Source organism: Bradyrhizobium sp. Kon58 (assembly GCF_055807455.1).
The window spans coordinates 1-44,881 of sequence record NZ_JBVVOT010000045.1 but is presented as its reverse complement, the minus strand read 5'-3'; the positions used below and the strand labels follow the sequence as shown (position 1 = coordinate 44,881).

Here is a 44,881-nt window from a genome sequence, read left to right as displayed (position 1 = left end):
ATGCTGGAGCTGATCGAGGTCCAGACGGGAAGCTATCTCGGGGAAGACGACATCATCCGGATTGAAGACGACTACCAAAGGTCGTAACCAGCACACTCCGAATCACGCGACCCGGGCCAAAAGAGTGGTCTCTCTCAGAGGCTTAAGGCCCGGGAAACGTGTAACTTTTTGAATCAAATCGTGTCCGGACCGCTAGCTCCGCATTCGCCACAAATGTGGCGGCCGTGCTAGAAGCGCCTCGGGGATTTGCGTTGAATCGGGGTTTGCTCAAATGAGTTCCACAGGATCGGCACCGGCAAAGGCCGGCTTGCGCGTCGGCGTCATTGGCGCCGGCGTGATGGGCAGCAACCACGCACGCGTGCTCGCGGGTCTTCCCGGCGTCAACCTCGTCGGCGTCGTCGATCCTTCGCCGGCACATCGCACCCGGGCGATGGAGCTTGCCAATTGCGCGAGCTTCGAGACGCTCGACCAGCTGCTGGCCGAAGGCGTCGATGCCGTCACCATCGCGGCGCCGACCCATCTGCATCACGAGGTCTCGCTCGCCTGCATCGCCAAGAACATCCACGTGATGGTCGAGAAGCCGATTGCGTCCACGGTCGCGGAAGGCCGCGAGATCGTCACGGCTGCGCAAAAGGCCGGCGTGACGCTGATGGTCGGCCATGTCGAGCGCTTCAATCCGGCGGTGGCCGCCGTCAAGCAGGCGATCGCGGGCGAGGATATTCTGTCGATCGCGATCACGCGCGTCGGCCCGTTCCCGCCGCGCATGTCCAATGTCGGCGTCGTCATCGATCTCGCCGTGCACGACATCGATCTGATCCGCTGGTTCACCGAGTCCGACATCGTCGAGGTGCAGCCGCAATTGTCGAGTGCGGTCGCCGAGCGCGAGGACATCGCGCTCTTGCAGTTCCGCACCGCCAACGGCGTGCTCGCGCACATCAACACCAACTGGCTGACGCCGTTCAAGGCGCGCAGCGTCACGGTCGCGACCCGCGGCAAATACGTGATGGGCGATCTCCTGACGCGCCAGGTCACCGAATGCTTCGGCTTCAAGCCTGACGGCAGCTATTCGATGCGCCATCTGCCAGTCGGCCATGACGAGCCGCTCCGCGCCGAGCTGATCGCCTTCCTCAAGGCCGTGCGCAACGGCGAGACGCCGGCGGTCACCGGCGACGAAGGCGTCGCCAGCCTCGAGATCGCGACGCAGTGCCTGGAAACGCCGTCGCGGCCCGCGGCCACGTCGTCGACCCGCAAGGGTCCGCGCCGCGTCGCGGGTTGATTCCTTATCCATGCCGACCACTCAAGAAGGCGCCAAGAACCAGGCCATGAACCAGCATCTGCGTTCCGACCCCATTCCCTTCATCGACGTCGCCTCGCAGCGCCGCCGGCTCGGCGACTCGCTCGATGCCGCCGTGAAGCGCGTTCTCGACCATTGTCAGTTCGTCAACGGCCCTGAAGTCGCCGAGCTCGAGAAGCAGCTTGCGGCCTATTGCGGCGCCAAGCACGTCATCGGCTGCGCCAGCGGCACCGATGCGATCCTGATGGTGATGATGGCGAAGAATGTCGGGCCTGGCGACGCCGTGTTGTGTCCGTCCTTCACCTTCATCGCGACCGCGTCGCCGGTGGCGCGGACCGGCGCGACGCCGGTGTATGTCGACGTCGACGAAGCCACCTTCAACATGAGCCCGGAATCGCTCAAGCGCGGCATCGCAACCGCCCGCAAGGCCGGTCTCAAGCCGGTCGCGATCATTCCGGTCGACTTGTTCGGCCAGCCCGCCGATCACGACGCCATCGCGGAGATCGCCAAGGCCGAAGGCCTGTTCGTGCTCGATGACGCAGCGCAAGGCTTTGGCGCGAGCTACAAGGGCCGCAAGCTCGGCACCCTGGCACTCGCCACCGCGACCAGCTTCTTCCCCGCAAAGCCGCTCGGCTGCTTCGGTGACGGCGGCGCCATCTTCACCGATGACGACGAACTCGCGGCGACGCTGCGCAGCATTCGAGTGCACGGGCAGGGCGTCGACAAATACGACAACGTCCGCCTCGGCCTGACCGGCCGGCTCGACACCATGCAGGCCGCGATCCTGATCGAGAAGCTGAAGATCTTCGACGACGAGATCGCCGCCCGCAACAAAGTCGCCGAGCGCTACGCGCGCGGTCTCAGCAATGTGGTCACTGTGCCGCGCGTGGCTCCCGGCAATACGTCGGTCTGGGCGCAGTACACGATCCGTCTCCCTGAGGGCACCGACCGCGACGGCTTTGCCGCCGCGCTGAAGGCCCAGGGCGTGCCGACCGCGATCTATTACGGCAAGTCGATGCATCAGCAGACCGCCTACAAGCAGTACCCGGTTGCCGAGAACGGCCTGCCGGGCTGCGAGAGCCTGTCGCAGGACGTCATCAGCCTGCCGATGCACGCCTATTTGACCGAAGCCGATCAGGAGCGAATCATCGCCGCCGTGCGCGGGGCAATCGCGGGCTGATCCCGCTGTTCTTACCCTCTCCCCCTGTGGGAGAGGGTGGCTCGCCGCAAAGCGGCGAGACGGGTGAGGGGTCTCTGTCCGCACGGAATGCGCGGAGAGAGACCCCTCACCCTATCGAGTTTGTGTCTACTTGCGGCGCTGCCCTCTCCCACAAGGGGAGAGGGCGCAGCAATGCGCATTAGCAAGATGCAATCGACCTCTGTTCGATAAGTCTCTAAAACAGGCGCATGCTCGGACGTATCTTCACGGTTGGTGGTTACACGCTGCTCTCGCGGCTGACGGGATTTGCCCGCGACATCATGCTCGCGGCCATTCTCGGCGCCGGCCCCGTGGCCGACGCCTTTTTCGTGGCGCTGCGGCTGCCCAATCATTTCCGTGCCATCTTTGCCGAGGGCGCGTTCAACGCGGCCTGGGTGCCGGCCTATGCGCACGTCCATGGCGAGCGCGGGGAGGGGGCGGCACGACTGTTCGCCGACCGCATTTTCACGCTGCTGCTGGCCTCGCAGGTGGTGCTGTTGATCGTCGCTTGGCTGTTCATGCCGCAGGCGATGAGCGTTCTGGCGCCCGGCTTTTCCGAGGACGCCGAGCAGCGCAAGCTCGCGATCGAGCTGACCCGGATCACCTTTCCCTATCTGCTGCTGATCACGCTGGTGACGCTCTATGGCGGCATGCTCAACGTGATGCAGCGCTTCGCCAGCGCCGCGGCCGCCTCGATCTTCCTCAACATGTCGATGATGATGACGCTGGCGCTCGCCGCCTGGTTTCCCAGCGCGGGCCACGCCGCCGCCTGGGGCGTCCTGATCTCCGGCTTTTTGCAGTATTTCTTGCTCGCCGGCGATCTCGCCCGCCATGGCGGGCTGCCGCGCTTCGCGCCGCTGAGGCTCGACGAAGACGTCCGCGCTTTCTTCAGGGCGTTGGGACCTGCGACGCTGGGCTCGATGGGCACGCAGCTCGCGCTGTTTGCCGACACCATTATCGCGACTTTCCTGCCTGCGGGCGCGCTGTCGGCGCTGTATTATGCCGACCGCCTCAACCAGCTCCCGATCGGCGTGATCGGCATTGCCATCGGCACGGTGCTGCTGCCGGAGATGTCGCGGCGGATCACGGCCAACGACCATGACGGTGCGATGAAGGCGCAGCGCCGCGCGTTCGATTTCACGCTGCTGTTCTCAGTGCCGTTCGTCGCCGCCTTCCTCACCGTGCCCGACGCGATCATGCGCGCGCTGTTCGCCCGTGGCGCGTTCTCGAAAGCCGATGCCGCCGCCGCCGGCGCCACGCTCGCGGCCTATGCCGTCGGCCTCATTCCTTTCGTGCTGATCCGCAGCGCGGTCGCGACCTTCTACGCGCGCAAGGACACGGCGACGCCGGTGCGGGCATCGCTGACCGGCATCGCGGTCAACGTCGCCCTCAAGGTCGCCTTGATGGGATCGCTGGCCCAGATCGGGCTTGCGCTGGCCACTGCCGTCGGCGTCTGGACCAACCTGCTGCTGGTGCTGTTCTTCGCGGTGCGGCGCGGCTTTCTCGTGCCGGACCGCGCCTGGCTGTTGTCGCTCGCCAAATTCCTGCTGACCGGGATCATCATGGCCGCTGCCTTCTGGCTGATCGCGCGCTTTGGCGGTCCTTGGTTGGGGTCGATGCACTTCCGGGACGAATTGACGCTGCTTCTGCTGGCCGTCGGGGGCACGATCGTCTATGCGCTCGCCATCCTCGCGCTGTTCGGCCGCCGCTGGCTGGTCTCGCTGGTGCGCGGGTAGCTTTTTCATATTTTCAACGCATTGACGGCTCGACCCTGTCGGCACGGGCCAGTCTCGATCGTCCTTGGATGGACACATCTCGGAAGTGCGGCGGATGGACCCTGCACAATTGACGTGATGCCGTCACCTCGAGCCGGCAAAAACCGAACCAGGAGCACTGTTTATGAGGATCACCGTCGAAACCAACGTAGCAGCCCCCATCGATCAGGTCTGGCGCGCTTATACGACGCCGGCCGACATCATGAAGTGGAACGCCGCGTCCGACGACTGGCATACGACCAAGGCGACCGTCGATCTGCGAGAAGGCGGTGTCTTCTCATCTCGCATGGAGGCCAAGGACGGCAGCATGGGCTTTGACTTCGCCGGTACCTACACGAAAATCATCGAGCACAAGCGGATCGAATACGCGTTCGGCGAGCGAAAAGCCGAAGTCGAGTTTGTGCCCGGCCCGAAGGGCATTCTCGTCCGCGTGGTTTTCGATGGCGAATCGACACATTCGGTCGAGCAGCAGCAAGGCGGTTGGCAGGCCATCCTCGACAACTTCGCACGATACGTGGAAGCGAAGCAGACGAAGTCGTGAAGGGCTTTGACGGGCGTCGTCGGCTTCGGCGCCCGGCACCCTCAGGTGGGGACTCGCCTCCAGGATGCAGCGAACCTCCACACATCTCTTGATTTTGCGCGATTGCTGTGGTAATCGCAGCGCATGATCAAATCAGTGCGCAAACTCAACTGCATTCACATGACCCGCTTCGGCTGGGCCGTGGAAGGAGTCGCGCGCTAGAATTCGACGACGACATCTTTTCCACCAGGCCCCGCCGGCATCGGACGGGGCCTTTTGTTTGGCCACGCTCCCTGCCGGCACAACAGCAGGAGCATGCGATGCCACCCCAACAGACGAACATCACATCCGAGGCCGAGGGGCTCCCCCTCGAACTTGCATCGACGCGCAGCATTCTAGGCTTGCTCGCGCGATACTGGCGTGCGCTCCAGGACTGGCGCTGGCGGCAGGGCCCGCAAATCGCCTTGCGGGACCTGAGTGACCGGGAGCTGATGGATATCGGCCTGACGCGCGGCGAGATCGACTACTTCACGCCGGAACGGGCTATCGATGCGCTGAGAAATAGCGCGACCTATCTATGGAGCCGTCGAGGGATGTAGGCTTTTGAGGAGCTTGGCTGGCTGCTTCTTCGCGGCCCATCCTTCGAGACGCCCGCCTATGGCGGGCCCTCAGGATGAGGTCGCGTTTTGCGGCGAGATGTTAAACCCTCATGGTGAGGAGCCCGCCAAAGCGGGCGTCTCGAACCATGCAGGCCGAGTTCGTTCTACAGTCACTGGTTGCCATATGCGACACTCCGGTGGGTGACCGGGGCGCGGCGCGTTCCCTGCCTGCAATCACGTGCCACCGTTAAACCCGTTTGCCTTGCCAGTTTTTCCACGGCAATATGCCGGCAAAACAACCATGAGAAACGGGACGAGAAAATGGCGGCTCCCATCAAGTTCGGCGTTGGCCAAAGCGTGTTGCGCAAGGAGGATGACGCGCTCATCCGCGGCAAGGGCCGCTATACCGACGATTATGCGCCGCAGGCCGCGCTTCGCTGCCTGATGCTGCGCTCGCCGCACGCGCATGCCAAATACACCATCGATGCGAGCCGCGCCCGTGGCTTGCCGGGCGTTGCGCTGATCCTGACCGCCGATGACGTCGCAGATCTCGGCGACCTGCCGTGCCTGTTCAATCTCGAAACCGACCCGTTCAAGGGGCCGCCTTACCCGATCCTCGCCAAGGATGAAGTGCGCCATGTCGGCGATTCCATCGCCTTCGTCGTCGCCGAGACCATCGACCAGGCCCGCGACGCGATCGAGGCGATCGAGGTCAAATGGAGCCCGCTGCCGGCGGTGACCGGCGTCGTCAACGCCGTGAAGAAGGGCGCAGCCTTGGTCTGGCCGGACAAGCCCGGCAACGTCCTGTTCGACGTCTCGATCGGTGACAAGAAAGCGACCGAAGCTGCCTTTGCGAAAGCGCATGCGGTGGCCGAGATCTCGATCGTCAATCCGCGCGTGGTCGCGAACTTCATGGAAACGCGCGCGGCAGTGTGCGAATACGACGCCAAGCGTGACCATCTGACGCTGACGGTCGGCAGCCAGGGCAGCCATCGGCTGCGCGATATCCTCTGCCAGAACGTGCTCAACATCCCGACCGACAAGATGCGGGTGATCTGCCCCGACGTCGGCGGCGGCTTCGGCACGAAGCTGTTTCCCTATCGGGAATACGCCCTGCTGGCAGTCGCGGCGCGAAAGCTGAAGAAGGCGGTGAAATGGGCGGCCGATCGCACCGAGCATTTCATGGGCGACGCGCAGGGCCGTGACAACGTCACCACCGCGAAGATGGCGCTGGCCGAGGACGGCAAATTCCTCGCGATGGATTGCGACTTGATGGGCGACATGGGCGCGTATCTGTCGACCTTCGGACCCTACATCCCGCATGGCGGCGCCGGCATGCTGCCGGGCCTCTACGACATCCAGGCGTTCCACTGCCGGGTGCGTACCATCTTCACCAACAGCGTGCCGGTCGACGCCTATCGCGGCGCCGGGCGGCCTGAGGCGGCTTACGTCATCGAACGTCTGGTGGACGCCTGCGCGCGAAAACTCGACATGACGCCTGATGCCATCCGCCGCAAGAATTTCATTCAGCCGAAGGCGCTGCCCTACAAGACCGCGACCGGCAAGGTCTACGATTCCGGCGACTTCGCCGCGCATCTGAAGCGCGCGATGGAGATTGCCGAGTGGAAGGAGTTTGGCAAGCGCGCCAAGGCGGCCAAGAAGAACGGCCTGATCCGCGGCATCGGACTTGCGAGCTATGTCGAGGTCTGCGGCACCATGGGCGAGGAGACCGCCAATGTGCGGATGGACCCAAATGGCGATATCACTGTCCTGATCGGCACCCAGTCGAGCGGGCAGGGCCATCAGACCGCCTATGCGCAGATCGTTGCCGAGCAGTTCGGCGTGGCGCCCGAGCGCGTGCACGTCCACCAGGGCGACACCGACATGATCGCCACCGGACTCGGCACCGGCGGCTCGGCTTCGATCCCGTCAGGCGGTGTCAGCGTCGAGCGCGCGACTCGCGAACTCGGCGCGCGGCTCAAGGAGATCGCAGCACAGGCGCTGGAAGCCAGTGCCGGCGACCTCGAGATCACCGATGGCCTGGTGCGCATTGCCGGCACCGACCGTTCGATCTCGTTCGCCGATCTCGCCAAGCGTCCCGGCGTCGATCCGTCGAAGCTCAATGCGAGCGCGACCTTCGCCAGCGCCGACGGCACCTATCCCAACGGCACCCATGTCGCGGAGGTCGAGATCGATCCGGCCACCGGCATCATCAAAATCGTCAACTACGTGATCGTCGACGATTTCGGCATGACGCTCAATCCGCTGCTGCTGGCCGGGCAGGTCCATGGCGGCGCCATGCAGGGCATCGGCCAGGCGTTGATGGAGCAGGTGGTCTATGGCGCGGGCGACGGCCAGCTCGTCACCGCGACCTTCATGGACTACGCGTTGCCGCGCGCGGCGGACGGGCCGGACTTCGTGTTCGAGACCGCCAACGTTCCCTGCAAGACCAATCCGCTGGGGGTGAAGGGGGCGGGCGAGGCCGGTGCGATCGGGTCCTGCCCGGCCGTTGTCAACGCCATCGTCGACGGGCTCTGGCGCGAGTACAAGATCGACCACATCGACATGCCGGCGACCCCGGAGCGGGTGTGGATCGCCGTCAACGAGCACCATCGCCGTCACAGCCTGTGACAATCTTCCACGGGAATGAAATCTGCCGAGCGGTGTTGGCCCCATTGAGGGGTCAGCACGATCGTGCAGCACTGCGATCCTGCATCAAGGAAATCCTGCATCAAGGAAAGGGACTTTGCGAATGAAGCGAATGTTGGTGGTTGGGGGCGCGCTCCTGCTGGGCATGGGCGCGGTTTGGGCACAACAGGACTCCGTCAAGGAGGTCCAGACCCTGATGAAGGGCAATGGCAAGAACGCCGGCGCGGTGGCGGCGATGGTCAAGGGGGAGAAGCCCTACGACCAGGCCACGGTGGACAGCGCGCTGGCGCAGTTCGAGGACACCGCCAAGAAGCTGCCGAACCTGTTTCCGGCGAGCGCCAAGGGCATGAAGCCCGAGGGCGACTACAGCGCCTCGCCGAAAGTGTGGGAGGACAAGGCCGGGTTCGATGCCAAGGTCGCGAGCTTCGCCAAGGTCGTGGGCGAGGCCAAGGGCAAGATCAAGGATTTGGACTCGCTCAAGGCGAATTTCCCCGCGGTCGGCAAGGAATGCGGCGGCTGCCACGAGACGTTTCGCGTGAAGAACGGCTGAGGCAAGAAAAAGATTCGTTGCCCGGATTGCGCTGCGCTCCATCCGGGCTACCGGGAATCGGGAAAAAGCGGTTGCGACAGCAGCCGCTTTTTTCATGTCGGCGCGCAGCGCTGGAAATTCTATCCGCAAGGCCTGACGGATCGCTGCCGGAGCGGTTATCTTTGCTCCAGCCGCCGCGGCATTGGCGTGAGCTTTTGACGCTGACGCATCTTGCTCCTGACTGCGTCATGACATCAGGAGTTCCAACCCGCGGCGAGCAGCTCAATCAGCAACAGCGAGACAAGCCATGGTCAAACCGTTCCCGTCGAAGACGCACATCGGCAACCATATGCTGCATCCGGAAACGCTGATGCTGACCTATGGCTATGATCCGCAATTGTCGGAAGGCGCGGTCAAGCCGCCGGTGTTCCTGACCTCGACCTTCGTGTTCAAGACGGCCGAGGACGGGCAGGATTTCTTCGATTTCGTCTCCGGGCGGCGCGAGCCGCCGGAAGGGATGGGCGCGGGCCTGGTTTATTCACGCTTCAATCACCCCAACAGCGAAATCGTCGAGGACAGGCTCGCGATCTACGAGCGCACCGAGAGCTGCGCGCTGTTCTCGTCGGGCATGGCGGCCATCGCGACCACGATCCTGGCGTTCGTCCGTCCCGGCGATGTCATTCTGCACTCCCAGCCGCTCTATGGCGGGACGGAAACCCTGCTGACGAATACGCTTGCGCGTCTTTCGATCGGCGCCGTCGGCTTCGCCGATGGCGTTGACGAAGCCGTGGTCAGCCAGGCCGCGGAGGAAGCCATGGGCAAAGGCCGGGTCTCGATGATCCTGATCGAAACCCCGGCCAACCCCACCAACGGGCTGGTCGACATCGCGATGATGCGCCGTGTCGCCGAGACCACCGGAAAGACCCAAGGCCACGTTCCGATCATCGCCTGCGACAACACGCTGCTCGGACCGGTGTTTCAGCGGCCGATCGAGCACGGCGCCGATATTTCACTGTACTCGCTCACGAAATATGTCGGCGGTCATTCAGACCTGATCGCGGGCGCCGCGCTCGGCGCGAAGGCGGTGGTGAAAGGCATCAAGGCGCTGCGGGGCGCCATCGGCACCCAGCTCGATCCGCATTCCTGCTGGATGATCAACCGATCGCTCGAGACGCTGAGCCTGCGCATGGAAAAGGCTGATGCGAATGCGCGCCTCGTGGCGGACTATCTGCGCGATCATCCCAAGGTGGCCAAGGTGCACTATCTCGGTCATCACGAGGCGGCGTCGCCGGACGGACTTGTGTTCGCGCGGCAATGCACGGGGGCGGGGTCCACGTTCTCGTTCGACATCGTCGGCGGCAAGGCCGCGGCCATGAAATTCCTCAACGCGCTGCAGATCCTCAAGCTGGCGGTGAGCCTCGGTGGAACGGAGTCGCTTGCGAGCCTGCCCGCCACCATGACCCATTCCGGCGTTCCCGCCGACATCCGCCGCAAGATCGGCGTGCTCGATTCCACGATCCGGCTGTCGATCGGCATCGAACACCCGTCGGATTTGATCGCCGACCTCGCGCAGGCGCTGAACGCAGCCGAACCTGAGGTGTGACGCCTGCGCCAGCGCTACGGGAATCGAAAAGGGCGGCTGCGATCGCAGCCGCCCTTTTTTGCTGGTCTGTGCGAAGTTTACTTGGTCACCTGACCGCGGATCTCGCCGCCCGGATTGGCCGCGGTGTGGATGTTGACGTAGAGCTTGCCGCCAAGCAGATCGGCGGCCTGCGCGTCGGTCAATGTCGCGGAGCCCTCGGCCGGGCTGGTGGCAGCGCCTGGAATCGCGACCGCGACGCCGGCGTTCTTGCCGGCCTCGGCGGGGCCGTGGAAATGCGCGGCGGTGGCGGGGCCGGACAGGCCGGAATAGGTGAGCTTCCAGGACAGCTTCTTGCTGGCGGCGTCGTAATCCAGATCGGCCGTTCCGGTGCCGCTGCTGGTCGTTGCGGGGACCTCGGACTTGGCGTCGAGCGTTGCTTTCAGCTTTTCGGCGCTGGCCGAACCCGCAAAAGCAACGGCGCCAAGCACTGACATGGCAATGACGATCTTGTTCATGTTTTTCTCCCTGCTGAACCCGTTTGGGCTGCCAAACTTCCAACAGCCGGCATTTCAGTTTATTCCCGTTTCTGGCCGCGGTGGGCTAAATTCTTCGTGGCTGGAGCCGCGAGGACATCGGTCATAAGCTTTGCCGCGACGACGAAAGGACCGCATGTTGCGACGAACAATCTCCGTGGCGTTGCTCGCCGTGCTCGCTGCAGTGGGCGTCTATTGGTGGCTCAGCGCGCCGGAGGTGGCGGCCGCCGGCACCGCGCCCGCCCGCGCCCCTGATCTTGCCAATGGCGAGCTGATGTTCAACGCCGGCGGCTGCGCCTCATGCCATGCCGTCCCCGACCAGCCCGATCGTCTCAGGCTCGGCGGCGGCGTCGCGATCAAGTCGCCGTTCGGAACGTTCTACGCGCCGAACATCTCCTCCGATCCGACCGACGGCATCGGCAAATGGAGCGAGGCCGAATTCGTCAATGCGGTGATGCACGGGGTCTCCCCGGACGGGCAGCATTACTTTCCGGCCTTTCCCTACACGTCCTATCAGCACGCCAGGCGCGAGGACGTGCTCGATCTCTTCGCGTACCTGAAAACGCTGCCGGCCGTTGCAGGCAAGGTGCGCGACCACGACGTGCGCTTTCCGTTCAATATCCGGCGCAACGTCGGCATCTGGAAATTCTTATTTATGGACGGCAAGCCCTTCGTCGCCGACAGCGCGAAGTCGCCGCAGTGGAATCGCGGCGCCTATCTCGTCAACAGCTTTGGCCATTGCGCGGAATGTCACAGCCCGCGCAACCCGCTTGGCGGCATCATCGCCGGACAACGCTTCGCCGGTGGGCCCAATCCGGAAGGCGAGGGGTGGGTCCCCAACATCACCCAGAAGGGCCTCGGCGAGTGGAGCGCGAAGGATATTGCGTATTTCCTGAAGACCGGCGAATTGCCCGACGGCGACAGCGTCGGCGGCGCGATGACGCGGGTGATCAAGAACACCTCGCAATTGCCGGACGACGATCTCGCGGCGATGGCGGACTATCTCAAATCGCTGCCGCCGGTGGACGGTCCGCCGCGCCTCAGCGCAAGGAGGGCGGCGCGTGATCAGCCCCGCTCTTTTCCGGACGGTCAACTCGCGCCAAACGCCTTGAAGGTGATGATGGTGAGGGTGTCCTGGATGCCGGGTAGCACCTGCACCTTCTCGTTGACGAAATGGCCGATATCGGTGTCGTTGTCGACGTAGAACTTCACCAGCAGGTCGTATTGCCCGGCCGTGGAATAGATCTCGGAGGCGATCTCGGCTTCGGCAAGCGCATTGGCGACCACATAGGATTGCCCGAGCTTGCATTTGATCTGGACGAAAAAGGGAACCATCGCGGTCACTCCGAAAGCATATCTGGCGGCTAATAGGCCAAACCCGGCCGGATTTAGCAAGCGAACTTGCTGCGCTGGGGAAGGCGCGCTAGGACGGGCCATGGCTATGAGAACGCTGAAAGTCGCCACATGACGACGCCCGTCGCGCTGACCATTGCCGGCTCCGATTCGAGCGGCGGCGCCGGCATCCAGGCCGACCTGAAGACCTTTGCCGCGCTGGGCGTTTTTGGCGCTTCCGCCATCACGGCACTCACGGCGCAGAACACCCGCGGCGTCACCGGCATTCATGCGGTGCCCGCCGAATTCGTCACCGCGCAGATCGACGCCGTGTTTTCCGATCTCGAGGTCGGCGCGGTCAAGATCGGCATGGTGGCGCAAGCTGCCAGCATCGATGCGATCGCGGCCGCGCTGTCGCGCTGGGCGCCCCGGCATATCGTGCTCGATCCCGTGATGGTGGCGACATCGGGTGATCGCCTGCTCGCCTCCGAAGCCGTCGACGCCCTGCGGATCAAACTGATGCCGCTGGCCTCGGTGATCACACCCAATCTGCCCGAGGCCGCGGCTCTGCTCGACGAACCGGTCGCGGCCAGCGAGGCCGAGATCGAGAGCCAGGGGCGCCGGCTGCTGGCGCTCGGCTGCCGGGCGGTCCTGATCAAGGGCGGGCACGGCGAGGGCGCCGAGAGCATCGACTATCTCGTCGATGCCAGCACCACGATCGCGCTCGCCGCGCCGCGCGTCGCCACTCGCAACACCCATGGCACCGGCTGCTCGCTGTCCTCGGCGGTCGCCGCCGGGCTCGCCACGGGCGAGGATCTCGAGCGCGCCGTGCGCAACGCCAAGGCCTGGATCAGCGCGGCGATCGCGGCCGCCGATCGCTTCAGCGTCGGCCACGGCCACGGGCCGATCCATCATTTCCATAAGTTCTACTGACGCCGCTCGCGAGCGCGCCGCCGTCGACCCATCAAGCCATGCAGCTCCGGGTTCTTGCGGAGGAGCACTGCGGCGTCCTGTCGCCTGATTGTCGCATGCGACTGATATTCGCAGCGAGGGCGAGGCAAGCGCGATTCGTATCCGAAGGTGCCTCAAAGGTTCAATTGGTCATCCCCCTGTCACGGGACATTGTTACAGGCTGGCGCATGGGAAGTTACGATGTGAGTGACGAGAGCCCGGAGCGGCGCTTTCGCACGTTGTTCATCTCCGACGTTCATCTCGGAGCCCGCGGTTCACAAGCCGACCTTCTGCTCGACTTCCTGCGTTTCCATGACGCCGACACGATCTATCTCGTTGGCGATATCGTCGACGGCTGGGCGCTGAAATCGAGCTGGCATTGGCCGCAATCGCATAACGACCTGGTCCAGAAGCTTTTGCGCAAGGCGCGCAAGGGTGCCAAGGTCATCTACATCCCCGGCAATCACGACGAGTTCCTGCGCAACTATTACGGCACGCATTTCGGCGGCATCGACGTGGTCGAGAACACCGTCCACACCGGCGCGGACGGCAAGCGCTATCTCGTCATCCATGGCGACATCTTCGACCTCGTGGTGCAGAACGCACGCTGGCTCGCCCATCTCGGCGACAAGGCCTACGACTTCGCGATCCAGCTCAATCGCTTCGTCAACTTCTTCCGGCGCATGTTCAAGGTGCCCTATTGGTCGCTGTCGCAATGGGCCAAGCAGAAGGTCAAGAATGCGGTCAACTATATCGGCGCGTTCGAGCAGGCGCTCGCCGCGGAAGCGCGGCGCCACGACGCCGACGGCGTGATCTGCGGCCACATCCACTACGCCGTGATCCGCGACGAGGGCGGCATCCGCTACATGAATTGCGGCGACTGGGTCGAGAGCTGCACGGCGCTGGTCGAGCACGACGACGGCCATTTCGAGATCATCACCTGGGCGGACCAGGCCGAGAAGCCGGCACAGGTCCCGCAGGTCGCAGCCAGAGCTGCATGACAAGGCTAGCCTGATGCGCATCCTGGTCGCGACCGACGCCTGGCACCCGCAAGTCAACGGTGTGGTTCGGACGCTGACCAAACTTGCCGACGGTGCCAAAATTCTCGACGTCGAATTCTCGTACCTGACGCCGCAATCGTTCCGCACCTTTGCGATGCCGAGCTATCGTGACGTGCGGCTGGCCATGCCGCGGCCGGGCAGAATCGCGAAGCTGATCGAAGAGGCACACCCGGACAGCATCCACATCGCGACGGAGGGTCCGATCGGCCTGATGGTCCGGCGCTATTGCCGGCAGCGCAAGTTGCCCTTCACGACCAGCTTCCACACCCGCTTTCCCGAATATGTTCGCGCCCGCGTGCCGGTGCCGGGCTCGCTGATCTGGCGGGCGCTGCGCCGATTCCATAGCCCCAGCCGCGCGGTGATGGCGGCAACGCCGGCGCTCGCCAGCGAGCTGACCGAGCGCGGCTTCGACAATGTCGTGCTGTGGCCGCGCGGCGTCGACACCCATCTGTTCCATCCTCGCGCGATCGACCTCTGCCTGCCGGCGCCGGTGTTCCTCTCGGTCGGCCGGGTCGCGGTGGAGAAGAATCTCGAGGCGTTTCTCGACCTCGACCTGCCCGGCACCAAGGTGATCGTCGGCGACGGTCCGGCGCGGGTCGCGCTGGAGCAGGCCTATCCGGACGCGATCTTCCTCGGCGAAAAGCACGGCGAGGAACTGGCGGACATCTACGCTGCCGCCGACGTCTTCGTGTTTCCGAGCAAGACCGACACCTTCGGCCTGGTCCTGCTCGAAGCGCTGGCGAGCGGCCTGCCCGTCGCGGCCTTCCCGGTGAAGGGCCCCCGCGACGTGATCGGCGATGCGCCGGTTGGCGCGCTCGATCACGATCTGCGCAGCGCCTGCTTCGCCGCGCTGGACATCTCCCGGCAGGACTGTGTCGAATTCGCCGCCAACTACACCTGGGAGGCCTCGGCCCGGGCCTTTATCGACAGCATTTTGGCGGTCGGCGCGGTGCTGCCGGGCCGGAACGGGGCGGAGCCGGCGCGATTCGTCGCCTGAGAGCCCAGAATGCTCGCGCGGAGATGCCTTGCCCGCGCCTCATCCGCCGCGATAACATCAGGCATGACAGAACAGCTCCTCCCGATCGGCCCTGCCGATATCGATGCCGCAGCACGCGTGATCGCCCCCTTCGCCGTCCGCACCCCGCTGTTGTCCTTTCCCGTGCTCAACGAACGTGTCGGCGCAAAGGTCTATCTCAAGCCGGAGATGCTCCAGCGCACCGGTTCGTTCAAGTTCCGCGGTGCCTTCAACAAGGTCGCCTCGATCCCGCAGCACAAGCGCGCCGGCGGCGTGGTCGCGTTCTCCTCCGGCAACCACGCCCAGGGCGTGGCGGCGGCGGCAAAGATCCTCGACATGCAGGCGACCATCGTGATGCCCGCGGATGCGCCATTGTCGAAGCGCGAGCGCACCAAATCCTATGGTGCCGAAGTCGTGCTGTACGACCGCGACCGCGACGACCGCGAGGCGATCTCGCGCGGCATCGCCGAGAAGCGCGGTGCGACGCTGGTCAGGCCCTATGACGATCCCTTCGTGATCGCCGGCCAAGGTACCGCCGGCCGCGAGATCGCCGAGGATATGGCGGCGCTCGGCCTTAGCCCCGACATCGTGGTGGCGCCAGCCTCCGGCGGCGGCCTGATCGCCGGCGTTGCAACGGCTGTGAAGGCGCGTTTTCCGCTGGCGCAAATCGTCGTCGCCGAGCCCGAGGCATTCGACGATCACGGCCTGTCGCTGACGGCAGGTCATCGCGAACCGCACGGGCCGGCGGGCCGCACTATCTGCGATGCGCTGATGGCCCTGATCCCCGGCGAGATGACCTTTGCGATCAACAGCAAGCTGCTCGCGCGCGGCGTGACCGCGTCGGACAAGGAAGTCGGCGCGGCCGTCGCGTTCGCCTATCGCGAGCTGAAGCTCGTGGTGGAGCCGGGCGGAGCGGTCGGCTTGGCCGCGCTGCTTGCGGGACGACTTGATGTTGCCGGCAAGAATGTCGTCATCGTGCTCTCCGGCGGCAATGTCGACGCCGATTTGTTTGCCGAGCTGGTGGCCTGATAATCTAATCTTCTGACATGAAGAAGGGCAGAGCGTCACCGCTCTGCCCTTTGTCGTGTGTGGCCGACCGCGATCAGTGCATGAAGCCGCGGTGGTTGTTGCCGCCGTTACCACCCTGGCTCTGGTTCATCGACTGGCGGAAGTTGTTGCCGCCATTGTTGACCATGCGACTGGTCTCATTGAACTGCGGGCGGTTGTTGTTCTGCACCTGCACCTTGTTCACCGGGTTGTTGTTGATCTTCGCGCCGTTGTTGATGCGGATCGGGTTGTTCTGGGTCTGAACGTTGACGGGCTTCGTCTCGATGGTCGTGCTGCCCTTGCCGACATTCACCGGCATGCTCACGATCTTGCCAGGATTGCCGCTGGTGGTGCCGTTGGCAATGCCGCCATTGTTGCCGCCGTTCGGCGTCTTGTTGGTCGCAGGCAGCGTCACGATCTTGCCGATGCCGCCATTGTTGTTGGTGGTGTTGGTCGGCGCGGGAAGGGTGACGATCTTGCCCGGGGTCTGCGACGGCGTGCCGGTCTGCTGGTTGGGCTGGTTGTTGCCCGCCGGCAGGTTGACGATCTGGCCGCCATTGCCGAGCTTGCCGATGCCGTTGTTGTCGCCCGACTTCTGCATGATCGGCAGGTTGCCATTTATCTGCGATCCGCCACTGCCCTGCTGCAGCGGCATGTATTTGGGCTGGCCGAGATTGCCGATCTTGAAGGTCGGGGCGATATTCTGCGGCGCCAGGAACTTGGTCGCCTGCATCAAGGGGATCTGCTTCGGCTGCATCTGGAGCTTCAGCGCGACCTGCGCATAGGGCGTGTTGCCGTAGCTGTCGTAGAAGGACTTGTAGGCGACCGGCGAGTTCGCGAGCACCGTCTTGTGCCAGGCCTGCGTGAGCAGCAGGTTGTTGAGCAGCCAGCGGACGTGATCGCACAGCGGGTCGTGCGGATACATCGTGATGAACTCCTGATAGTACTCCGGCCTCGCTTCGGACACCACGTAGTCATAGGCCTGGCGGGTCGAGCGGCTCGGCAGGTTGGAGGCCATCTGCACCACAGGCGCATTCACCGGCGCGCGGTTGGCGGCAACAGCGGTGTCGCCGAAGAAGGTGAAGTCGGACGTCAGCGACGAGCTCTCCCACGGGATCTGCGCGCCGCTGGTGGTCTGGTTCACTTCGAGGCGCACGCGCTTGAACAGCTGCTCGATCGGGACGTTGGGCTCGCGCGCGACGTTCAGGAAGGCCTGCGTGTAGGGGCTGTGGCCGCCGGTGCCGTCCTGCGCTTCCGCGCCCGGTGCGGTCGAGTAACCGACGATCGAACCGTTCGGGGCATCGACGATGGCCAAGCCGCGACCGGCATCATTCACGTTCGGGAACGGGTTGTTGCGGCAGGCATCGAGGATGACGATGCGCATGCGGCTCGGGATGGTCTCCAGCGTCGACATCACGTCGACCAGACGGACGGAGTTGTTGACGAGCTCGGTCTGGCTCGAGACCTTGGCGTCGACAGGAACGAGGTAGTTCTCGCCGGCGAGCTGCACGCCGTGACCGGCGTAGTAGACCATCGCCACCGTGTTCGGACCGCGCGCCGACACTTTGGCCGAGAAGTCCTGCACCACCCGAAGCATGTCGTTCTGGGTCAGGTCGGTCGCCGCGACCACTTCGAAGCCGGCCGAATTCAGGAACTTCGCCATGGACTCCGCGTCATTGTCGGGGTTGGCGAGCTGCGGCGCGTTCTGGTAGTTCGAATTGCCGATCACCAGCGCTACGCGCTGCTCCGGGCCTTGCAGCGCGGTGGGAGCCGGCTCGACCGGGGCGACTTGCGCGGAAACAGGGCTGCAGGCGAAGCCGAACAGGCTTCCCAGCAGGCTGGCCGTCATAAGGAAAGGTTTTAGGCGGAACATGGCGCGCTCCTTTGGCACTGATCTCGATACGAGATTGGTTGCCGGGGAGCTTGGCCGCGTTCGAGTTTGAGGTCCGTGATCACCATCACCATGGTAGGCTGCGTGATCTGAATCACGTTTGGAACCCGCCAAGGTGAGCTTCCGATGGGAGGACAGTCCGTCACATGCTGAAATCGATCGATCCGATCCTCACGCCCGACCTGCTCTGGCTGCTGGCGTCCATGGGCCATGGCGACGACCTCGTTTTCGTCGATGCCAATCACCCCGCGGCACGCATCGCGCAGAGCACGCATTCGCGGCGGCTGATCCACTTGCCGGGCATGAGCATGGAGACCGCGATCCGCGCCATCATGTCGGTCTATCCGCTCGACGATTTCGATCCCGATCCGGTGCGCGTGATGATGCCGGTCGACGATCCCGATCGCGTCCCCGACGTGCAGCGCGCGGTGCTCGCCGAGATCGAACGCGCCGTCGGCGGCCCCGTCACGCCCGGAAAACTCTCGCGACCGGATTTTTATCGCGCGGCGGCGGCGAGTTTTGGAGTCGTGCAGGTCGGCGACAGCAGGGGTTACGGATGCTTCCTGATCAGGAAGGGTGTGATCAACTAGAAGCGCACGATCGAACGATGCGGGACTGCGTCACGCGTGCTCGAACGGTCCGACCTCGCGGATCACCTTGCAGATCTGCAGGAAGCCGCTGGCATAGAACTCAGCATGTCCCCGCTTCATCGTCTCGACATGTTCGGGGTGGGTGCGCCAGGCTTCGAGCGCTTCCTCCGAGGCAAAACGGAACACGGTGAGCTCCTCGCCGTCGTCGGCCTTGAACGACTTGACCGACACAAAGCCGGGAAGACGGCTGACGATGTCGTACATGCGCGCGCCGAGCCGGTCGTGTTCATCGACAGAGGCGCCGTCACGCAATTGCAGATCGCCAATGACAATCACTTCACCAATCATGTTTCCTTGTCCCTCGGTGATGGATTTCCGTTCCTGATCTCTTCGGTTTCGCGATGGCTTTGTTACATCGCCCACCCGAATTTGAATGGCCTGCCGGCATCCGACTGTTTATGGTCGGTCCATGTCGCGCCTTATGTGTCTATCTGTCGCTATCGTCCTATCGCTGCTGCCGGCTGTCGCGCCGGCTGCTTCAATCCAAAAGCGTCCCAAGCAAGCCTGGCATGGCTACGGCTTCCTGCCGGGCTATCGCCAGCCGCTGAGCAACAGCATTCCGCTCTACAAGCAGAAGGAAGCGATGCGGCGGATGTCGCCCAGCGACCGGCGCCATTGGTACATCGACCCCGTTCCCCAATATTACGGCTGGGATGGTGAGTGGCGCTATTTCGGCCGGCCCGGCTTCGGCGGCGGCCGCTACAATGGCGGCAGTTTTGGGCCGTGCTGGACCCGGACGCCGATCGGTGCGGTCTGGAATTGCGGGTGATGGGCTGAGCGCGCGGCGCCTAGGGGAAGCTGCGGACGACCTCAATCAGGCCGACGATTGCGGCATTGAAGGCATCGATGTCTTCGGCCGGAATCCAGTACTCCAGATGTGAGCGGCCGCCCGCCTCCTGCACGTCGTACTTGGCGATGAAGCTGCGCTCGACCTCGAAACGTGTCACGAAGCCCGAGCCGCTCGCCGGGACATTCCAGTCGCGCGCGATCTTGATGGCGTAGTCTTCGGTCAAGACTGGATAGAAGATCGGCTGGTCGGGTAGGCGCGGCGGAAACGCGCGCATGCCCGTTTGCTGGATCAGCTCCAGCTCTTTCGGACCGACGGGACGCCAGAGGGTGAGGGTGTCTTCGATGGGAGACATAGCTGCGCGCCCGTTAGGAGAAGAACGCGATCTTCTCGGCCTGGGTCATGCGGCGGATGGGCGCCATGGGGTCGTTGGCGGCGGCGCGGGGCTTTTGCAGGATGCCGCTGGCGAGGATGGTGGCGCCGAGCGAGGCTTCCGGAACCGGCGAGGGCATCGGCAGCGTCGTGGCCTGCGCCGCGCCGAATGTCGCGGTGGCGGCCATCACCGGCGCCGGCTGCTCCATCACTTCGGCGGCGGCTTCCGCAATGGCGTTGGTGAGGCGCGCCAGCGATTCCATCGCGATCGGCGCTTCCTCTACGGGCTCCTCCACGACCGCTGCGGCGGCGACTGGCTCGGGTCTGAGCGGCTCTGGTGCGATCGGCTGCGGTATCTCGGCTGCGATGGGCGCTGCGGCCTCCGCAACCACCGGCTCCGGAACCGTCGCTTCCAACTCGACCGGTTCGATGATCTCGTCGAATTCCGGATCGGGCGCGGCCATCTCCAGCGCGATCGCGTCGAGTATAGCTTCGTCCTCGGCTTCCGCTGCGGCATCGAGCGAAAATTCGTCCGGCACCTCGGCGAAGGCGGCGGGCTCTTCAAAAGCGGCGTCTTCACGCGCGATCCGGGTCTCGGCGACGATTTCCGGCTCGAGCGCGGCGTCCCTCGCCTGTTCGGCAACGGAGAAGGCCTCAGCGACGATTCCGGCCGTCTCCACGGCGGCTTCGGGCTCGATCGCCTCTGCGATGTCCTGCGGCTCCGTAAAAGCCACGGCGGCTTCGCTGGCCATCACCGCAGGCGCGGCCTCCGCAGGCGGAGCTTCCGCAGCGGACGACGGTGCCTCCTGCACCGGAGCCGGCGACGGGCGCGCGGCCTGCGGCGTTGCGTCAGCGTCGGTCTGGTCGATTCGGTCCTTGAGCAGATCGAATGCGGCCTTGAGGTCGGCGCGGGGGTCGATGGTCGAAACCTGCGCGCAGGCCGCCTCGATGGAGGCGAGCTGCGAATCAATCAGGTCGCAGATTCGCCCGTCGGCGCCGATCTCGCGCCAGCGCCAGGAGATCTCCTTGATGATGCGCAGGCCGCGCGGGATCGGCGCGAGGCTCGCCTCGATCGCCCCGGGATCGAACGCCGCGATCGCAATCGTCTCGGCTTCGCGGATCGCGTGCCGGATCGCGACCAGCGCCTCGGGCAGGCGGTCCTCGACGACGGGTTGGCGCTGTGCCGCAAGGGTTTCTTCGATTTTAGCGACCGCGTCGAGCACCATGCGGGTATCGGCATTGCGGTTGCGCTTGGCATATTCGCCGAGGAACCAGCGGCCGCGCGCGGTCTCCAGGAAGGCTTCGCGGATCGCGTCGTAATCCTGCTCGTTCGGCTCGGCCGCGCGGGCAGACATAGGCGAGAGGGCGAATGCTTCGTTGGCCATGTCAATCTCGTCGCGCAAATCACCGCGCGTTACAGTAACGATCATCACGATATCGACCGAATCGCAATTGGTTTGATGGCAGGCGAATCACAAATCCCCATCGCAGCAGCTCGGAAGCGGCGATTCGCCGTGAGCCTCGCGCTGTTCTATTCGGCCGTGTTCGCGGTGTCGGGAACGCATCTGCCATTCTTTCCGGTCTGGCTGAAGGCGATCGGCATCGACGCGGCCTGGATCGGCCTCATCAACGCGCTGCCGGCGATCACACGCTTCACCACGCTGCCGCAGGTCACGGCCTTTGCCGAAAAGCGACATGCGATTCGCGCCGGCATGATGATCTCCGTGTTGGCGACGGCGATCGGGTTCACGGCGGTCGGCTTGCAGCAGCAGCCGCTGGCGCTGTTCCTGATCTACGCGCTGACCTGCATGATGTGGACGCCCACCATGCCGCTGACCGACGCCTATGCGCTGCGCGGTGTCGCCCGCTACGGGCTCGATTACGGGCCGGTGCGGCTGTGGGGCTCGGCAGCCTTCGCGGCCGGCTCGCTCGCCTGCGGCTATCTCGTGGACCACATCGCGGCGCGCGATCTGATCTGGATCATCGTCGCCTGGGCTGTTGTTGCGGTCGCCGCCGGCATGCTGCTGCAGCCGCTCGACGATGTCAGGCGAAGGACGACAGCGGCGCACGCCGGCAAGGCGCTGCTGCGTGATGCCGGCTTCTGGGCCATCATCGTTTCGGCCGCACTGATCCAGGGCAGCCATGTCGCGTATTATACGTTCTCGGCCATCAACTGGCAGGCCCAGGGCCTCGGCGGGCTGACGATCGCGGGGCTCTGGACATTGGGCGTGATCGCCGAGATCGTCGTGTTCGCGCTGTCGCCGCGCTTCTCGCTGCATCCGTCCTCGCTCATGGCGATCGGGGGCGCAAGCGCGGTCGTGCGCTGGATCGTCACCGCATACGATCCGCCACTCGCGCTGCTCGCGGTCGTGCAGCTCGGCCACGGCCTGACCTTCGGGATGACCATTCTCGGCACGATGAGTCTGCTGGTGCAGCGCGTGCCGTCGCATCAGATCGCGCGGGGGCAGGGCTATTACGCCGCGTGCAACGGGCTGCTGGGTGCGACCACCTCGATCGCGTCAGGCGCGATCTACGCCCGCATCGGCGACGGCCTCTATTACGTCATGGCGGCAATGGCCGCTGCCGGCGCGCTTGTGATCTGGTCGGCGCGGCACCGGCTGAAAGCTCATCCCCACAGCGACGAGTCCGGCGGGTAGACCAGGCTGTCATCATAACGCAGGGCGTGATCGCGGTCGTGCGCCAGCAGTAGCGGGCCGTCGAGATCGACGAAGCGCGCCTGCGGCGTCACCAGCATCGCCGGCGCCATCGACAGCGAGGTCGCGACCATGCAGCCGATCATGATCTCGAAGCCGAGCGCCTGAGCGGCATCGGCCATCGCCAGCGCCTCGGTGAGGCCGCCGGTCTTGTCGAGCTTGATGTTCACGGCGTCGTAGCGCTCGCGGAGCGACGCCAGCGAAGAGCGGTCGTGCACGCTTTCGTCGGCGCAGACCACCAGTGGCCGCTTGATCCGGGCCAGCGCGTCGTCTTTGCCGGCCGGCAGCGGCTGCTCGACGAGGGTGACGCCGACGGCCTCGCAGGCGGCAAGATTGTGCTCCAGATTGGCCTCGGTCCAGGCCTCGTTGGCATCCACGATCAACTCGGATTCGGGCGCCGCCTCGCGCACCGCCGTGATCCGCTCCGGATCGCCGTCGCCGCCGAGCTTGATCTTGAGCAGCGGCCGGTGCGCCGCTTTGGCGGTCGCCGCCGCCATGGCCTCGGGCGTGCCCAGCGAGATCGTGTAGGCCGTGGTGCGCTCGCCCGGCGCGGGGCGGTCGAGCAGGCTCCAGGCCCGCAGGCCCGCCGTCTTGGCTTCCAGATCGATCAGGGCGCAATCCAGCGCGTTGCGGGCGGCCCCGGGCGGCATGGCGGCTTGCAGGGCCTGACAGGTGAGGCCGCCGGCCACGGCCTCCCGCATGGCCTGGATGGCGGCAAGGGTCGCCTCGGGCGTCTCGCCATACCGGGAATAGGGCACGCATTCGCCGCGGCCGGTCAGGTCCTCCCGGCTGACCTCTGCCACGACGGTCACGGCCTCGGTCTTGGCGCCCCGGCTGATGGTGAAACTGCCCGCGATGGGAAAGCGCTCGATTCGCGCGGCGAGAACAGGAACTTTGCTGGAAGTCATTTTGAACTCTGGCGAAATCTGAACCTGCTGGTTACCTCTAGCAACTAAGGTTAACCAGTTGGGGATACCTTCTCCGGGTAAGGGCGCGTGCGCAACCATCTGATTTCAACCGTTTCTCGCGCCCCGGCACGGGAGCGGACATCTTGAACGGCGATCCGAAGCTGGAACGGATTGCAAAGGGCAATGCGCTGGCACTCTGCGCCACCGGAACCTGGACCGCGAGCTTCGCGCCGGTCCTGGAGCGGATGGTGGCCGACGCCGAGAAGCTCGCCGGCACCTCGCAAAGCATCTTCATCGACGTGTCCGAGGTCGCCAAGCTCGACACCTTTGGCGCCTGGCTGATCGAGCGGCTGCGCCGCAGCCTGACGCAGGGCGCCGTCGAGGCGCAGATCGCGGGGCTGTCCGCCAATTATTCGAGCCTCGTGGACGAGGTGCGACGGGTCAGGGCCACGCCCGTCATCGACACCAGCACGATCACCATCACCGGCATGCTGGAGCAGATCGGCCAGACCGTGGCCGGTATTGCCGGCACCGTGGCAGGCCTGATCGACATGCTCGGCGCGGTGCTCGCAGCGGGCGCGCGCACCCTGATTCACCCGCGCTCGTTCCGCCTGACCTCGACCGTGCATCATCTCGAGCAGGTCTGCTGGCGCGCGGTGCCGATCGTGGTGCTGATCACCTTCCTGATCGGCTGCATCATCGCCCAGCAGGGCATCTTCCACTTCCGCAGGTTCGGCGCCGACATCTTCGTCGTCGACATGCTCGGCGTGCTGGTGTTGCGCGAGATCGGCGTGCTGCTGGTCGCGATCATGGTCGCCGGCCGCTCGGGCAGCGCCTACACCGCCGAGCTCGGCTCGATGAAGATGCGCGAAGAGATCGACGCGCTGCGCACCATGGGGTTCGATCCGATCGAGGTGCTGGTGCTGCCGCGCATGCTGGCGCTGGTGCTGGCGCTGCCGATCCTGGCCTTCCTCGGCGCGATGGCCGCGCTCTATGGCGGCGGTCTCGTCGCCTGGCTCTATGGCGGCGTCGATCCCGAAGCCTTCCTGCTGCGCCTGCGCGACGCCATCTCGATCGACCATTTCATCGTCGGCATCGTCAAGGCGCCGGTGATGGCTGCGGTGATCGGCATCGTCGCCTGCGTCGAGGGCCTCGCCGTGCAGGGCAGTGCGGAATCGCTCGGCCAGCACACGACGGCGTCGGTGGTGAAGGGCATCTTCTTCGTCATCGTCATGGACGGCGTGTTCGCCATCTTCTTCGCCTCGATCGGGATGTGACGATGGCTCCCGAGATCCAGAACCCCATCATCCGCGTCCGCGACATCACCGTGCAGTTCGGCGCGACGCGCGTGCTCGACGGGCTCGACCTCGACGTCAAGCGCGGCGAGATTCTTGGCTTCGTCGGCCCGTCCGGCGCGGGCAAGTCCGTGCTGACACGCACCATCATCGGCCTCGTGCCGAAGGTCGCAGGCAGCATCGAGGTGTTCGGCGTCGATCTCGATGCCTCCAATACGTCGCAGCGTCGCAATGTGGAGCGGCGCTGGGGCGTGCTGTTTCAGCAGGGCGCGCTGTTCTCCTCACTCACGGTGCGGCAGAACATCCAGTTTCCGATGCGCGAATATCTGCGGGTGTCGCAGCGGCTGATGGATGAGATCACCATCGCCAAGCTCACCATGGTGGGTCTCAAGCCTGAGGTCGCCGATCGCTTTCCCTCGGAACTGTCGGGCGGCATGATCAAGCGCGTGGCGCTGGCGCGCGCGCTGTCGCTCGACCCGGATCTCGTCTTCCTGGACGAGCCGACCTCGGGCCTGGACCCGATCGGCGCCGGCGACTTCGACGAGCTGGTCAGGACTCTGCAGCGGACTTTGGGGCTAACCGTTTTCATGGTAACCCACGACCTCGATAGCCTTTACACAGCATGTGACCGCATCGCCGTTTTAGGCAACGGTAAGATCATTGCGGCAGGGTCGATCGCCGACATGCAGGCCTCGCAGCATCCCTGGCTGAGGCAATATTTCCATGGCAAGCGCGCTCGCGCGGTGATGGGCTGAGGTGCCGGAGTAGCTGATGGAAACGCGCGCAAATTACGTGCTGATCGGGTCGTTCACGCTGGCGGTGATTGCCGCCGCGATCGGCTTCGTGCTGTGGTTTCAGTCGTTGCACACGACCAAGCAGCGCAGCCCTCTGCGCGTCGTGTTCGAGGGCCCGGCCGCGGGCCTGCGCAACGGCGGCAGCGTCAATTTCAACGGTATCAGGGTGGGCGAGGTGGTCTCGGTGAAGCTCGATAACCCGCGGCGGGTTGTCGCACTCGCCATGGTCGAGAACAACGCCCCGATCCGCAAGGACACCCTGGTCGGCCTCGAATTCCAGGGCCTGACCGGCGTCGCCGCGATCTCGCTCAAGGGCGGCGAGGAGGCCGCGCCGGCGCCGCCGCTCGACGAGGACGGCATTCCGACGCTGACGGCCGATCCCAACAAGCTGCAGGACGTCACCGAGGCGATCCGCGGCACGCTGCAGAACATCAACAAGATCGTCGCCGACAATCAGGAATCGGTGAAGAACTCGCTGAAGAATCTCGAGACCTTTACCAACTCGCTCGCCCGCAACTCCGAGAAGATCGACGGCGTGATGGCCAAGGTCGACGGCGTGATGCTCAAGGCCGACAGCCTCATGCTCGGGCTCAACACGCTCGCCGGCGGCAAGGACGGCGGCGAGCTGTTCCAGGCTGTGAAGTCGATCCGCGAACTGGCCGACGATTTCGACAAGCGCTCCGGCGCGCTGATGACCGACGGCCGCCGCACGCTCGGCGACATCAGCCGCGCCGTCAACAATTTCGACCGCAACCCGACCCGCGTCCTGTTCGGCGCCAGCAACAACGCACCGCCAGCCGCACCGCCACCGCCGCCCGAGCCGCCGAAGCCCGCCGTGCCGGAGCGCCGGCGGCAGTAGCGTCCCAGATGTCGTCCTGGCGAACGCCAGGACCCATTACCCCAGGGAGGAGTTTGGCGAAGAGCAGTCGTTCGGTACTTCCACCGGCGGCAATCGACAGACCTCGCGGTATGGGTCCTGGCTTTCGCCAGGACGACGCCGAGTGCTTGGTCGAATGCTTCGTTCCTAATGACGCCCAAAACAAAACGGAGGCCGTGAGGCCTCCGCTTTCATTCGTCATGCGTCTTGGCGACTGACCGCTTACCCCAGCCGGCCCGCTGCGTGCGCGAGCAGCGTGTACACCAGGCCCGTCTCCGAGGTCAGGTGGTTGCGCAGTTCCTGCGGGCCGCGGCCGTCGCGGGCGACTTCGTCGAGTAGGCGTTCGAACTCGGCGACATAGCGGTCGACCGTGGCCTTGAAGTTGCGGTCGGAGCGATACTTGCGGGCGACCTCGTCGAAGGCCTTCTGGCCGGCGGGCGTGTAGAGGCGCTTGGTGAAGGCCTTGTTCTCGCCGCGCTGGTAGCGGTCCCACATCTCGGACGCGAGGTTGCGGTCCATCAGCCGGCCGATGTCGAGCGACAAGGATTCCAGCGGATTGCCGCCACCTTGCGGAGCCTGCGGCTGCGGCGCCGGTGCAGCCTGGCGGCCGCGCTGGGGCTCACGTCCGGTCGGCGCACCCTGGTTGGCGTCCGTGCGGCTCAGCAGGTCCGACAGCCAGCCGTCGCGGCCCTGATCGTTGCCCGCGGGTGCAACCGGCGGAGCTTCGGTGCGGCGCGAGGAGGCGGGCATGCCGAGGTCCGGCGGCGGCAGCGTCGAGGCGCTGGCGCTCTCGCGCATGCGCGTCTCGGTGCTGCGCGCGCCGACGGCCGCCAGCATCGGCTCTTCCTGGCGCTGCACGCTGGCGCGGCCCGTCGTGGAGACGTCGAGGCCGCGGCCGTGCTGGGCCACGATGCGGTTGAGCTCGGCGAGCGCCTCGATCTGGTCGACGATCACCTTGCGCATCTGCGCAGTGCTCTCGGCGGCCTCCTGCGGCATCTCGAGCACGCCGCGGCGCAGCTCGTTGCGGGTGGCTTCGAGCTCGTTGTGCATCTCGAACGCCATCTGCTTCATGCTGGAGACGAGGTTGGTGAACTTCTCCGTCGACTGCTTGAACATCGCATCCGCCTCGTCGGTGGTCTGGCGGTAGATGTCGTGCATGGCCTCGACGGTCTGCCGGTGCTCCTCCTCTGAGGCCGACCGCACCGCCTCGAACTGGCGGGTGATCGCGGCGGAACCGGCGCCGGCGGTCTCGGCGACGACGCGGGCGATGTCGCGGGCACGCTCTTCGGCGGCCGCCAGCGATTCATCGAGCAGGCCGGTGAAGCGCGACAGGCGCTGGTCGAGATCGGCCGTGCGCAGGTCGATCGTGGTGACGAGCGATTCCAGCGCCTCCTTGCGTTCGGCGAGCGAGGCGGTGGTGTTCTTGTTGCTCTGCTCCACGACCTGCGCGGCCTCGACCAGTGCCTTGCCGTGCGCGTCGAACTGGGTCGACAGCTCGCCGAGATCCTGGAGCGCCCGCGTGGTCTTGCTGTTGAAGACGTTGAGCTGGTCTTCCAGGTTCTGAGTCGCAGCGCCGTTGCGCGAGGTGACGTCGTTCATCGCCGAGACGAAGTCGGCGACACGCGTCACCAGCGCCCGTTCGAGCGAGTTGAGGTTGTCGTGCGCACCGGTCAGCACCTCCTGGAGCAGGATGTTGCCTTCGCGCAGGCGCTCGAACAGGGCGACCGTGTCGGTGCGCAGGATCTTGCTGGTCTCCTGCATCTCGGTGACGGCCGCGATCGAGACCTGGCGCGACTGGTCGATTGCCGCGCGAGAGGCCTGCTCGAGGTCCTTGAGCGACTTGTTGACGGCACCCGTCGCCATCTCGCTCGCCGAGTTGATGGTGCGCGCCACTTCGGAGCCGTTGCCCATCATGGTCTGCGAGAACGCATGGCCGCGCGTCTCGATCGACTTCAGCGCGTCGGACGTGACGCGGTCGATGTCGAGCGTGAGCTGGCTGGTCTTGGAGCCGATCGCGTCCACGAGCGAGCCGCGCTTGGCGTCGATCATGTTGGCGAGACGGTCGGACTGCTGCTGCACGTAGGTGACGATCTCGTCGGTCTTGCCGGTCATGGCCTGGCCGAAGCTGCTGCTGGCGGCGAGCACCGAGCGCTCGACATCGGCCGAGCTCGACTTGACCCGCGAGCTCGCCTCGTTGGAGGCGTTGATCAACGCGTTCTGGGCGTTGAGCGCGCTGGTCTGGATGTCGTTGGTCGCGTTCGCGGTGGCCGTGCTCAGCGTACGCTCGATCTCGCTCGAGATCGTGCGGATCTGGCTTGCGGCATCCGCCGAGGTCGAGGTCAGCGAGGTCTGCGCCTCACGCGCGCTGTTGAGGATGGTCGAGGCGGTGTCGGCGCCGACCGAGGTCAGCGTGCGCTCGATGTCGATGGTCAGCGACTTGATCTGGCCTGCTGCGTCCGTCGAGGCGGAGATCAGCGTGCCCTGGGCTTCGCGTACGCCGCTGGTGAGCGCCTCGATGGTGGCGCCGCCGGCGGTCGCCAGCGCGCGCTGCATCTCGGCCGCCAGCGAACGGACCTGGCCGGTCTGTTCGGCGGAGACCGCCAGCAGGGTGCTCTGGGCGTCGCGGGCGCTGGTCGTGATCGTCTCGGCGGTCGACTGGCCGACCTGCGAAAGCGAGCGATGCACTTCGGCGGCGAGGGACTTGACCTGGCTCGCCGCGTCCGAGGACGCGTTGACGAGCGTGCTCTGGGCTTCGCGGGCGCCGGTCATGATGGTCTCTGCCGTCGCGGTGCCGGCCATGGAGAGCGAGCGCTGCACGTCCGAGGACAGCGCCTTGATCTGGTTGGCGGTCTCGCTCGAGGCCGCAATCAACGCACTCTGCGCATCGCGGGCGCCGGCGGTGATCGATTCCGCCGTGGTGGTGCCGGCCATCGACAGCGAGCGCTGCACGTCGGCGGTGAGGGTCTTGACGTGGTTGGCCGCGTCCGAGGACGCCGTGACGAGCGTGGTCTGCACCTCGCGGGCACCGGCCAGGATCGAGGCGGCGGTTGCCGAGCCTGCCGACGACAGCGTGCGTTCGACGTCGGCCGCGAGCCCCTTGATCTGGTTGGAGGCATCGCCCGACGCGGCGACCAGCGTCGACTGCGCTTCGCGGGCGCTGGTCAGGATCGAGTTCGCGGCACCGGTGCCGACCGCGGTCAGCGCGCGCTCGACCTCGGCGGAGGTCATCTTGAGCTGGGCGTTGACGTCGGAGGAGACCGTCATCAGCGACTGCTGCGCGGTGCGCGCACCGGTCTGGATGGTCTCGCTGGTGTTGACCACGAGGTTGGTGAGCGAGCGCTCGGCGTCCTCGACATGCGAGCGGATCGCGGTCGAGATCATTTCGGCGCGGGACATCATGTCCTCGCTGGCCTGGCGTCCGCTGCTCTCGATGCGGCCGGCAACCGCCTCGACGCGCGAGCCGAGCAGGTCCTCGAACTGCGCCACGCGCACGTCGATGTCGCTGGCGACCGAGCCGACCTTGGTCTCGATGGCCTGCTGGATGTCCTGGAAGCGCGCCGTGACCGTGTCGGTCAGGTGCATGCTGCGGCCGTCGATGATCTCGGTGACGCCGGTGATGCGGCGGTCGACCGCCTCGATCGCCTGCGCGGTGCCGTCGGTGAGCGTCGAGGTCAGGAGGGTGAGGCGGGTGTCGATCGACTGCACGGCCTGCGAGGCGCCGTTCGTCACCGCGGTGGTCAGATAGGTGAGGCGCGTGTCGATGGATTCGAGCGCCTGCGACGCGCCGCCGGTGAGGGTGGTCGTCAGATGCGTGAGGCGCGTGTCGATAGACTGGATGGTCTGCGACGCGCCATCGGTCAGCGACGTCGTGAGATGGGTGAGGCGGGAGTCGATCGACTGGATCGCCTGCGCGGCACCGTCGGTCAGCGACGAGGCGAGGGTGTTGAGCCGTCCGTCGATGGTCTCGGTGACCGACTTCGCACGGGTATCGAACGACTGTTCGAGCGCGGCAACGCGGCCGACGAGCTGCTCGTCGAAGGTCTTGATGTGACCGTCGATCGTCGAGTCGAGGCCCGAGATCTTGCCGTTCAGCGAGGCATCGAGGTTGCTGACACGTTCGCCGATCGTGGTCTCGAACTGGACCAGGCGCTGGTCGAGCACCGCCGTGATCGCGCCGCCGTTGGAGGTGAAGCGGGTGTCGAAATTGTCGACATAGGTCTTCAGCGATTCATGGATGTCCTGCGTGCGCTGGCCCATCCGGTCGACGATCTCGCCGCCGAAAGTCTTCACGGTGCGGTCGAACTCGGAGATGTGGCGGGTGATCAGCGCGCCCAGCGTGCCGGAGTCGCGGGCGAATTTCTCGACCAGCTCGGTGCCCTGGTTCTTCACCAGCTCGTCGAAGGCGCTCATCTGCAGCGACAGCGAGTCGTGCGCGGTCTCGGTCTGGCTGACGACCTTGGCGACCAGCGTGTTGACAGTGGCGTCGAGCGCTTCGCTCGCCTTGTCGCCGGAGGTCATGATCTGGCCGGCGAGGCGGTTGCCGGCGTCGTCGATCTTGGCGGAGAGGTCGTTGGAGCGCAGCTCGAGCTCGAGCAGCAGCGAGTCCGACGAATTCTTCAGGCTGTCGTGCACCTGCTCGGTGCGCTCGGAAATGCCGTCGACGATCGCGGCGGAGCGCTGCTCGAACTCGCCGGTGATGCGGTCAATGCGCTCGTTGAGCATTTCGTGGACGCGGTCGGCGAGATCGACGAACTCGTCGTGAACGTGGCCGGTCTTGAAATTGAGGCTGGTGGTCAGCCGCTCGCTGGCATCGAGCACGGCGCGCGTGGTCTCGTTGCTGGCCTCCTCGAGGCGGTCGAGCAGGTCGCCGCCGCGCTCGCCGAGCGCGAGGATCATGTTGTCGCCGGCGTTGCTGAGCGCACCGGTGATGTGGGCGCCGCGCTCTTCGAGCGCGCCGGTGATGGACTTGGCGACCTCGTCCACGCGCGAGGCGATCGCGTCCGAGATCAGCGCGATGTCATGGCGCAAATCGATCTGCACGCCGGAGATGGCGCTGCGGACCTGCTCGGCCTGGCCGACCAGATTGTCGCGCTGATGCGCGATGTCCTGGAGCAGGGCGCGGATGCGCACTTCGTTGTCGGAATAGGCGCGTTCGAGCGCCGCGACCTCGTTAGCGACCAGCGTCTCGAGCTCGCCGGCGCGCGCGATGGCGCGCTCGATGCCGTCGCCCATTGCCGCAACCTCGCGGCGGATGGCCTGGCCGACGGTCACCATGGAATCCGAAGCCGAGCCTTCCGGCTCGGAGAAGCGGATCGCAACCTGGGCCATTGCTTGCGCGACCGAGCTCATTTGCTGGCCGCGCCAGACGAGGCTCGCCAGGAAGAAGAACAGCATGATCGGCGCGAAGAACATCGTGACGAGGCCGGCAATGGCCAACACACCGCCGCTCTGGCCCATCGCCGCCTGGATCGAAGGCAGGAAACCGACCGTCAGCGCGGCGCAGGCCGCCAGCCAGATGACGGTGAAGATTGTCGCGCCGGTGTAGATGTTGCGGGTCGGGCGTCCCGTCTGCAACGTCTGCAAGAGCTGGCCGATGGTCGCACGGTCGTCATTGGCGGCGCGGCGCGAGGAGCGCGGCTCCTCGATCTGGTCGAACATCGCGCGTTCGTTCGCGGCAGGGCGCGGATCGAAGCTCGGTTCGTCGAACATCGGGGGAGCCGGTGGCGCGACCGGGGGCGACGTTTCGCTGCGCATCGAGGCGTTGCGGCTGGTGTCCGCAGCCGTGTCGCTGATGTTCAGGGCTTCCTGGATTGCAGAAAGCGCATCTTCTGTGGGGTCTTTGACCTTTTTCGGAGTGTTTGCCATGTTCAGTCCGAGCCCTCGTTACTTGTACGCGTCCCCCCGCGAGCCCTGCGCGCTACGCAAGCCCACAGTCCGGATCATGCCGCTTGCGCGGATCTCCGAGCCATCCCCACCCGGACGGCTTGTCCGCCAATTTCTCCAACATCCTATTGGCAGAGCGTCGCGAATGAAATGCCCGCGATTAAGACATTCTTAATCATCGTTAACAGGATCGTGCCGTAAGGCCTTAGCAATAAATGCAATTCTCCACCGGACTCGCCGGATTGCGGCAACTTTTCGTCAATAAACCGGCAGATTTGCGCCAAACGGCCGGAACATTTCGTTAACCATTTCCGTGCTTGGGTGGAGGGAACTTGACCGCCGGACCGGCGGACATCGCGCGATGCCGGGGCCTGCGCCATGACTCCTGAACTGCAACGGATGGACTGGATGCCCTCGCCCCCGCTTGCACCCATCGATAGCCCGCTCGACCTCGATCATCTCTCCCGCATGACGCTCGGTGATTCCGAGCTGGAACAGGAAGTGCTGGCGATGTTTGCCGAGCAGGCGGTGCGCCTGATGGCGGCGATGGCCGCGCTCCCGGCCGAGGCCGGCGCACTCGCCCACAAGCTCAAGGGCTCGGCGCGCGGGATCGGCGCCTTTGCGGTGGCAGATGCCGCAGCCAGCCTGGAGACCGCGATTCAGACCGGCCAGGGCCGGCCTCACGCCTTCGCCGCGCTGAAAGAGGCGGTGACCGAGGCGCGCGTCGCCATCGAGGCAATCCTCAACCCTTAGGGCGACAGCACCAGACCCGTGCTCTAGTCTTTGTTTTGACGGGTTTTCTTCCCGCGCAACGGTATTCGCGACTGAATCAAAACGCTATGGCGCCGGGCTGACCGACCCGTTATAGGACAGCCCGGACCCTCCTTCATTCCCTAGATCGCGGCAGCACGAGCACACATGGCCAAAATTCACTTTGTCGATCACAAGGGCGAAACCCGTACGGTGGACGTCGAGAACGGCGCGACTGTGATGGAAGCCGCCATCCGCAACAGCATTCCCGGCATCGAGGCCGAATGCGGCGGCGCCTGCGCCTGCGCCACCTGTCATGTCTATGTCGACGAAGCGTGGCGCGAGAAGGTCGGCAGCCCGACGCCGATGGAAGAGGACATGCTCGACTTCGGCTTCGACGTGCGCCCGAACTCGCGCCTGTCCTGCCAGATCAAGGTCTCCGACGATCTCGACGGCCTGGTGGTGGCGACGCCGGAACGGCAGGCCTAAATCTCTTAGCTCTCATGTGCTGGGCGGCGCGACCTCGATGCCGCGTTTGTGCCAGGGCCTGAGCTTCTCGAGCACTTCCGCGATCAGCGGCGTTGGTCGGCGCGACGCTTCGTCGATCATCACGGCGACCGATGTCGCCGATGCAATGCACTTCCCTTCCGAAAACACCACCTGCTCGAACGTCACCGACGTTCGTCCCAGCTTCGCGACGCCGAGGCCGAGCTCGATCGTGTTCGGCCAGTGCAGCTCCGCGCGAAAATGGATGTCGAGCCGCACCATGATCCAGGCAAGTCCGGGCGGCGTCAGGCCGTATTCCGGGAGCTTCATCAGCGTGACACGGCCGGTTTCGAAATAGGTGGCGTAGACCGCATTGTTGACGTGCTGGTTGGGGTCGAGATCGCCGAAGCGGACATTGTCGCTGAGGCGAAAAGGGTAGTCCTCCAGGCGCGGCGTCGTATCGAGGCGGCTTGGTGCGTTCACCGATTGATCTCCGTGATATCGTTGCCCGTTACAGCCCAGTTATCCTGACCCGGCAAGTGGGCGCGGCTGCGGGGCGCTCCCGCTTTTATGCCTTCCCTGATCCATCCCCGTTGGCTAGACAGGCAGGGTCACCTCGGCCCACAGGGCGCCGTCCACCAAACGACCGACAAAGAGACGACATGAGCGACGCGATCAAAACCGATGTGCTGATTATTGGCGCCGGCCCCTGCGGTCTGTTCGCCGCCTTCGAGCTGGGCCTTCTCGACATGAAGACGCATTTCGTCGACATCCTCGACAAGGTCGGCGGCCAATGCGCAGAGCTCTATCCGGAAAAGCCGATCTACGACATTCCCGGCATTCCGCAGGTTTCGGGGCAGGGCCTCACCGACGCGCTGATGGAGCAGATCAAGCCGTTCCATCCGACCTTCCATCTCGGCGAGATGATCGAGACCGTGGAGAAGATCGGCGATCCCCTGTTCCGCTGCACCACGGACGCCGGCAAGGTGTTCGAATGCAAGGTGCTGGTGATCGCGGCCGGCGGCGGCTCGTTCCAGCCCAAGCGTCCACCGGTGCCGGGGATCGAAGCCTATGAAGGAAGCTCGGTGCACTACGCCGTGCGCAAGATGGAGACGTTCCGCGACAGGAACGTGCTGATCGTAGGCGGCGGCGATTCCGCGCTCGACTGGACGCTCAATCTGCATCCGATCGCCAAGCGCATCACGCTCTTGCACCGTCGCGACGATTTTCGCGCCGCCCCCCACAGCGTCGAGCAGATGCGCGCGCTGGTCGCGGCCGGCAAGATGGATCTGCGGCTCGGCCAGGTCACCGCGCTGTCAGGCAACGAGGGCAAGCTGAGCGGCGCCACCGTCAAGGGCAACGACAACAGCGTGAGCGAAATCACCTGCGATACCATGCTGCCATTCTTCGGCTTGACCATGAAGCTCGGTCCGGTCGCGAACTGGGGCATCGCGCTGGAGAACAATCTGGTGCCGGTCGAGACGTCCGCGTTCGAGACCAACGTGCCGGGCATTTTCGCGATCGGCGACATCAACACCTATCCCGGCAAGATCAAGCTGATCCTGTGCGGCTTCCACGAGGGCGCGCTGATGTCGCAAAAAGCCCATCGCTACGTCTATCCGGAGAAGCGGCTCGTGTTCCAGTACACGACCTCGTCCTCCAGCCTGCAAAAGAAGCTCGGCGTCAACTGACGGCAGCGGGCGATGCCCCATGTTTCTGGTGCTGGAACAGTTCGCGAAATCGCCGTAGTCTGCGGCCATTGCGGTAGGTGGCTTAGCAAGGCGATTGGCTCAGCAAGGTGATGATAATGCGGACTCTCTTTTCCAGCTTTCGGCTGTTCTCCCTCCTCGCGCTCGCGATGTCGCTCGGTGCGGTGAGCCCGGTTGTGGCGCAAGTGCAGCAGCCGACCGCCGCTGGCCTCTGGCAGAAGGTCGAAGACGGCAAGACGGTGGGATGGTTCCTCTTCATCGACCACAACGGCATCTTCGAAGGCGTCATCGCAAAAACCTTCCCGCGGCCCGGCGACGACCCGAACGAGATCTGCGCGAAATGCACGGACGATCGCAAGAACGCGCCGGTGCTCGGGCTTTCCTTCATCCGCGACATGAAGCGCGACGGCTTGAAGTATGACGGCGGCAACGTGGTCAATCCGCGCGACGGCAACATCTGGAAGGCCAAGATGACAGTCAGTCCGGATGGGCAGACGCTGACGATGCGCGGTTTCCTCGGCATTTCCCTGTTCGGCAAGGACGAGACCTGGACGCGTCTTCCCGACGCCAACATCGCGCAGGTCGATCCCGCCATCGTCGCGAAATATCTCCCGGCGCAAGCAACCGCCGCGACCAAGCCCGTGCCCGCGCCCGCGGCGAAGAAGGGCGGCGCGATGATGGCGCCGGCGCCGAAGCAGTAGGGTCTACGTCGCGCGCTATGGCGCCCGAACTTCCGTAGCTCCACACATTGCCGTCATTGCCCGCCAAGGCGGGGACTCCAGTACGCCGCAGCCTCTCCGCGTTGTTGCGCGGTGTCCGTGGCCCCTGTGCAATCGCGCATGCGGCCGGCTGAGGCAGCGGAGATCTTGGCGCGCGCGTAGCGGTCATACCCGTCGAAAGACGAACGGGTGCCGGACGCGCGCCAGTAGTTCCCCGGAATGCGCGGTGGCGCCGGATTTGCATAGCTATCCGCAAAGCTGTTGGGGGAATGAGTCGCCGTCCTTGACGCCCTTCGCCGAGTCGCGGAAGGCGGACGGCAACTATCGCCCCGCGGCGATGACCTCGATCCGCGGAGACGACATGAGACGTGCAATACCGCGTGCCGCCATGCTGCTGGTCCTGACGGTGCTGCTGACCGCCCCGACGATGGCGCGTGACGACGGCCGCTACGCCAACTCGCCGTTAAAGCCCTGGTTCGAGAGCCTGCGCAGCGAATACGGCCAATGCTGCTCGGATGCCGACGGCTATGTGGTCGCCGATGTCGACTGGGAATCCGACAAAGGCCGCTATCGTGTGCATCTCGAGGGCGAATGGGTGGTCGTGCCCGACGGCGCCGTCATCACCGAGCCGAACAAGATCGGCCGCACCATGGTGTGGAAGCACTACATCGACGGCCATCCGCGTGTTCGCTGCTTCATGCCGGGCAGCATGACGTAGACTGAGGCGTCATCCCGGCGATGTGTAGCGGCGAAACGAGACTCTCGCACCAACGCATCCGCGCGGCGAGGCAGTGTCCGCCCGCAGCGGTCAGGTCACCGGCGCCGGATTGAACAGCGTCAAATCGTTGTGGATGCCCCAGCGATCCGACCAGGGTTGCGTGCGGCCGCTGGCGACGTCGAGGATCAGGCGGAACAGGTCCCAGCCGGTTTCCTCGATGGTCTTCTCGCCGGTCGCGATGCCTCCCGCATCGAAATCGATCAGGTCCTTCCAGCGCCGCGCGAGCTCGCTGCGGGTCGCGACCTTGATCACGGGCGCAGCCGCAAGGCCATAGGGCGTACCACGGCCGGTGGTGAACACCTGCAGCGTCATGCCGGAGGCGAGCTGGAGCGTGCCGCAGATGAAGTCGGACGCCGGCGTTGCCGCAAACAGCATGCCCTTCTGCGTCGCCTTCTCGCCGGGCGAGAGCACGCCGGTGATCGCGCTTGATCCGGACTTGACGATCGAGCCGAGCGACTTCTCGACGATATTCGCGAGGCCGCCCTTCTTGTTGCCGGGCGTGGTGTTGGCGCTGCGGTCGGCGCCGCCGCGGGCCAGATAGGAATCGTACCAGGCCATCTCGCGGACCAGCGCGCGGCCAACGTCCTCGTTGATGGCGCGTCGCGTGAGCAACTGGATCGCGTCGCGCACTTCGGTGACTTCCGAGAACATCACGGTGGCGCCGGCGCGCACCAGCAGGTCGGCGGCGAAGCCGACGGCGGGATTCGCGGTGACGCCGGAGAAGGCGTCGCTGCCACCGCATTGCAGGCCGATGACGAGATCGGCGGCCGGGCAGGTCTCGCGGGTGCGCTTGTTGAGGATCTTCAGGCGGGCCTCGGCCTGGGTCATGATGGCGTCGACGATGGCGCCAAAGCCGTCGAAGGCTTCGTCCTGCATGCGCACGATGGCATTGCTGACGCCTTCCGGCACCAGACGCTCGGGCGCGAGCTTTTCGCATCCCAAGCTGATAACCAGGATCTCGCCGCCGAAATTCGGGTTCTGCGCGATGTTTTGCAGCGTGCGGATCGGAATCACGGCGTCGGGCGCGTTGATGGCGACGCCACAGCCATAGGCGTGCGTCAGCGGCACGACGTCGTCGACATTCGGGTATTTCGGCAGCAGCTCGGCGCGGATGCGCTTCACCGCATATTCCATCGTGCCCTTGACGCATTGCACGGAGGAGGAGATGCCGAGGATGTTCTTGGTGCCGACCGAGCCGTCGGAATTGCGAAAGCCCTCGAAGGTAAAACCTTCGAGCGGCGGCAGCGGCGCGGGTACGGCGGTGGAGATCTCGAGCTTGTCGAGGGCAGGGGCCTCCGGCATGCGGATGCGCGCTTCGTCCACCCATTCGCCGGCCAGGATCGGCGCGAGCGCATGGCCGATCACCTCGCCGTAGCGGATGATCGGGGCGTCCTGCGGGATGTCGACCAGCGCCGTCTTGTGTCCTTGCGGCACGAAGGCGCGCAGCGTCAGCCCGCTGGCGAAGCGGGAGCCGGCGGGAAGCCCGAAATCATTGACCACGATCGCGACGTTGTCGCGCTCGTTGAGCTTGATGTAGCGAGGCTGTTCTTTCGCTGCGACTGACTGGTCCATCTGCGCTTGCCTCCGAAGCCGTAGGGTGGGCAAAGGCGCAAGGCGCCGTGCCCACCATCTTCACACCGAACGTAAGCGGTGGGCACGCTTTGCTTTGCCCACCCTACGATATCTTGCCCGTGGTTAGCCGGGATAGGTATAGGCGGTCTTCACCGTCGTGTAGAACTCGCGGGCATAGGAGCCCTGTTCGCGGGCGCCGTAGCTCGAACCCTTCCGGCCGCCGAACGGCACGTGATAGTCGACGCCGGCGGTCGGCAGATTGACCATCACCATGCCGGACTCGCTGTTGCGCTTGTAATGCGAGGCGTATTTCAGGCTGGTGGTGCAGATGCCGGAGGCGAGGCCGAACTCGGTGTCGTTGGAGATCGCCAGCGCCTCCTCGTAGTTCTTGGCGCGAATGACGGTTGCGACCGGCCCGAAGATTTCTTCGCGCGCGATCCGCATGTTGTTGTTGGCCTCGGTGAACAGCGCCGGCTGCAGGTAGTGGCCGGGCGTTTCGCGCTTGAGCAGCTCGCCGCCCCAGGCGAGCTTGGCACCCTCGTCCTGGCCGATCTTGATGTAGCGCAGGTCCTGGTCGAGCTGGCTCTGGTCGACCACGGGGCCGATATGCACGCCGGCCTTGAGCGCGTCGTCGACCGTGAGGCCTTTCAGGCGCTCGGTCATCGCCGCAACGAAGCGGTCATGGATGCCTTCGGTGACGATCAGGCGCGAGGAGGCGGTGCAGCGCTGGCCGGTGGAGAAATAGGCGCCGTTGACGGCGACTTCGACGGCGGTCTTGAGATCGGCGTCGTCGAGCACCACCAGCGGGTTCTTGCCGCCCATCTCGAGCTGGAATTTCTTCATGTTGCTCGAGGTCACGCAGGCCTGCGCGATCTTGCGGCCGGTCTGCACCGAGCCGGTGAAGGTGATCGCGGCGACGTCGGGATGCTCGATCAGGGTCTGGCCGACCACGGAGCCCGAGCCGACCACGAGGTTGAACACGCCGGACGGGATGCCGGAGCGGGTGATGATCTCGGACAGCGCATGCGCCGAGCCCGGCACCAGCTCGGCAGGCTTGAACACCACGGTGTTGCCATAGCAGAGCGCCGGGGCGATCTTCCAGGCGGGGATCGCGATCGGGAAATTCCAGGGCGTGATCATGCCGACGACGCCCATCGGCTCACGGGTGAGTTCGACGTCGATGCCGGGACGGACGGAAGCACCCTTCTCGCCGATCATGCGCAGCGCCTCGCCGGCGAAGAACGCAAAAATCTGGCCGGCGCGGGCGACCTCGCCGATGCCTTCCGGCAGGGTCTTGCCTTCCTCGCGAGCGAGCAGGCGGCCGAGCTCTTCCTTGCGGGCAATGATCTCGAGCGAAATCTTGTTCAGCGCGTCGTAGCGCGCCTGCGGCGTCGACTGCGCCCAGGCGGGGAAGGCGGCCTTGGCGGCTGCGATGGCCTTCTCGGTCTGCGCCTTGTCGGCCTTGGCGTATTCGCCGACGACGTCGTTGGTGTTGGAGGGGTTGATGTTCTTGGTGACGGCGGAGCCATCGACCCATTCGCCGCCGATGAAGTTCTTCAGGATCGCAGTCATGTTTTCCTCCAGAGTTTTTAACGAACCAGGCAGGGACGCTTGTCGTCGAAGGTCCAGCCGGGGATCAGGTCCTGCATGGCAATAGCGTCATCGCGGGCGCCGAGTCCATGCTGCTTGTAGAGGTCATGCGCGGCGTCGATGGCGGCCCTGTCGATTTCGATACCCAGGCCCGGCCTATCAGGCACGGCGATCTTGCCGCCCTTGATCTGGAGTGGCTCCTTGGTCAGGGCCTGGCCATCCTGCCAGATCCAGTGCGTGTCGATCGCGGTGACCTTGCCGGGGGCGGCGGCGCCGACATGGGTGAACATGGCGAGCGAGATGTCGAAATGGTTGTTGGAGTGCGAACCCCAGGTCAGGCCGTTGTCGCGGCAGGTCTGGGCCACGCGCACCGAGCCCTGCATGGTCCAGAAATGGGGATCGGCCAGCGGAATGTCCACCGCGCCGAGGTGCAGCGCATGGGACAATTGCCGCCAATCGGTCGCGATCATGTTGGTCGCGGTCGGCAGGCCCGTTGCACGGCGGAACTCGGCCATGATCTCACGGCCGGAGAAGCCGCCTTCGGCGCCGCAGGGATCCTCGGCATAGGCGAGGATCCCGTGCATGTCCTTGCAGAGGCTGACAGCCTCGTCGAGCGACCATGCGCCGTTCGGATCCAGGGTCACGCGCGCATTCGGAAAGCGCCTGGCGATCGCGGTGACGGCCTCGATCTCCTGCTCGCCGCGCAGCACGCCGCCCTTGAGCTTGAAATCGGCGAAGCCGTAATGGTCGTGGGTCGCTTCCGCGAGCCGCACCACGGTTTCCGGCGTCATCGCCTGCTGATGGCGGAGGTTGAACCATTCGGGCTTGCCGGTCTCGCCGGTGACGTAGTCGAGCTTGCTTTTGCGCCGGTCGCCGACGAAGAAGAGATAGCCCAGTGTCTCGACGCTGTTGCGCTGCTGGCCCTCGCCGAGCAGGGCTGCGACGGGCAGGTTGAGATGCTGGCCGAGCAGATCGAGCAACGCCGATTCCACAGCCGTGACGGCATGAATCATGACGCGGAGATCGAAAGTCTGCTTGCCGCGGCCGCCGGCATCGCGATCGGCGAATGCGGTCCTGATATCGGCGAGGATGTTGTTCATCGCACCGACGGTCTTGCCGATCACGAGATCACGGGCGTCCTGCAGCGTCTGCCAGATCTTCTGCCCGCCAGGCACCTCGCCGACGCCGGTGTGACCGGCATTGTCGGTGAGGATGACGATGTTGCGGGTGAAGAACGGCGCATGCGCGCCGCTCAGATTGAGGAGCATGCTGTCACGGCCTGCGACCGGGATCACCTGCATCGCGGTGACGACCGGTGCGCCAGTGATCTCGGTCTTGGCCATCGCAGGCTCCTCCCTGTGTCGTCTGTTATTCTGCAGCCTGTTGTGACGATCGGATGGCGGGCAGATTCTTCACCAGCGCCGTGACTTCCGCGATCTCCTGCTCGGTGAGGTCGGTCAGCGGCGGGCGAACCGGGCCGGAATCACGGCCGATCACCTTCATGCCGGCCTTGATGATCGAGACCGCATAGCCCTTCTTGCGGTTGCGGATCGCGATCAGCGGCAGGATGAAGTCCTTCAGCCCGGCGTGGATCGTCGCGTGATCGCGCTTGCGCACGGCGGCGTAGAAATTGGTGGCGAATTCCGGAACGAAGTTGAACACGGCCGAGGAATAGGTGGTCACGCCCATGTCGAGATAGGGCAGCGCGAAGGTCTCCGCGGTCGGCAGGCCGCCGATATAGGTCAGGCGGTCGCCGAGCTTGGTGTAGACGCGGGTCATCAGCTCGATGTCGCCGATGCCGTCCTTGTAGCCGACGAGGTTCGGGCAGCGTTCCGCGAGGCGGGCGAGCGTATCGGGCTGGAGGATGGCGTTGTCGCGGTTGTAGACGATGACGCCGATCTTCACGGAGGCGCAGATCGCTTCCACGTGGGCAGCGAGGCCGTCCTGCTCGGCATGGGTGAGATAGGGCGGCAGCAGCAGCAGGCCGTCGGCGCCGGCCTTCTCCGCGCCGATCGCGATCTCGCGCGCGGTGGCGGTGCCGTAGCCGGTGCCTGCGAGCACGGGCACGCGGCCCTTGGTCTCGTCCACGGCGATCTTGACCACCTGCGGAACCTCGGCCGCCGTCAGCGAGAAGAACTCGCCGGTGCCGCCGGCGGCGAACAGTCCCGCGACGTCATAGCCGCAGAGCCAGTCCATGTTGGCGCGGTATGTCGTCTCGTCGAAGGAGTAATCCGCCTTGAACGGCGTGACGGGGAAAGACAGGAGGCCGGATCCGATCTTCTGGGCCATTTCCTGCGGGGTCATCTTGCTCATGGGCGCTGCTCCCTGGTCTCGTGTTGTGGAGGACGCAAACGCTGCGCGTCCATGCGCCGTGGTTTAGGAGACCGTTCGATGCGGGTCCAAGCCAAAGCCTATATCGACCGATGCGAAATCAGCATCAATCTTCCATCACCTCCGCCGAGGACAATTCGCTCGCGATTTTGACGAGGGCCGACAGCAGCGGGTTCTCGTCGTCGCGGCGCCAGACCATGAACAGCTCGACCGGGACGCGGGTGCGCAGCTTCAGCGGCCGCAGGCGGACGTCCGCGATTTTCAGGCTCGCCGCCGCCGCCGGCACGATGGCAAGGCCAAGGCCGGCGCGCACCATGGCGAGGATCGAGTGGATCTGGCTCAGGTGCTGGACATAGCGCGGCAGGATGTCGGCGCGGGTGAACAGCGCCACCAGTACGTCGTGAAAGTAGCGGCTCTCATAAGGCGAATACATCACGAAGGGCTGGTTGTCGAAATCCTTGATCGTGATGGTCTCGGCATTCGCCAGCGGATGTTTTTTCGGGATCGCGGCGAGCAGGGGCTCGGCGACGACGCGGCGGCTGGCGATTTCGGGGCGCGCGATCGGGGGCCTGAGCAGGCCGGCATCGATCTGGCCCGAGGTCAGCGCCTCGAACTGGTCGCCCGACACCATCTCCTTCAGTGAGAAGTCCACCTCGGGCAGCTTGGCGCGGCAGGCGGCGACGAGCTCGGGGAGGAAGCCGTAGGCGGCGGCCGCGGTGAAGCCGATCTTCAGCGAGCCGGACTTGCCGAGCGCGATACGGCGTGCCACCTGCGAGGCGCTTTCCGCAAGCTTCAGGATGCGCCGCGCTTCCGGCAGGAAGCTGCGCCCGGCCGGCGTCAGGCGTACCGAACGGCTGGTACGCTCCAGCAGCGGCGCATCGATGATGTGCTCGAGCACCTGGATTTGCCGAGAGAGCGGCGGCTGGGTCATGTTCAGCCGCGCGGCGGCGCGGCCGAAGTGCAATTCCTCCGCCACCGTGACGAAACAGCGGAGCTGGTTGAGGTCGAACATCGATACATGCCTTAGATGGATAAGGCGTTTCCCCGGCGCTTCTAGCATCGATTACTCCCAAAACAAAGACGGCGGCCGTGAAGCCGCCGTTAAGTTGCCTGGTCAAGCTCCCATGGGAGCCCTCAGGAGGAACGTTTGAGCACCACGCGCTCGATCTTGCCGACGACCACGAGATAGGCGAATGCGGCCACCAGCGCATTGGCGCCGACGAATATCAGCGCCCCGTTGAACGAGCCGGTCGCGGCCAGGATGTAGCCGATCACGATCGGGGTGCTGATCGAGGAGAGATTGCCGAAGGTGTTGAACAGGCCGCCCGAGACGCCGCCGGCTTCCTTCGGCGAGGTGTCGGAGACGACAGCCCAGCCGAGCGCGCCGATGCCCTTGCCGAAGAAGGCGAGCGCCATGAAGCCGACCACCAGCGCCTGGCCGTCGACATAGTTGCAGGCGATGATCGACATCGACAGCAGCATGCCGCCGACGATCGGGATTTTGCGCGCCATGGTCAGCGAGCCGGTCTTGCGCAGGATCGCGTCGGAGATGACGCCGCCGAGCACGCCGCCGATGAAGCCGCACAGCGCCGGCAGTGTCGCGACGAAGCCGGCTTGCAGGATCGACAGACCGCGCTCCTTGACGAGGTAGACCGGGAACCAGGTCAGGAAGAAATAGGTCAGCGTGTTGATGCAGTACTGGCCGAGATAGACGCCCAGCATCATGCGGTTGGAGAGCAGCTGGCGGATATGGTCCCACCCGGAGCCGGCCTCGGACGCGCGCTCTTGCTTCAGATCGTCTTTGGGCGCGTCGAGATCGACCAGCGCGCCGCCGTCCTTGATGTAGTCGAACTCGGCCTCGTTGATGCCGGGGTGCTCCTTCGGGCCATAGATCGTCTTGATCCAGACCAGGCCCATGACGATTCCGAGCGCGCCCATCACGAAGAACACGTAGCGCCAGCCGTAGTCGTGCGCGATCCAGCCCATCAAGGGTGCGAAGATCACGGTCGCGAAATACTGCCCGGAATTGAAGAAGGCCGACGCGGTGCCGCGCTCGTTGCTCGGAAACCAGGCCGCGACGATGCGAGCATTGGCAGGGAACGAGGGCGCTTCGGCGATACCGACGAGGAAGCGCAGGCCGAACAGGACGACGATCGCGGTGCCGGCGCTGAAGAAGCCGACCCAGCCCTGCAGCGTCGTGAACAGCGACCAGACGATGATGCTGAAGGCATAGACGAGGCGGGAGCCGTAGCGGTCGAGCAGCCAGCCGCCCGGCACCTGCGCGATCACATAGGACCATCCGAACGCCGAGAAGATGTAGCCCATTGCGACCGGATCGAGATGCAGCTCCTTGGAGAGCGCGGGGCCTGCAATCGACAGCGTGGCGCGGTCGGCATAATTGACGGTCGTGACCAGGAACAACATGGTCACGATGAACAGCCTGACGCGAGACCTTCTCACGTCCGCTGCGGACATCACTGCGCTCATTGCGCGCCTCCTTAGAACTCGAAACGTTTCCCCACTGCGACTCCTAGAGGTGCGCGCGGCAAAGTGTCCAAGTTCAAGGGAGTATCGATCGATGCCGTTTTTGGATTGATGGAACGGCAGGTGGGAGGAACGATTGTGAGAGAGTGCCGAGACGTGAGCCCCAATCTCGTCATTGCGAGCGCAGCGAAGCAATCCAGAATTCC

Annotated in this window: 40 protein-coding genes; 25 read left to right on the top strand and 15 right to left on the bottom strand. The window is 65.2% G+C overall.

The annotated features are described in order from the left end of the window. The 9 genes from AC0L20_RS37235 to AC0L20_RS37195 form a co-directional block, all read left to right on the top strand. Positions 1 to 87, top strand: an 87-nt coding sequence (locus AC0L20_RS37235) for a hypothetical protein (RefSeq protein ID WP_473256104.1), incomplete at its 5' end; no start/stop codon positions are given. Positions 88 to 271: 184 nt separating this feature from the next. Then, positions 272 to 1,276 carry a Gfo/Idh/MocA family oxidoreductase gene (locus tag AC0L20_RS37230; protein WP_473295296.1) on the top strand — a complete coding sequence of 335 codons (1,005 nt, stop codon included), beginning with the start codon at positions 272 to 274 and terminating at the stop codon, positions 1,274 to 1,276. A gap of 10 nt (positions 1,277 to 1,286) precedes the next feature. Continuing rightward, positions 1,287 to 2,474: a DegT/DnrJ/EryC1/StrS family aminotransferase gene (locus tag AC0L20_RS37225; protein ID WP_473295295.1), complete on the top strand. Its 1,188-nt coding sequence runs from the start codon at positions 1,287 to 1,289 to the stop codon at positions 2,472 to 2,474. Positions 2,475 to 2,701: 227 nt separating this feature from the next. After that, a complete protein-coding gene (gene murJ / locus AC0L20_RS37220) occupies positions 2,702 to 4,228 on the top strand; it encodes a murein biosynthesis integral membrane protein MurJ (RefSeq protein WP_473295294.1) in 1,527 nt (508 codons plus the stop codon). 163 nt (positions 4,229 to 4,391) lie between these two features. After that, entirely contained in the window at positions 4,392 to 4,808 is a 417-nt protein-coding gene (locus tag AC0L20_RS37215; protein WP_247287415.1) for an SRPBCC family protein, read from the top strand. A gap of 299 nt (positions 4,809 to 5,107) precedes the next feature. Then, complete coding sequence (locus AC0L20_RS37210) at positions 5,108 to 5,386, top strand: DUF1127 domain-containing protein (RefSeq protein ID WP_473295293.1); 279 nt, start codon at positions 5,108 to 5,110, stop codon at positions 5,384 to 5,386. 321 nt (positions 5,387 to 5,707) lie between these two features. Next, on the top strand, positions 5,708 to 8,017 hold the full coding sequence (locus AC0L20_RS37205) for a xanthine dehydrogenase family protein molybdopterin-binding subunit (protein WP_473295292.1): 2,310 nt from the start codon (positions 5,708 to 5,710) through the stop codon (positions 8,015 to 8,017). A gap of 121 nt (positions 8,018 to 8,138) precedes the next feature. Next, on the top strand, positions 8,139 to 8,585 hold the full coding sequence (locus tag AC0L20_RS37200; protein ID WP_456769098.1) for a c-type cytochrome: 447 nt from the start codon (positions 8,139 to 8,141) through the stop codon (positions 8,583 to 8,585). 286 nt (positions 8,586 to 8,871) lie between these two features. Further along, complete coding sequence (locus AC0L20_RS37195) at positions 8,872 to 10,167, top strand: cystathionine gamma-synthase family protein (RefSeq protein WP_473295291.1); 1,296 nt, start codon at positions 8,872 to 8,874, stop codon at positions 10,165 to 10,167. Positions 10,168 to 10,244: 77 nt separating this feature from the next. Here the strand turns inward: AC0L20_RS37195 and AC0L20_RS37190 are convergent, their stop codons facing one another. After that, the gene (locus AC0L20_RS37190; RefSeq protein WP_456769099.1) at positions 10,245 to 10,661 is read right to left on the bottom strand and encodes a CHRD domain-containing protein; all 417 of its coding nucleotides are present in this window, start codon (positions 10,659 to 10,661) and stop codon (positions 10,245 to 10,247) included. A 154-nt stretch (positions 10,662 to 10,815) separates the two neighbouring features. On the opposite strand from AC0L20_RS37190, the gene AC0L20_RS37185 reads away from it, so the two are divergent. Continuing rightward, a complete protein-coding gene (locus AC0L20_RS37185) occupies positions 10,816 to 11,883 on the top strand; it encodes a c-type cytochrome (RefSeq protein WP_473295290.1) in 1,068 nt (355 codons plus the stop codon). Here AC0L20_RS37185 and AC0L20_RS37180 read toward each other — a convergent pair. Continuing rightward, positions 11,769 to 12,014 carry an Lrp/AsnC ligand binding domain-containing protein gene (locus tag AC0L20_RS37180; RefSeq protein WP_007602021.1) on the bottom strand — a complete coding sequence of 82 codons (246 nt, stop codon included), beginning with the start codon at positions 12,012 to 12,014 and terminating at the stop codon, positions 11,769 to 11,771. The genes AC0L20_RS37185 and AC0L20_RS37180 overlap by 115 nt on opposite strands. 129 nt (positions 12,015 to 12,143) lie before the next feature. Here AC0L20_RS37180 and thiD point away from each other — a divergent pair, with 129 nt between their 5' ends. The 4 genes from thiD (at position 12,144) to AC0L20_RS37160 (ending at position 16,067) form a co-directional block, all read left to right on the top strand. Beyond that, positions 12,144 to 12,944, top strand: a complete 801-nt coding sequence (gene thiD / locus AC0L20_RS37175) for a bifunctional hydroxymethylpyrimidine kinase/phosphomethylpyrimidine kinase (protein ID WP_473295289.1) — start codon at positions 12,144 to 12,146, stop codon at positions 12,942 to 12,944. Between the two features lie 206 nt (positions 12,945 to 13,150). Beyond that, the gene (locus AC0L20_RS37170) at positions 13,151 to 13,963 is read left to right on the top strand and encodes a UDP-2,3-diacylglucosamine diphosphatase (protein WP_007602023.1); all 813 of its coding nucleotides are present in this window, start codon (positions 13,151 to 13,153) and stop codon (positions 13,961 to 13,963) included. A 13-nt stretch (positions 13,964 to 13,976) separates the two neighbouring features. Beyond that, positions 13,977 to 15,020, top strand: coding sequence for a glycosyltransferase family 4 protein (locus tag AC0L20_RS37165; RefSeq protein WP_473295288.1), 1,044 nt, complete (start codon positions 13,977 to 13,979; stop codon positions 15,018 to 15,020). A gap of 63 nt (positions 15,021 to 15,083) precedes the next feature. Beyond that, positions 15,084 to 16,067 (top strand): threonine/serine dehydratase, encoded by a 984-nt coding sequence (locus AC0L20_RS37160; protein WP_473295287.1) that lies wholly within the window; start codon positions 15,084 to 15,086, stop codon positions 16,065 to 16,067. Between the two features lie 73 nt (positions 16,068 to 16,140). Here AC0L20_RS37160 and AC0L20_RS37155 read toward each other — a convergent pair whose 3' ends face one another. Next, a complete protein-coding gene (locus tag AC0L20_RS37155) occupies positions 16,141 to 17,958 on the bottom strand; it encodes a caspase family protein (RefSeq protein WP_473295286.1) in 1,818 nt (605 codons plus the stop codon). A 164-nt stretch (positions 17,959 to 18,122) separates the two neighbouring features. Between AC0L20_RS37155 and AC0L20_RS37150 the strand changes: the two genes are divergently transcribed. Then, positions 18,123 to 18,566 (top strand): RbsD/FucU family protein, encoded by a 444-nt coding sequence (locus tag AC0L20_RS37150; RefSeq protein WP_473295285.1) that lies wholly within the window; start codon positions 18,123 to 18,125, stop codon positions 18,564 to 18,566. 30 nt (positions 18,567 to 18,596) lie between these two features. On the opposite strand, the gene AC0L20_RS37145 is transcribed toward AC0L20_RS37150, so the two are convergent. Further along, a complete protein-coding gene (locus tag AC0L20_RS37145; RefSeq protein ID WP_007602028.1) occupies positions 18,597 to 18,914 on the bottom strand; it encodes an antibiotic biosynthesis monooxygenase family protein in 318 nt (105 codons plus the stop codon). 121 nt (positions 18,915 to 19,035) lie between these two features. Here AC0L20_RS37145 and AC0L20_RS37140 point away from each other — a divergent pair, with 121 nt between their 5' ends. After that, positions 19,036 to 19,395 (top strand): hypothetical protein, encoded by a 360-nt coding sequence (locus AC0L20_RS37140; RefSeq protein WP_007612410.1) that lies wholly within the window; start codon positions 19,036 to 19,038, stop codon positions 19,393 to 19,395. A 19-nt stretch (positions 19,396 to 19,414) separates the two neighbouring features. Here the strand turns inward: AC0L20_RS37140 and AC0L20_RS37135 are convergent, their stop codons facing one another. Next, positions 19,415 to 19,768 carry an ADP-ribosylation/crystallin J1 gene (locus AC0L20_RS37135; protein WP_473295284.1) on the bottom strand — a complete coding sequence of 118 codons (354 nt, stop codon included), beginning with the start codon at positions 19,766 to 19,768 and terminating at the stop codon, positions 19,415 to 19,417. Between the two features lie 13 nt (positions 19,769 to 19,781). Then, on the bottom strand, positions 19,782 to 21,170 hold the full coding sequence (locus AC0L20_RS37130; RefSeq protein WP_473295283.1) for a hypothetical protein: 1,389 nt from the start codon (positions 21,168 to 21,170) through the stop codon (positions 19,782 to 19,784). A 75-nt stretch (positions 21,171 to 21,245) separates the two neighbouring features. On the opposite strand from AC0L20_RS37130, the gene AC0L20_RS37125 reads away from it, so the two are divergent. Beyond that, complete coding sequence (locus AC0L20_RS37125) at positions 21,246 to 22,442, top strand: MFS transporter (protein WP_473295282.1); 1,197 nt, start codon at positions 21,246 to 21,248, stop codon at positions 22,440 to 22,442. On the opposite strand, the gene dgcA is transcribed toward AC0L20_RS37125, so the two are convergent. After that, positions 22,412 to 23,407 (bottom strand): N-acetyl-D-Glu racemase DgcA, encoded by a 996-nt coding sequence (gene dgcA / locus AC0L20_RS37120; RefSeq protein WP_473295281.1) that lies wholly within the window; start codon positions 23,405 to 23,407, stop codon positions 22,412 to 22,414. The two genes, AC0L20_RS37125 and dgcA, sit on opposite strands and share 31 nt — an antisense overlap. A 143-nt stretch (positions 23,408 to 23,550) precedes the next feature. Between dgcA and AC0L20_RS37115 the strand changes: the two genes are divergently transcribed. From AC0L20_RS37115 to AC0L20_RS37105, 3 genes are read left to right on the top strand one after another with little or no spacing between them, the layout of a single operon-like run. Then, on the top strand, positions 23,551 to 24,684 hold the full coding sequence (locus tag AC0L20_RS37115) for an MlaE family ABC transporter permease (RefSeq protein ID WP_473295280.1): 1,134 nt from the start codon (positions 23,551 to 23,553) through the stop codon (positions 24,682 to 24,684). Between the two features lie 2 nt (positions 24,685 to 24,686). Beyond that, on the top strand, positions 24,687 to 25,457 hold the full coding sequence (locus tag AC0L20_RS37110) for an ABC transporter ATP-binding protein (RefSeq protein ID WP_247400481.1): 771 nt from the start codon (positions 24,687 to 24,689) through the stop codon (positions 25,455 to 25,457). A 16-nt stretch (positions 25,458 to 25,473) separates the two neighbouring features. Beyond that, positions 25,474 to 26,355: an MlaD family protein gene (locus AC0L20_RS37105; protein ID WP_473295279.1), complete on the top strand. Its 882-nt coding sequence runs from the start codon at positions 25,474 to 25,476 to the stop codon at positions 26,353 to 26,355. A gap of 240 nt (positions 26,356 to 26,595) precedes the next feature. On the opposite strand, the gene AC0L20_RS37100 is transcribed toward AC0L20_RS37105, so the two are convergent. Next, positions 26,596 to 32,238, bottom strand: coding sequence for an apolipoprotein A-IV repeat region-like domain-containing protein (locus AC0L20_RS37100; protein ID WP_473295278.1), 5,643 nt, complete (start codon positions 32,236 to 32,238; stop codon positions 26,596 to 26,598). Between the two features lie 396 nt (positions 32,239 to 32,634). On the opposite strand from AC0L20_RS37100, the gene AC0L20_RS37095 reads away from it, so the two are divergent. After that, positions 32,635 to 33,009 (top strand): Hpt domain-containing protein, encoded by a 375-nt coding sequence (locus AC0L20_RS37095; protein ID WP_473295277.1) that lies wholly within the window; start codon positions 32,635 to 32,637, stop codon positions 33,007 to 33,009. Positions 33,010 to 33,174: 165 nt separating this feature from the next. Continuing rightward, a complete protein-coding gene (locus AC0L20_RS37090; RefSeq protein WP_007602043.1) occupies positions 33,175 to 33,495 on the top strand; it encodes a 2Fe-2S iron-sulfur cluster-binding protein in 321 nt (106 codons plus the stop codon). Positions 33,496 to 33,507: 12 nt separating this feature from the next. Here the strand turns inward: AC0L20_RS37090 and AC0L20_RS37085 are convergent, their stop codons facing one another. Further along, positions 33,508 to 33,975, bottom strand: coding sequence for an acyl-CoA thioesterase (locus tag AC0L20_RS37085; RefSeq protein WP_007602045.1), 468 nt, complete (start codon positions 33,973 to 33,975; stop codon positions 33,508 to 33,510). 179 nt (positions 33,976 to 34,154) lie between these two features. Here AC0L20_RS37085 and AC0L20_RS37080 point away from each other — a divergent pair, with 179 nt between their 5' ends. From AC0L20_RS37080 to AC0L20_RS37070, 3 genes are all read left to right on the top strand, one after another. After that, positions 34,155 to 35,183 carry an NAD(P)/FAD-dependent oxidoreductase gene (locus AC0L20_RS37080; RefSeq protein ID WP_473259365.1) on the top strand — a complete coding sequence of 343 codons (1,029 nt, stop codon included), beginning with the start codon at positions 34,155 to 34,157 and terminating at the stop codon, positions 35,181 to 35,183. Between the two features lie 116 nt (positions 35,184 to 35,299). Beyond that, the gene (locus tag AC0L20_RS37075; RefSeq protein ID WP_007612388.1) at positions 35,300 to 35,902 is read left to right on the top strand and encodes a DUF2147 domain-containing protein; all 603 of its coding nucleotides are present in this window, start codon (positions 35,300 to 35,302) and stop codon (positions 35,900 to 35,902) included. A gap of 379 nt (positions 35,903 to 36,281) precedes the next feature. Continuing rightward, on the top strand, positions 36,282 to 36,638 hold the full coding sequence (locus AC0L20_RS37070; protein ID WP_473295276.1) for a hypothetical protein: 357 nt from the start codon (positions 36,282 to 36,284) through the stop codon (positions 36,636 to 36,638). A gap of 90 nt (positions 36,639 to 36,728) precedes the next feature. Here the strand turns inward: AC0L20_RS37070 and garD are convergent, their stop codons facing one another. From garD to AC0L20_RS37040, 6 genes are all read right to left on the bottom strand, one after another. Continuing rightward, positions 36,729 to 38,270: a galactarate dehydratase gene (gene garD / locus AC0L20_RS37065; protein ID WP_473295275.1), complete on the bottom strand. Its 1,542-nt coding sequence runs from the start codon at positions 38,268 to 38,270 to the stop codon at positions 36,729 to 36,731. Between the two features lie 123 nt (positions 38,271 to 38,393). Continuing rightward, positions 38,394 to 39,842, bottom strand: a complete 1,449-nt coding sequence (locus AC0L20_RS37060) for an aldehyde dehydrogenase family protein (RefSeq protein WP_473295274.1) — start codon at positions 39,840 to 39,842, stop codon at positions 38,394 to 38,396. A gap of 17 nt (positions 39,843 to 39,859) precedes the next feature. Continuing rightward, complete coding sequence (gene gudD / locus AC0L20_RS37055; protein WP_473295273.1) at positions 39,860 to 41,203, bottom strand: glucarate dehydratase; 1,344 nt, start codon at positions 41,201 to 41,203, stop codon at positions 39,860 to 39,862. 25 nt (positions 41,204 to 41,228) lie between these two features. Beyond that, entirely contained in the window at positions 41,229 to 42,173 is a 945-nt protein-coding gene (kdgD, locus tag AC0L20_RS37050; protein WP_027518956.1) for a 5-dehydro-4-deoxyglucarate dehydratase, read from the bottom strand. Between the two features lie 124 nt (positions 42,174 to 42,297). After that, positions 42,298 to 43,203 (bottom strand): LysR family transcriptional regulator, encoded by a 906-nt coding sequence (locus AC0L20_RS37045; RefSeq protein ID WP_027518955.1) that lies wholly within the window; start codon positions 43,201 to 43,203, stop codon positions 42,298 to 42,300. A gap of 122 nt (positions 43,204 to 43,325) precedes the next feature. Further along, a complete protein-coding gene (locus tag AC0L20_RS37040) occupies positions 43,326 to 44,678 on the bottom strand; it encodes an MFS transporter (RefSeq protein WP_473295272.1) in 1,353 nt (450 codons plus the stop codon). Positions 44,679 to 44,881: the final 203 nt, after the last annotated feature.

Excerpts from the sequence above, each read along its gene's own strand:
- AC0L20_RS37140 (WP_007612410.1), top strand. The coding sequence starts at position 19,036 with ATGTCGCGCCTTATGTGTCTATCTGTCGCTATCGTCCTATCGCTGCTG.
- AC0L20_RS37100 (WP_473295278.1), bottom strand. The coding sequence starts at position 32,238 with ATGGCAAACACTCCGAAAAAGGTCAAAGACCCCACAGAAGATGCGCTT.
- garD (WP_473295275.1), bottom strand. The coding sequence starts at position 38,270 with ATGGACCAGTCAGTCGCAGCGAAAGAACAGCCTCGCTACATCAAGCTC.
- dgcA (WP_473295281.1), bottom strand. The coding sequence starts at position 23,407 with ATGACTTCCAGCAAAGTTCCTGTTCTCGCCGCGCGAATCGAGCGCTTT.
- AC0L20_RS37080 (WP_473259365.1), top strand. The coding sequence starts at position 34,155 with ATGAGCGACGCGATCAAAACCGATGTGCTGATTATTGGCGCCGGCCCC.
- AC0L20_RS37225 (WP_473295295.1), top strand. The coding sequence starts at position 1,287 with ATGCCGACCACTCAAGAAGGCGCCAAGAACCAGGCCATGAACCAGCAT.
- AC0L20_RS37230 (WP_473295296.1), top strand. The coding sequence starts at position 272 with ATGAGTTCCACAGGATCGGCACCGGCAAAGGCCGGCTTGCGCGTCGGC.
- AC0L20_RS37150 (WP_473295285.1), top strand. The coding sequence starts at position 18,123 with ATGCTGAAATCGATCGATCCGATCCTCACGCCCGACCTGCTCTGGCTG.
- AC0L20_RS37205 (WP_473295292.1), top strand. The coding sequence starts at position 5,708 with ATGGCGGCTCCCATCAAGTTCGGCGTTGGCCAAAGCGTGTTGCGCAAG.
- AC0L20_RS37200 (WP_456769098.1), top strand. The coding sequence starts at position 8,139 with ATGAAGCGAATGTTGGTGGTTGGGGGCGCGCTCCTGCTGGGCATGGGC.
- AC0L20_RS37180 (WP_007602021.1), bottom strand. The coding sequence starts at position 12,014 with ATGGTTCCCTTTTTCGTCCAGATCAAATGCAAGCTCGGGCAATCCTAT.
- gudD (WP_473295273.1), bottom strand. The coding sequence starts at position 41,203 with ATGGCCAAGACCGAGATCACTGGCGCACCGGTCGTCACCGCGATGCAG.
- AC0L20_RS37135 (WP_473295284.1), bottom strand. The coding sequence starts at position 19,768 with ATGTCTCCCATCGAAGACACCCTCACCCTCTGGCGTCCCGTCGGTCCG.
- AC0L20_RS37210 (WP_473295293.1), top strand. The coding sequence starts at position 5,108 with ATGCCACCCCAACAGACGAACATCACATCCGAGGCCGAGGGGCTCCCC.
- AC0L20_RS37075 (WP_007612388.1), top strand. The coding sequence starts at position 35,300 with ATGCGGACTCTCTTTTCCAGCTTTCGGCTGTTCTCCCTCCTCGCGCTC.
- AC0L20_RS37110 (WP_247400481.1), top strand. The coding sequence starts at position 24,687 with ATGGCTCCCGAGATCCAGAACCCCATCATCCGCGTCCGCGACATCACC.
- murJ (WP_473295294.1), top strand. The coding sequence starts at position 2,702 with ATGCTCGGACGTATCTTCACGGTTGGTGGTTACACGCTGCTCTCGCGG.
- AC0L20_RS37160 (WP_473295287.1), top strand. The coding sequence starts at position 15,084 with ATGACAGAACAGCTCCTCCCGATCGGCCCTGCCGATATCGATGCCGCA.
- AC0L20_RS37130 (WP_473295283.1), bottom strand. The coding sequence starts at position 21,170 with ATGGCCAACGAAGCATTCGCCCTCTCGCCTATGTCTGCCCGCGCGGCC.
- AC0L20_RS37045 (WP_027518955.1), bottom strand. The coding sequence starts at position 43,203 with ATGTTCGACCTCAACCAGCTCCGCTGTTTCGTCACGGTGGCGGAGGAA.
- AC0L20_RS37095 (WP_473295277.1), top strand. The coding sequence starts at position 32,635 with ATGACTCCTGAACTGCAACGGATGGACTGGATGCCCTCGCCCCCGCTT.
- AC0L20_RS37170 (WP_007602023.1), top strand. The coding sequence starts at position 13,151 with ATGGGAAGTTACGATGTGAGTGACGAGAGCCCGGAGCGGCGCTTTCGC.
- AC0L20_RS37040 (WP_473295272.1), bottom strand. The coding sequence starts at position 44,678 with ATGAGCGCAGTGATGTCCGCAGCGGACGTGAGAAGGTCTCGCGTCAGG.
- AC0L20_RS37125 (WP_473295282.1), top strand. The coding sequence starts at position 21,246 with ATGGCAGGCGAATCACAAATCCCCATCGCAGCAGCTCGGAAGCGGCGA.
- AC0L20_RS37195 (WP_473295291.1), top strand. The coding sequence starts at position 8,872 with ATGGTCAAACCGTTCCCGTCGAAGACGCACATCGGCAACCATATGCTG.
- thiD (WP_473295289.1), top strand. The coding sequence starts at position 12,144 with ATGACGACGCCCGTCGCGCTGACCATTGCCGGCTCCGATTCGAGCGGC.
- AC0L20_RS37215 (WP_247287415.1), top strand. The coding sequence starts at position 4,392 with ATGAGGATCACCGTCGAAACCAACGTAGCAGCCCCCATCGATCAGGTC.
- AC0L20_RS37185 (WP_473295290.1), top strand. The coding sequence starts at position 10,816 with ATGTTGCGACGAACAATCTCCGTGGCGTTGCTCGCCGTGCTCGCTGCA.
- kdgD (WP_027518956.1), bottom strand. The coding sequence starts at position 42,173 with ATGAGCAAGATGACCCCGCAGGAAATGGCCCAGAAGATCGGATCCGGC.
- AC0L20_RS37165 (WP_473295288.1), top strand. The coding sequence starts at position 13,977 with ATGCGCATCCTGGTCGCGACCGACGCCTGGCACCCGCAAGTCAACGGT.
- AC0L20_RS37155 (WP_473295286.1), bottom strand. The coding sequence starts at position 17,958 with ATGTTCCGCCTAAAACCTTTCCTTATGACGGCCAGCCTGCTGGGAAGC.
- AC0L20_RS37105 (WP_473295279.1), top strand. The coding sequence starts at position 25,474 with ATGGAAACGCGCGCAAATTACGTGCTGATCGGGTCGTTCACGCTGGCG.
- AC0L20_RS37060 (WP_473295274.1), bottom strand. The coding sequence starts at position 39,842 with ATGACTGCGATCCTGAAGAACTTCATCGGCGGCGAATGGGTCGATGGC.
- AC0L20_RS37070 (WP_473295276.1), top strand. The coding sequence starts at position 36,282 with ATGAGACGTGCAATACCGCGTGCCGCCATGCTGCTGGTCCTGACGGTG.
- AC0L20_RS37145 (WP_007602028.1), bottom strand. The coding sequence starts at position 18,914 with ATGATTGGTGAAGTGATTGTCATTGGCGATCTGCAATTGCGTGACGGC.
- AC0L20_RS37190 (WP_456769099.1), bottom strand. The coding sequence starts at position 10,661 with ATGAACAAGATCGTCATTGCCATGTCAGTGCTTGGCGCCGTTGCTTTT.
- AC0L20_RS37090 (WP_007602043.1), top strand. The coding sequence starts at position 33,175 with ATGGCCAAAATTCACTTTGTCGATCACAAGGGCGAAACCCGTACGGTG.